A 55,306-nucleotide genomic window follows, 5' to 3' on the forward strand; every position below is an offset into this window, starting at 1 on the left:
TGCCGGTTCGCGCCGCCCGCCTGTCATCGAATTGATCGGCCGCGTCCGCGATCGGGCTTAGGATGTATGCAACGGGCCGTCTCATGGTCCGTTTGAAGGCAGGATGGAATGGTGTATCGACGCCGCAGACCCACGCAGATGCTGGCCGCAACCGAATCGGTTGCCGTGGCCCCGACTGCGCCGGTGGCACGGCCGGCGAAGCCGCGCGCGCGGATGATGCGTCAATACGACCTCGTCGAGCGCGTCCGGTCCTACAACCCGAACACCAACGAAGACCTGCTCAACCGCGCCTATGTCTACGCCATGAAGGCGCACGGCTCGCAGACCCGCGCCTCCGGCGATCCGTATTTCTCGCACCCGCTCGAAGTGGCGGCGATTCTCACCGACCTGAAGCTCGACGACGCCACCATTGTTGCGGCCCTCCTGCACGACACCATCGAGGACACTGAAGCGACGCGCGCCGAGATCGATCAGCTGTTCGGGCCCGAGATCGGGGCGCTGGTCGAGGGCCTGACCAAGCTGAAGCGGCTGGAGCTGGTGTCGCGCGAGGCCAAGCAGGCCGAGAACCTGCGCAAATTGTTGCTGGCCATTGCCGACGATGTCCGCGTGCTGCTGGTCAAGCTCGCCGACCGCCTGCACAACATGCGCACGCTCGACTTCGTGCCGACCGAATCGCGACGGCGCATCGCCGAGGAGACGCTCGACATTTACGCGCCGCTGGCCGGGCGCATGGGCATGCAGGAAATGCGCGAGGAGCTGGAGGATCTGTCCTTCCGCACCCTCGATCCCGAAGCCTATTCGGTGGTGATGCAGCGGCTCGATGCGCTCGCCGAGCGCAACCGCAACCTGATCGGCGAGATCGAGGACCAGCTCTCCAACAATCTGCGTCACCGCGGCTTGGGGGCGCGGGTCTATGGCCGCCGCAAGAAGCCATTTTCGATCTGGACCAAGATGGAGCGCAAGTCGATCGGCTTCGAGCAGCTGTCCGACATCTTCGGCTTCCGCGTCGTGGTCAACGACATCGAGTCCTGCTATCGCGCGCTCGGCATCGTTCACACCACCTGGCCGGTTGTGCCGGGTCGGTTCAAGGACTACATCTCGACGCCGAAGCAGAACGATTATCGTTCGATTCACACGACGGTGATCGGCCCCGGCAACCAGCGCGTCGAGCTGCAGATCCGCACCGAGGCGATGGACCAGATCGCCGAACGCGGCATCGCCGCGCATGTCTTCTACAAGGAAGGCGTGGGCTCGCCGACCGAATTCCTCAAGCGCGAGTCCAACGCGTTCGCCTGGCTGCGCCACACCATCGGCATCCTCTCGGAGAGCGCCAACCCCGAGGAATTCCTCGAGCACACCAAGCTCGAACTGTTCCACGACCAGGTGTTCTGCTTCACCCCGAAGGGCAAGCTGATCGCGCTGCCGCGCCACGCCAACGTGATCGACTTCGCCTATGCCGTGCATACCGACGTCGGCAACAGTGCGGTGGGCTGCAAGATCAACGGCAAGTTCGCGCCGCTGTCCTCGGAACTCCAGAACGGCGACGAGGTCGAGGTGCTGACGTCGGAGGCGCAATCGGCGCCGCCCTCGGCCTGGGAGACGCTGGCGGTCACCGGCAAGGCGCGCGCCGCGATCCGCCGTGCCACCCGCACCGCCGTGCGCGATCAATATGTCGGCCTCGGCCGGCGCATCGTCGAGCGCCTGTTCGAGCGCGCCAAGATCGAATATGCCGACGACAAGCTCAAGGGCGCGCTGCCGCGGCTGGCGCGCACCTCGATCGAGGACGTCATGGCGGCGGTCGGGCGCGGCGAGATCAAGGCCTCCCACGTCGCGCGCGCCATGTATCCCGACTACAAGGAGGAGCGCGTCGCGCGCTACGGCATCAAGAAGGGGCTCGCCGCCAAGCTCAAGGAGAAGGTGCTCGAGCCGTCACGCAGCCCGGTGGCGATCCCGATCGGCGGCATCAATTCCGACCTGCCGGTGAAGTTCGCGCCGAACGGCGGCGCGGTGCCGGGCGATCGCATCGTCGGCATCGTCACGCCGGGCGAGGGGATCACGATCTATCCGATCCAGTCGCCGGCGCTGAAGGATTTCGAGGAGGAGCCGGAGCGCTGGCTCGACGTCCGCTGGGACATCGAGGATACCGCGCCGCAACGCTTCCCGGCGCGCATCAAGGTGGAGAACGTCAACGAGCCCGGCGCGCTGGCGCAGATCGCGACTGTGATTGCCGAGCACGACGGCAACATCGACAACATCAGCATGCAGCGCCGCTCGCCCGACTTCACGGAGACGACGATCGATCTCGAAGTCTACGATCTCAAGCATTTGAGCGCGATCCTGGCCCAGCTGCGCGCCAAGGCGGTCGTCGCCAAAGTCGAACGTGTCAATGGATAGGCGCCTCTCTCTCCGATCTCGTGAGCCCTGAAATGCCCGCATCTCCGCTTCGCCTCGGCGTCAACATCGACCATGTCGCGACCGTCCGTAACGCTCGCGGCGGCCGCCATCCCGATCCGGTCCGCGCCGCGCTGCTGGCGATCGAGGCCGGCGCCGACGGCATCACCGCGCATTTGCGCGAGGATCGCCGGCACATCCGCGACGAGGACATGGCGCGGCTGAAGGCGGAGATCTCCAAGCCGCTGAACTTCGAGATGGCGGCCACCGACGACATGATGCGGATCTCGCTCGCCACCAAGCCGCATGCGGTCTGTTTGGTGCCGGAGCGCCGTCAGGAGGTGACGACCGAGGGCGGATTGGACGTGGTCGGCCAGCACAACGCGCTCGCACCGTACATTGCGCGGCTCAATGATGCCGGCATCCGCGTCTCCCTGTTCATTGCCGCCGACCCGGCGCAGATCGAGATGGCGGCGCGGCTGCGCGCGCCCGTGATCGAGATCCACACCGGCGCGTGGTGCGACGCCGTCACCGACGGCCACACCGACAAGGCTGAAGCCGAATGGCAGCGGATCGTGGCGGGCGTGAAGGTCGCGACGGCGGCGGGGCTGGAAGTCCATGCCGGACATGGCCTCGACTATGCGACCGCGGAGAAGATCGCCGCGCTGTCCGAGATCATGGAGCTCAACATCGGTTACTACATGATCGGCGAGGCGCTGTTCGTCGGTCTTGCCGAGACGGTGCGCAAGATGCGCGCGGCGATGGATCGGGGCCGGAGCCGGGCATGATCATCGGCATCGGCTCCGATCTCATCGACATTACCCGCGTGGCCAAGGTGATCGAGCGCCATGGCGAGCGCTTTCTCGACCGCATCTTCACCGCGGCCGAGCGGGCCAAGGCGGAGCGGCGCGCCAAAAACGAGAAGATGGTGGTGGCGACCTATGCCAAGCGCTTTGCCGCCAAGGAGGCCTGCTCCAAGGCGCTCGGCACCGGCATCCGGCAGGGCGTCTGGTGGCGCGATATGGGGGTGGTCAACCTGCCCGGGGGCCGGCCGTCCATGCGGCTGACCGGGGGCGCGCTGGCCCGGCTCCAGGCTCTGACGCCAGAGGGGTTCGAGGCCCAGATTGATCTATCGATCACCGACGACTGGCCGCTCGCGCAGGCCTTCGTGATCATTTCCGCCGTCCCGATGGCCAAGCCCTGATGGCTGAATGATTGTTTTATAATTATCGTTGGAAATCAACATCTTATGAAGTTTTGATGCGATCCTTGATTGCGTGGCCTGCGACAACCGTCTAAAAGTCCGCGAACGCAAATCAGGCTGGGCGAATTCGGCTTTACGCCGGAATTGGCCCTCACTATCAGAATCAGGACAATCTCCCTGGGCCGCGAACCGGTGGGCCGTTCGCGGGAGGAGGGCGTTCTATGATCGCCGGCCGGAATTGAGAGAGCAATGAGCGTGACTTCGGGAACGAAAACTGAAAGCGGCGTCGGCGAAACGGTCCGGGTCGTTATCCACGCTCTCCTGATCGCGCTAGTGATCCGCACCTTCCTGTTCCAGCCGTTCAACATCCCCTCCGGCTCGATGAAGGCGACACTGCTGGTCGGGGACTATCTGTTCGTCTCGAAATATTCCTACGGCTACAGCCACTACTCGATCCCGCTCTCGCCGCCGCTGTTCTCGGGACGGATCTGGGGCTCGGATCCGAACCGCGGCGACATCGTCGTGTTCCGGCTGCCCAAGGACGACACCACCGACTACATCAAACGCGTGATCGGCCTGCCCGGCGACCGCATCCAGATGAAAGACGGGCTGCTCTACATCAACGACACCCCGGTCGAGCGCCAGCGCATGAGCGAGTATGTCGGCGAGGATCCCTGCGGCTCCGAGGGCGGCGGAATCTCGCGCGTGAAGCGCTGGAAGGAAACGCTGCCGAACGGCGTTTCCTACGAGACGCTCGATTGCGCGGACAACGGCTACATGGACAACACCAACGTCTACACGGTGCCGCCCGGCCATTTCTTCATGATGGGCGACAACCGCGACAACTCCACCGACAGCCGCTTCCTCGGCCAGGTCGGCTACGTGCCGCGGGAGAACTTGATCGGCCGCGCCCAGATGATCTTCTTCTCGATCGGCGAGGGTGAGCACGCCTGGATGTTCTGGCGCTGGCCGTGGGCGGTGCGCTGGAATCGCTTCTTCAAAATCGTCCGATGAAAGACGAAGCCAAGGACATCACGACCCAGCCGATCGAGGCGCAAGCCGCTCCTGAGGGCGAAGCTGCAACAAAGACGCTTGCGCCGAAGACCCCTGAAGCCAAAGCTGGTGAACACAAGGCTGGTGAAGCCAAGACCGCCGACGCCAAGACTGCCGCGAAGAAAAAGCGGACGCGGAGCAGCAAGGCCAAGGACAAGGCGAAGGCCGCGGCTGACGCGAATGCTGCGCTCGAGGCCCGCATCGGCCACGGCTTTGCCGATCCGAACCTGCTGATGCAGGCGATCACGCATGTCTCGGCGCTGAAGTCGGGACGCAAGCGCGGTGACAGCTATCAGCGGCTGGAGTTCCTCGGCGACCACGTGCTCGGGCTCGTCGTTTCCGACATGCTCTATCACGCCTTCCCGAACGCTGATGAGGGCGAGTTGTCCAAGCGGCTTGCCGAGCTCGTGCGCAAGGAAAGCTGCGCCGACGTCGCCAAGTCGCTCGGTCTGCTCGACGACATCAAGCTCGGCTCGGTCGGTTCCAGCGCCGATGCCCGTCTGCGCAAGTCCATTCTCGGCGACATCTGCGAGGCCGTGATCGGCGCGATCTTTCTCGATGGCGGCCATGCGGCGGCGGACGAGTTCGTCAAGCGCAACTGGACCGAGCGCATGCACAAGCCGCGCCGGCCCTTGCGCGATCCCAAGACCGTGCTGCAGGAATGGGCGCAGGGGAAGGGACTACCGACGCCTGTCTATCGCGAGGTCGAGCGCACCGGCCCGCATCACGATCCGCAGTTCCGCGTGGCGGTGGATCTGCCGGGACTGGCGCCGGCCGAAGGCATCGGCGGCAGCAAGCGCGCGGCGGAGAAAGTAGCAGCTTCAGTGATGATCGAACGTGAAGGCGTTGGCGGCGGCAATGACGGCTGAAGCAAGCGGTGAGGCGCCTGCCGCGACACGCTGCGGTTTCGTCGCGCTGATCGGCGCGCCCAACGTCGGCAAGTCCACGCTGGTCAATGCGCTGGTCGGGGCCAAGGTCACGATCGTCTCGCGCAAGGTGCAGACCACGCGCGCGCTGATCCGCGGCATCGTGATCGAGAACAACGCGCAGATCATCCTGGTCGACACGCCCGGCATCTTCCTGCCCAAGCGCCGGCTCGACCGCGCCATGGTCTCGACCGCCTGGAGCGGGGCGCATGACGCCGACCTCGTCTGCGTGCTGCTGGATGCCAAGACCGGGATCGACGAGGAAGCCGAGGCGATTCTGGCCAAGGCTGCCAGCGTCAACCACGACAAGATCCTGGTCATCAACAAGGTCGATCTGGTCCAGCGCGAGAAGCTGCTGGCGCTGGCGCAGGCCGCCAACGAACGGATGAAGTTCGTAAGAACCTTCATGATCGCGGCGATCTCGGGCGACGGCGTCGACGACATCCGCACCACGCTGGCCGAGATGGTACCGCCAGGTCCTTACCTCTATCCCGAGGACCAGATGTCGGACGCGCCGATGCGGCAACTGGCGGCCGAGATCACGCGCGAAAAGATCTATCAGAAGCTGCACCAGGAATTGCCCTACCAGTCCACGGTCGAGACCGACAAGTGGGAGGAGCGCAAGGACAAGTCGGTGCGGATCGAGCAGACGATCTTCGTGGAGCGCGAGAGCCAGCGCAAGATCGTGCTCGGCAAGGGCGGCGCCACCATCAAGTCGATCGGTGCGGACTCGCGCAGGGAGCTGATGCAGATCCTGGACGTGCCGGTGCATCTTTTCCTGTTCGTGAAGGTGCGCGAGAACTGGGGTGACGATCCCGATCGCTATCGCGAGATGGGCCTGGAATTTCCCAGGGAATAGTCAAGAAAAGATCAGTCGCCGATGAGTGTGCCCCGCAACGTCCAGCGTTTCGAAGCGCTGCTCTATGCCTCGCTGATGCTGGATGCGTTGTCGGTGGCGGTGCAGGACCGCACGCCCACCGCCGAGATGACCGAACAGATGATCATGACGGCGACGCTGCTCGCCGGAGGGATGATCCTGCTGCTGGTCTATTTCGTCCGGCTCGCCGCGCATTGGCGCAAGAACTGGCCGCGCTGGGTGCTGGCCGCGGCGCTGGTGCTGTCCGTGATCTCGCTCGGCCAGATTCTCGGCGAAAGGGGCCTCGAACTCGACAGCGCCATCGAGATCGTCTCCTGCGTGCTGACGGCGTTCGGGCTGTACTTCTCGTTTACCGGCGACGCGCAGGGCTGGTTCAACGCGTGAATTGATACGTTCCATCATTCCGGCGCGATGCGAAGCATCGAACCCGCAATTTCGAGATTGCGGGTTCGCCTCTTCGAGGCGCCCCGGAATGACGGGAGATAGCGCTGCGCGCCTCACTGGAATCCTATAAGCTTCCTGCCATGGAATGGACCGACGAAGGCATCGTGCTGGGCGTGCGGCGGCATGGCGAGAGCAGCGCCATCGTCGAGCTGCTGACGCGCCAGCATGGCCGGCATCTTGGTCTCGTGCGCGGCGGTGCCAGCTCGCGGCTGCGGCCGCTCCTGCAACCCGGCAACAGCGTCAGTGCGGTGTGGCGGGCGCGGCTCGACGAGCATCTCGGCACCTACGCGATCGAGGGGCTGAAGCTGCGCGCGGCGACGCTGCTCGGATCGTCCCACGGGGTCTACGGCGTGACCCATCTCGCCTCGATTGCGCGGCTGCTGCCCGAGCGGGATCCGCACGAGGAGATATTCTCGCTGCTCGAACACTCGCTCGATGATTTCGACGACATCGGCAGCGCGGCCGTGCATCTCATCCATTTCGAGCTGGCCATGCTCGCCGAGCTTGGCTTCGGGCTTGCGCTGGAGAATTGCGCGGTGACGGGGGAAACCACGGACCTGATCTACGTCTCGCCGAAATCCGGCGGCGCGGTGTCGCGCGGCGCGGGCGAGCCTTGGCGCGACCGGCTGCTGCGGCTGCCGCCGTTCCTGCGCCATGGCGAAGCCTCGCATGAGCTCACTGACGAAGATCTCCAGGACGGCTTTCGACTGACCGGCCTGTTCCTGCTGCGTCATGTGCTGGAGCCGCGCGGGCAGGGCCATTCCGACGCGCGCGCGGGCTTCATTAATGCCCTGATCCGGCAGCAGGCCAAAGCGGCGCTCCCGGCGCCATGAGCGGATCGCGCTGCTGTGCTGCCTGAGCACAACGGTTCCCTCGGGAACGAAACGCCGCCAGATGCGTTGGGCGGGCAGGTTCCACAACGGGGACAGCCCAAATGTTGATCAGGGGTTTTGCGCTGACCGCGGCGCTGCTTGCCTTTGCGCCTGACGCAATGGCCGGCGAGCCGCAACCTGGCGTGTTTCGCCGGGCCTCCTGCACCGTCGTCCGGTACTATGTGGCGAAATATTCCGCTGCGGCCGCAGAGACATGGGCGCGGTCCCATGGCGCGACCGATGCCGAAATCGAGGCTGCCCGCCGCTGTGTCGCCAACATGCCGGCGACGCCTCCGGTCAAGGTCCAGCCGACCGTGACCGCGGGCTGGGCAGGGCAGTAGAAGCCCACCGGGAACCAATCCATCCTTGCCCGATTCGCTTCCACGGTTTAACCGGGCGGCATGGGAAAACGAATCGTTCCGCCGGAAGGACCGGCTGAAATTCACGACGTACCGCTGCGCGAGGCGCTGGAAGAGCGCTACCTTGCGTACGCGCTTTCGACCATCATGCATCGCGCGCTCCCCGATGCGCGCGACGGCCTGAAGCCGGTTCACCGGCGCATCCTCTACGGCATGCGCCTGCTGCGGCTCGACCCTGGCGTTATCCCTAAGAAGTCCGCGAAGATTGTCGGCGAGGTGATGGGCTCCTACCATCCTCATGGCGACCAGGCGATTTATGACGCCATGGTGCGCCTCGCGCAGGATTTCAGCTCGCGTTATCCACTCGTCGACGGCCAGGGCAATTTCGGCAATATCGACGGCGATAACCCGGCAGCCATGCGCTACACGGAAGCGCGCCTGACCGACGTGGCCCGCCTGCTTTTGGACGGGATCGATGAGGACGGCGTCGAGTTGAAGCCGACCTACGACGCCAGCGGCAAAGAGCCCGTTGTCTTGCCCGGCGGCTTCCCGAACCTGCTCGCCAACGGCGCGCAAGGCATCGCGGTCGGCATGGCGACCTCGATCCCGCCGCACAATGCAGCCGAGTTGTGCGACGCCGCGCTGCATCTGATCGAGAAGCCGGACGCCAAGTCCAAGGCGCTGATGAAATGGGTCAAGGGGCCCGATTTCCCGACCGGCGGCATCTGCGTCGATTCCAAGCAGGCGATCGCCGAAGCCTATACGACCGGCCGCGGCTCGTTCCGCGTCCGCGCCAGGTGGCAGCAGGAAGAGGGCGCGCGCGGCACTTGGGTCGTCGTCGTCACCGAGATCCCGTTCCTGGTGCAGAAGTCGCGCATGGTCGAGAAGATCGCCGAGTTGCTCGACCAGAAGAAGCTGCCACTAGTCGGCGAGGTGCGCGATGAATCCGCCGAGGACGTTCGCCTCGTCATCGAGCCGAAGTCGAAGAACGTCGATCCGGCGCTGATGATGGAATCATTGTTCCGGCTGACCGAGCTCGAAAACAAGATTCCGCTGAACCTCAACGTGCTGATCAAGGGCCGCATCCCGAAGGTGGTGGGGCTCGCGGAGTGCTTGCGCGAATGGCTCGACCATCTGCGCGACGTGCTGACACGTCGGACCAATTATCGCAAGGTGCAGATCGAGAACCGGCTCGAGGTGCTCGGCGGCTTCCTGATCGCGTTTCTGAACATCGACGAGGTGATCAGGATCATCCGCAACGAGGATGAGCCGAAGCCAGCGTTGATGAAGCGGTTCAAGCTCACCGAGGTGCAGGCCGAGGCCATCCTCAACATGCGCTTGCGCTCCTTGCGCAAGTTGGAAGAGATGGAGATACGCACCGAGGACAAGAATCTCCGTGCCGAGCTCAAGGGCATCAACGTGGTGCTCGCATCCGAAGCCGAGCAGTGGAAGAAGGTCGGCGAGCAGGTCGGCAAGGTCCGCGACATGTTCGGACCGAAGACGCCGCTCGGCAAGCGCCGCACCACTTTTGCGGACGCGCCCGAGCATGATCTCGCCGCGATGGAGGAAGCCCTCGTCGAGCGCGAGCCGGTGACCGTGGTCGTCTCCGACAAGGGCTGGATCCGCACCATGAAGGGGCATGTCGAGGATCTCTCGGGGCTCGCCTTCAAGCAGGACGATAAGCTCGGCATCGCCTTCTTCGCGGAAACGACGTCGAAGCTGCTGCTGTTCGCGACCAACGGAAAGTTCTTCTCGATCGACGTGGCGAAGCTGCCGGGCGGCCGCGGCCACGGCGAGCCGATCCGCCAGTTCATCGATCTCGAGCCGGAGGCAGCACCGGTCACGCTGTTCGTCAACAAGGGCGGGCGCAAATTCCTGGTCGCGAGCCACGAGGGCCAGGGCTTCGTCGTCAGCGAGGACGATTGTGTCGGCACCACCAAGAAGGGCAAGCAGGTTCTCAACGTGGACATGCCCAACGAGGCGCGCGCGGTTACCGAGGTGATCGGCGACACCGTCGCGGTCATCGGCGAGAATCGGAAGATGCTGATCTTCCCGCTTGAGCAGGTGCCGGAGATGGCGCGTGGCCGTGGCGTGCGCCTGCAGAAGTACAAGGACGGCGGCCTCTCCGACGTTACGGTCTTCGAGGCCAAGGCAGGCCTGACCTGGAAGGACTCTGCCGGCCGCGAATTTTCCGCGACCATGAAGGAACTCGCGGAGTGGCAGGGCACCCGCGCCGACGCCGGTCGTCTGCCGCCTAAGGGCTTCCCGAAGTCGAACAAGTTCGGCAAGGCGATCGGGTAGCCGCTTTCTTATCCCCGATGTGCAGCAATGCGCTCGCGTGGCTGCATCGGTGTGCGCGTTCTGATACCGTCCGCCATGCTGGTCTTTGGGACCATTGAGAAGTAGCGCGATGTACGATGTCATTGTTGTCGGCGGCGGCTCGGCCGGCGCTGCCGTTGCGGCGCGGCTGTCCGAGGATCCCGCACGGCGCGTCCTGCTGCTGGAGGCGGGCCTCGACTGGCGCGCCGACGAGGCGCCCTGGGAAGTCAGGACGCCGAACCCGATCCCGATCATCCACAAGCGCGAGTACCAGGAGAAATGGCAGTGGCCTGATCTGCTGACGCGTCGGGTGGCAGGGCAGGAGCCGCGCTTCTACTGGCGCGGCAAGGGGCTTGGCGGCTCATCGATGATGAACGGCCAGATCGCCATCCGCGGCGTCGCCGATGCCTTCGACGAGTGGGCCGCCAATGGCTGCACCGGCTGGTCGGCGAAAGAGGTGATGCCGCTCTTCTCGGTCATCGAGGACGATCTGGAATTCGGCGACGCTGTAGGTCACGGCCGCGGCGGACCCCTGCCGGTCTATCGCGCGCCGCTTGAAAAATGGGGGCCGATCGATCGCGGCCTGCGCGATGCGGCACTCGCGAGCGGTTATCCCTGGTGCGCCGATCTCAACGGTCCCGATGGTGAGGGCGTTGCCTGCTATCCCATCAACAGCCGCGACGGCCGCCGCATCACCACCAACGAGGGTTATCTCGAACCCGCGCGCGGCCGCGCCAATCTGGAGATCCGCGGCAGGACGCTGGTCGATCGCGTGCTGATCAGCGATGGCCGCGCAACTGGCCTGCGCGTTCACACCGAAGGGCAGGGCACCAGCGAGATCAGCGCACGCCAGATCGTGCTCTGCGCCGGCGCCATCCACAGCCCGGCGATCCTGCTACGCTCGGGGATCGGACCTGCCGGGGAGCTGAAGGCGATGGGGATCGCGGTGGAGCGCGATCTGCCGGTCGGCCGCCACTTCTTCGACCATCCTCTGTTCCGTGCCACGATCCAACTGCACGAGAACCTGCGGCCGATCGATCCGGACACGCGCCACACCAATTGCTGCGTGACCTATTCGTCGGGCCTTGCCAATGGCGGCAAGCGCGACATGATCCTGATCGCGTTCAACCACCGCGGCATCGGCGTGCCAGGAGCGATCGGCGCCGGCCTGTTCAACGCCTATTCGCGCGGTACGCTCAAGCTGGCATCCGCCGATCCGTCCGTCGATCCGATCGTCGACGAGAACATGCTGGCCGATCCCCGCGACATGCTGCGCATGATGGACGCGGTGAAGCGCCTCGCCGTGATCACCTCGCAGCCGGCGCTATCAGGTATCGCCGACTGGATCAGGCTCACCGACACCGATCTGACGTTGCCGCAGGCGGCCGGCTTGCCGGATCACGAACTCGATGCGCTGCTGCGACGAGAAACCGGCGACATCCAGCATGCCGCCGGCAGTTGCCGCATGACCGGCGCGAACGACGCCGATGGCGTGGTCGATCCTGACGGCTCGGTGAAGGGCATCTCGGGCCTGCGCGTCGCCGACGCCTCGATCATGCCGTCGGACTGCCGCGCCAACACGCACTTCACGACGGTGGTGATTGGGGAGGCGATCGCGCGGATGATGATGCGGTAGCTCTTGCTCCAGCCTCTCTGTCATTCCCCGCGCAGGCGTCGCGCAGGCGGGGAATCCAGTACGCCGCGGCTTCTCTCCTCAATCACGTCGTCTCGGAGTATTGGATCGCCCGGTCAAGCCGGGCGACGACACCGAGGGTGATCGCTCCGATGCACGTTTCAGACAGCAGACACAGCTTCGCCTTCTCGCGGCGCCGTCGCCCGAGTTTGTCTGTTCGCTTCGCGCCTTCGCAAAGACGAGGGTGCAGGGAAGGCCGGGTGCCGGCTGGCACCCGCGGTCCACTGTGCGAAGGTTGCGCCACAAGAGGCTGCACAGCGGCATACAGGTGAAGCCGAACAACCGGCCTTCCCTGCGCAGTGGGTTGACGGCTTTTGTCGTGATCTCCCTGGGGAGCGATGCACTATTGCCCCCGTCGCTTTGCGGATTGGCGAAGAGGCTTGACGTGAGAGGTAGGAACGATCGCGGCTGTTTTTGCCCGACGGGCAAATACCCGTCATCGGCGGGGCGTGTCTTTGATGTCCGATCCGGTGCGCCGATCTGCCGTCGCCGCAATCATCGATCATGCCGTTTCGCGATAGTGCACTCCAGCCCAGGTAACATGCGCGCGCGAACAAGGCCGGTCCGTCATCCTCACATGTATTGTCTCACACTCTGGAGAAATCGTTCTTTCTCGCCCGGCGCGTAACCTTGGGAAGCTCCATAGTAGGGTTCGTTGAATTGATTGTACGGCGCAGCCCGGTAGTGGATCCGCGGCCTGGGTGGCGTGTATGTTTGGCGAGAATTGCGCCGATTGTTCCCTCTGGCCGTTGCACCAGCATAATACGGGTTGAGGACGCACATCTGACCGTTGGCCCACGCCCTGCATTGGTCCATCGTCGTGTAGCTGCATCTGTAGTATGGGCTGGTTCCGAAAGAGACGACATACAAGCAAACGGGAAAAGCGGGATCATATCTTTGAGCCCGGGCGTGCCCCACGGTGAGGGCGATACTCACTGCCAAAACCGTCAAAGCCAATTTGCACATGAGAGCTTCCTCCAGTTGGCCCAACACACCGGTGGCACGCCGACCGTCGACAGTGCTGATCCAAGTCAATGCTCACGGAGTTCCGCGCCAAACCGCCTCCAGCCTCGACGCCCGAGCTAGATCACGCCCACCATTCTCAGCGCCACGCCGGCAGCACAGCTGCCGGCAAGCACCGTCAGCATGCCCAAGCGGAAGATCGCGGTTGCGGCCGCGATCGACAGCACGAGCGCGGGAATGTCGACGCTCGTCAGGACCGGCCTGTCGAAATCCAGCGGGAAGGCGTGAACCGGCACGGTCTCGCGGAACAGGGTGTGGAGCGCGAACCAGATCGAGAGGTTGAGTATCACGCCGACGACGGCGGCGGTGATCGCGCCGAGTGCTCCGGCCAACCCCGTGTTGCCGCGCAGGCGCTCGATGTAGGGCGCGCCGACGAAGATCCAGAGGAAGCAGGGCGTGAACGTGACCCAGGTCGCGAGCAGTCCGCCGAGCGTTGCCGCGACCATCGGCGACAGGCCGCTTGCATCACGATAGGCCGCCATGAAGCCCACGAATTGGAGCACCATGATCAGCGGGCCTGGCGTGGTCTCGGCCATGCCGAGGCCGTCGAGCATCTCGTGCGGCTTCAGCCAGTGGTAATGCTCGACCGCCTGCTGCGCGACATAGGCAAGCACCGCGTAGGCGCCGCCGAAGGTGACCAGCGCCATCTTCGAGAAGAACAACGCGATCTGGCTGAACACGCTGGCTTGCCCGAGTATCAGAAGCAGAGCCACCACCGGCACCAGCCAGAGCGAAAGCCACAGCGCAGCGGTCCGGATCGCGCGCGCGGTATTGGGGCGAACATGCTCGGGCACGGCTTCGCCGAGCATGCTGTCGATGACGGCGCCGTTGCCGCCATGGCCGTGGCCGGCGGGCGCGAATTCGGGGCGGCCGGCGCGCGCGCCGGCATAGCCGATCAGGCCGGCGGCGATGATGATGACGGGGAAGGGTATCGCGAAGAAGAAGATTGCGACGAAGGCGATCACCGCGAGCGCAATCATGATGCGGTTCTTCAGCGCGCGTTTGCCGACGCGGAAGACGGCCTCGACAACGATGGCGAGCACGGCGGCCTTCAGGCCGAAGAACAGCGCCTCGATGAAGCTGACATTGCCGTAGGCCGCGTAGACATAGCTCAGGCCCATGATGGCGATGATGCCGGGCAGGATGAAAAGCCCGCCTGCCATCAGCCCGCCCTTGGTACGATGCATCAGCCAGCCGACATAGGTGGCGAGCTGCTGCGCTTCGGGGCCCGGCAGCAGCATGCAGTAGTTCAGCGCATGCAGGAAGCGGCCTTCGGAGATCCAGTTCTTCTCCTCGACCAGGATGCGATGCATCACCGCGATCTGGCCCGCGGGCCCGCCGAAGCTGAGGCAGGCGACGCGGAGCCAGACGCGAAAGGCTTCGCCGAAGCTGATGCCGTGACCGGCATCAGCTCCTGCTTGGGCGTTACGGACATCCATCACGCCTTCACCTTGTTGGTCGGCCAGTTGTGGGTTTCGCTCGTGGCGTCGCGGCACCAGCGGTAGAAGGCGTCGTAGAGTAGCATGCCGGCCTCGAGCTGTTCGAGGTCGTCATCGTACATTCGCGAAAGTCCGAGCGAGGCGGCAAGCAGGCCGGGGGCCTCCGGCGCCAGGTCCGGCCGCCCCGTGTCGGCGCCGCGCACCAGCGTGGCCAGCCGCAGCAGCGCCGGTGTCGCGAGCCCGAATTCCTCCACCATCACGTCGAAGGTGCAGACCTCGCCGCGGTGGCTCCAGAACACGTTCTCGATGTCGAACGGCGCGGCGTTGAATCGCTCGCCGACAGCGACCACCTCGGATGGCGCGACAAACAAGAACACTGCGGCGGGATCGACGAAGCGGCGGATCAGCCAGGGGCAGGCAATGCGGTCGACCTTTGGCCGGGCCCGCGTCACCCAGACGGTGCGGCCCCTGGTGTCACGCGGTGGCAGTTTTCGCGTGTCGACGAGCGGCAGCTTGGCCGCCTTCCACCCCTCGAAACCGTCTTCGAGGGTCTCTGCGTCGGCGCCGAGTTGCCTCAGCCAGGCGGCCGTGCCTTGTGCGAGCTTGCCGCCGCGCAGGCACGAGACGATGGCGGAGCGGCCGGCAAAGTCGCCGCCCCATTCGGCAACGCGCTCGTGGCTCAGCCTGATCGAGCCGGGAATCAGCCGCCGGTCGGCGGCAAAATCCTCATCGGTGCGGACATCGATCAGAACAGGGGCATTGGCCGTGCCGATCAGCCGCGCCAATTTGTCAGATGATATGGTCGTGAAACTTGACATGATGCGTCCTCGCATAAATCAAACGGGACGCGATACTTGGGCATGTCGCCTCGTGGGGAGATCGCTCAAACCCCCATGGCGCTGATTACAGCGAAACCGCGCCGGCCTGTCAACCGCCTGATGCATTGGCGTTGCGCGTTAGAAGGATTTGCTGCCGCGGCCTATGGTGCGTGGAGGCGGAATTCTGCGGCAGGGACGGGGTTGATCCTGGTCGCAGCCATAGGGCGTTGCCAGGAGGGATCAACGATGACGCGCAAGATCACGCTCGCTCTCGCCATCGCAGCACTCGCGCTGTTCGCCCAGGCTGCGTCTGCGCAGAAGCCCGGCGTGGAAAGGCTTTACATCATGAATTGCGGCGAGGGCGTCGCCGGCGATATCAGGCGCTGGTCTCCCGGAGTGAACGAAGGCAAGTCGATGGACTTCGTCGATACCTGCTATCTCATCAAGCACAGCCAGGGCTGGTTCCTGTGGGACACCGGTATTCCCGACGCGGTCGCATCAATGCCGAACGGGCTTGTGCCGGTCGATCCCAAGGCCATCACCTGGCGGCGCCCGAAGACGCTCGCCGCCCAGCTCGCGCAGATCGGCGTGAAACCCGCCGACGTCAAGGCGATGGGCGTCTCGCACACGCATCCCGACCACATCGGCAATGTCGAGATGTTCCCGCAGGCGATGCTCTACGTTCAGAAGGCCGAATATGACTGGCCCGGTGCCAACAACGAGCCGCGCTTCAAGCCCTCGCATCCGGTCGAGCTGCTTGCCGGCGACAAGGACGTGTTCGGCGACGGCAGCATCACCATCCTCTCGACACCCGGCCACACGCCGGGACACCAGTCGCTGATGGTTCGACTGCCGAGGACCGGCGTGGTGGTGCTCTCGGGCGATGCCGCGCATTTCAGGGACAACTTTGACAACCGCCGTGTTCCCGCGATCAATTTCAGCAAGGAGCAGTCGCTCGCCTCGATGCAGAAGCTCGCCGACACGATTTCCAGGGAAGGGGCGCAGCTCTGGATCAACCACGACAAGGCGCAGCGCGACACCCAGAGGATGTCGCCGGAGTTCTACGACTGAAGCGTTGATCAGCTCTTCGGCGCGGCCACCGCCGGCGGGCTCGCGTCCGGCGTCTTCTTCGGCTTCAGCGTGCCGGCATAGAACGACAGCAGCCACACCAGCAGCACGGCGAGGAGATAGACGCCCCAGGCCTGCGGCGGCGTCATGGCCCAGCGCAGGAGGCCTTTGAAGGTGCGGGGCGGGGGGCTGTTGTCGGTCATGTTGCGCTTGTGCGCGAAAGCTGCGGGGGCGTCAATCCGGTCGCCGTTCTGCACGGATCAGGAGCAGCGCGGCCAATGCCGACAGGCTGAGCGCCGCCGACACCATCAGCACCCTGGCGCCCATGACGTCGATGAGCAGGCCGAAAGCCAGCGGTGCGATAGCCTGCGCCATCCGCGCCGGTGCGCCGATGATGCCGAGGCGATAGCCGAAGTCCTTCGGGCCGAAGATCGAAAGCGGCAGCGTGCCGCGGGCGATCGTCAAAATGCCGTTGCCGGAGCCGTGCAGCAGCGCAAAGGCGGTCGCGGCGGGGGCGCCGAAGATGGCGACGACGGCCGCTCCAATGGGGTGGGTGAGGCAGGCGAGCCGCGTCGACCATAGCGGATGGAAGCGGCTCAGGACGCTTGCCTCGAGAATGCGCGCGATCACCTGCGCCGGGCCGATCAATGCGCCGGCCGCGATCGCCTCGACATGGCTTGCGCCGGTGGCCTCGAGGATGCGCGGGAAATGCACGGCCATGGCGCCGGTGACGGTCCAGACCGCGGCAAAGACGAAGGCGAGCAGGATCATGGTGCGATCGAGCGGAACGTGCGGCTTCTCGGCCGTCACCGCAGCCTGCTTCGCGCCCTTGATCACCGGCAGCATGAAGAAGTTGAGCGGCAGGCCGATCAGGATGTTGGCCGCGGCCCAGGCGAAACAGGTGTCGCGCCAGCCGATATGGGCAAGGCCCCAGGCGGTCAGCGGCCAGCCGACGGTCGAGGCAAAGCCCGCCATCAGCGTGATGCCGGTGATCGAGCCGCGCGCCTCGGTGCCGTAGATGCGGCCGAGCGCGGCGAAGGCGGCGTCGTACAGCCCCATCGCCATGCCGATGCCGAGCACGAGCCAGGCGAAGGCCATCACCGCGACCGATTGCGAGAAGCCGAGCAGGACGAGGCCGGCGGCGATGGTCAGGTTCGAGGCCGACAGCACCTGTCGGCCGCCGACGAGATCGATCTGCCGGCCGATGCGCGGCCCCAGCAACGCGGAGATCACCAGCGAAGCCGAGAACGCACCAAAGATCCAGTTGGTGGAGATACCGAGGTCGTGCGCCATGGGATCGGCGAGCAGGGCCGGCAAATAATAACTGGAGGCCCAGGCCAGGGTCTGCGTCGTGCCGAGCGCGAGGATGATCGGAAGCTGGCGCTGGCTCATGTCAGCGGATTTCTGGTCGTCGGTGTCATCTCCAGCATTTGCGGTGCAAGGCAAGAGCGCGTCAACAGCGTCCGCGACATATTCGACCTGCTGCGGGCGGGAGCCTGGCCCGGCACACGGTGCGCGCGTGGCCTTTCGCTCGTCACGAATGCACGCCATAATGGCGCATGAAACTCACCTCCCGCCTTGCGCTGATGAACTGGCTGGCCGGCCAGGGGCTTACCGGCCTTCCCGAAAACGAGCTGTTGCGCGGATTCTGCGAGCGCTGCCGCGCCGAAGGGCTGGACCTGTCGCGCGGGCTCGTCGTCATCGACACGCTGCATCCGATCTATGAAGGCCGCGGCTTCCTCTGGAACGACCGGGCCAGCAACGAGCGCGAAATGTTCGAATATGGCTCGACCGCCGAGGGCGATGCCAACAAGAGCTGGCGCCGCTCGGTGTTCTTCCACATGCTCGAGCACGGCCACGACGAGATGGTGATCGATCTCGCCGACGCGCCCTCGATGGATTTCTCGCAGATCGGCGATCTCGCCGAAAAGGGCCACAAGCACTATCTCGCCTTCGTGCATCGTTTCGGCGAGAGCGGTGCGCTCGGGCTGATGGATTGCCTCTATTCGTGCTGGACCACGCGGCGCGACGAAGGTTTTGAGGAGGCCGAGCTGGAGGCCCTGCGCGATCTCGTGCCGGTGCTGGGGCTCGCCATCAAGTCGGCGCAGCAGATGGACATCGCGCGGACGCTGGGGCGCGTCTATCTCGGTCGCGACGCCTCCGAGCAGGTTCTGCGCGGGCGGATCTCGCGCGGCGTCACCGAGCGCATCAAGGCCGTGCTCTGGTATTCGGATTTGCGCGGCTCGACCGGGATCAGCGAGAGCATCGGGCCGGACGAGATCATCCCGTTCCTCAACGACTATGCGCAAGCCGTGATCGATGCGATCCACGAGGCCGGCGGCGACGTGTTGAAACTGATCGGCGACGGCGTGCTTGCGATGTTCTGGGGCGAGGACATGGCGGACGCGCGGCGGGCAGCGCTGCGGGCCGAGCATTTGTTCCGCCGGAACGTCGCGGCGCTGAATGCACGCCGGGCCGCGGCGGGGCGTCCGACGACATCGGCCTATATCGGGCTTCACGTCGGCGAGGTCTTTTACGGCAATATCGGCAGCGAGGACCGGCTCGATTTCACCGTGGTCGGACCGACCGTCAACGAGGTCAGCCGCATCGCCTCGATGAGCCGCTCGGTCGATCGCGAACTGCTTGCCTCAGCCGAGTTCTACAAAGGCCTGGACGCCGCCGGCCGCCGCTACCTCGTTTCCACCGGACGCTACGCGCTCCGCGGCATCGGCCGCGCGCAGGATCTCTACACGCTCGACCCCGAGGTCGACGCGAGCGAGCCGGTGACGGGCAGCTACGAGCGCTATCTGGCGAATTAGCACCGCGCCGCTGCTTCATCCCCGACCATGGCCGGCTGCCGGTCCAGCGCCACTGCGGGCGACAGCCAGATCACCAGCGCCTGCACGCCGAACACGGCGGCTGCGAGATAGAGACACGCTTCCGCGCTCCACAGACCGCCGACGATGGCGCCGAGTGCCGAGCCGAGCGGGCGGGCGCCATAGCTCATGATGTTAATCGCGGAGACGCGGCCCAGGAGGCGCGGCGGCGTCACCGACTGGCGCAGGGTCGTGGTCGAGATCACCCACAGGATCGGCCCGACGCCGAGCAGGAAGAAGCTCAAGGCCGCGAGCCACGGCGAGGGCACCAGCACCGTCAGCGCCATCACGACAGCGGCGAAGAAGCCGGTGACCGGGCCGAGGCCGACCACGGTGCCGAACGCGATGCGCTTCATCACGCGCGTTGCGAACAATGCGCCGATCACCATTCCGACGCCGTACATCGTCAGCACGGTGCCGACGCCGGCCGCGGTCAGGCCGAGATGGCGCACGGCATAGGGCACGAACACCGCGATTTGCAGGAACCAGCCGGTGTTGAAAATGAACTGGGTGATGAACACCGGCCGCAGCAGCGGATGGTGGAAGACGAAGCCCGCGCCCTCGCGAATGTCCTGCAACGGATGCCGTCGCGGGACGGGCGCACGCGCCGGTTCATAGAGGCCTGAGAGCAGCACGACGGCGATGGCCGAGAGTGCCGCGGCAAAGCCGAAGGCCGGGCTCGCACCCCACCAGCCGACCAGCGCGCCGCCGAGCGCAGGGCCGCTTGCAAACGCAATGGTGCGGGCAAGCTCGATGCGGGCATTCGCAGCCGGCAACAGCTCCGCGCTCACCAGCGAAGGCACTAGCGCCGGCGCGGCGACGCTGTAGACCACGGTGCCGCACACGGCCGTAAAGCCGAGCAGCGCCAGCAGGGGCAGGTTGAGCGCGCCGAGGGCGAGCAGCAGCACGATGGCCGCGAGCGCCGCGGCTCGCAGCGCCTCGGCGCCCGCCATCAGGGAACGGCGGGAGATGCGATCGGCGAGGAGGCCAGCCGGAATCGCGAACAGGACGAAGGGCAGGGTGAGCGCGGTCTGGAGCAGGCCGGTCTGGCCTTCCGCCACGCCCAGCGTCAGCACCGCGACGATGGGGGCCGCGGCCAGCGCGATCTGTTCGGCCGACTGCGCCGCCAGATTGGACCAGGCGAGGCGGTTGAAAGTGGCGGGGAGGCGCGGCGAATTTGACATGGCTCATTTCCTGCAAAGTCTCGATGGCGCCAGTATCTGCGTCCGGAGACGGCCAAACCCACCCGCTTCCCGACAGGGCGGGGCATAGCGGGGCGGCAGCGGGAACCGGTGCGGCTAGATGCAGTTGCAAATGAGTTGCAATAAGGCCCAAGTTCGGTATTCTGCCCCCATGGATGCCCGCTCGCCCGATCTGACCCAAAATGCCGCCGGCTGGCGCGCTGATGCGCCGACCACCAAGAGCCTGGCCGAGGTGAATGCCACCGTCTCCATTCCGACGGCAGGGGCGTGGTGGCGGCGCCTGCTGGCCTTTGTCGGCCCCGGCTACATGGTCTCGGTCGGCTACATGGACCCCGGCAATTGGGCGACCGACCTCGCCGGCGGGTCGAAGTTCGGCTACACGCTGCTCTCGGTCATCCTGCTCTCGAACCTGATGGCGATCCTGCTGCAGTCGCTGGCGGCGCGGCTCGGCATCGTCACCGACCGCGATCTCGCACAGGCCTGCCGCGCCACCTATTCGCCGGCGGTGAACTTCCTGCTCTGGCTCGCCTGCGAGGCCGCGATCATCGCCTGCGATCTCGCCGAGGTCATCGGCACCGCGATCGCGCTCAAACTTCTGTTCGGCATCCCCCTGATCGGCGGCGCGCTGATCGCAGCGCTCGATGCCTTCCTGCTTCTCGTGCTGATGAATCGCGGCTTCCGTTTTCTCGAAGCCTTCGTGATGGCGCTGCTTGCGGTGATCGCGGTCTGCTTCGCGGTTCAGATCGTCGCCGCGGCGCCGCCGGTGGCCGAGGTGCTGCGCGGTTTTGCGCCGAAGACCGAGATCTTCACCAATTCCGAGATGCTCTACATCGCGATCGGCATCATCGGCGCGACCGTGATGCCGCATAATCTCTATCTGCACTCCTCGATCGTGCAGACGCGCGCCTATGCGCGCAACGACGAGGGCCGCCGCGAAGCCATCAAATGGGCGACGACGGATTCCACTGTCGCGCTGATGCTGGCGCTGTTCATCAACGCCGCGATCCTCGTGGTGGCGGCCGCGACCTTCCACACGAGCGGGCATTCCGACGTCGCCGAGATCGGCCAGGCCTTCGAGCTGCTCTCGCCGCTGCTCGGCCTCGGCATCGCCTCCACTCTGTTCGCCGTGGCGCTGCTGGCGTCGGGCCTGAATTCGACCGTCACCGCGACGCTCGCCGGCCAGATCGTGATGGAGGGCTTTCTCGACCTGCGCCTGCCGAGCTGGGCACGCCGCCTCGTCACGCGCGGCATCGCCATCATTCCCGTGATTGTCGTCACCGCGATCTATGGTGAGCGTGGCACGGCCGATCTCCTCGTCCTCAGCCAGGTCGTGCTGTCGATGCAGCTTCCCTTCGCCATCATCCCGCTGGTCCGCTTCGTCTCCGACCGCCGCAAGATGGGGCAGTTCGCGATACCAACATACGTCGCTGCGGCCGCGTGGATCGTCGCGGGCGTCATCGTGGTTCTGAACGTGAAGTTGCTGGTGGATACGCTGCTTGGGTAAGCGCGCTCAGTCCTGCGGCTCGGACGTTGCATCGCCCTGTGCGTCGATGCGGAGCCAGCCCGAGGGGGCGAGGCGCTGCTGCGGCAGGAAGCGGGCCTTGTAGTCCATCTTCTTGGAGCCCTCGATCCAGTAGCCGAGATAGACGTAAGGCAGGCCTTGCCGTCGCGCGCGCGCGATGTGGTCGAGGATCATGAAGGTGCCCATCGAGCGGGAGACCTGGTTCGGCTCGAAGAACGAATAGACCATCGACAGCCCATCGCTGAGCACGTCGGTGAGCGCGACCGCGATCAGCTCCTCGCCGCGACCGGTGAGCCCGCTGTCGGGGCCGCGCTTGCGGTACTCGATGATGCGGGTCTCGACATGGCTGTCCTCGACCATCATGGCGTAGTCGAGCACGGTCATGTCGGCCATCCCGCCGTGGCGGTGGCGGGCGTCGAGATAGGCGCGAAACACCGAATATTGCTCTGACGTCGGCACCGCGCTGCGCTGCTCGCCGATGATGTCCGCGTTGCGCGCCATCACCTTGCGGAAGTTGCGGGAGGGGCGGAACTCGTTGGCGACGACCCGGACCGAGACGCAGGCGCGGCACTGATCGCAAGCCGGCCGGTAGGCGATCGACTGGCTGCGGCGGAACCCGCCATGGGTCAGGAGGTCGTTGAGGTCACCGGCGCGATCACCCACGAGGTGCGTAAACACCTTGCGCTCATGCCGGCCCGGCAGATACGGGCAGGGGGACGGCGCCGTGAGGTAAAATTGTGGGGTGTCGCGCGAGTGCTGGGTCAAGGGACGTCGTGGGCCTCCGAAGTGAGTACCAGCATCGCGCTACGAAAGCCCCTGGTCAATCGGTCCGCTCGGCGGATCAGGTCAGTCAGTCTAGCGGATTCCGGTTAGTAGGTTCTTGATCACCAGGTTCTGGCGGTCTGGACTATCGGTGCACGGACCGAATTGTTGATCACGACCGTTCCCAGCACGAAATCGTGCAACAGGCGCCGGCGTCCGTTGAACAGCCCGACCAGCACCACGAACGGCGACAGGAACGAGACCGTCACCCAGAACAGCACCGCATGGGTGGCGCCGAGCACAAAGTAGCCAGGCGCGCCGTACCAGGTGCGCAACTCCAGATCCATGATCCGCATGCCGATCGTCGCCGACGAAGGCCCGCCGATGCAGGCGCCGTAATAGACGATGGCCCAGATCACGGAGGCCGGCCAGGCCAGCCAGAACAGCGCCCAGCCGAGGCCGAGCGTCACCACGCCGAACACCGCGATGAAGATGTAGCCGAGGATGACGGGAACGGAGATCACGACCATGTCGATCAGGAACGCGAACGCGCGCCGGGTCGCGACACCGCGGAACAATTCCGGATGCAGATAGGGATCATAGGCGTGCGGCTGCGCTGCGCCGCCATTGCGCCAGGGGCCCGAATTGCCCGAGTTTGAATACGACATGGTCCGTTCTCCCAGGGAAAACTCCGCATGGCAGGACATGGGAACAGGCTCTTCCCCTGCCAAGGGCGCAGCGGGATCAACAAGCCGAAATATTCCGGCGATTCGGGGGCGAAGGTGAGCGCGTGGATTATCCCTGCGCCCGCAGCTTCTCCGCCGCTTTTGGCGCAAAATAGCTGAGCACGCCGTCGGCGCCCGCGCGCTTGAAGGCCAGGAGGCTTTCCATCATCGCGCGCTCGCCGTCGAGCCAGCCGTTGTTGGCGGCGGCTGCGATCATCGCGTATTCGCCGGAGACCTGGTAGGCGAAGGTCGGCATCGCGAACGTGTCCTTCACGCGGCGGACCACGTCGAGATAGGGCATGCCGGGCTTCACCATCACCATGTCGGCACCTTCGGAGATGTCGAGCTCGACCTCGCGCAACGCTTCGTCGGTGTTGGCGCTGTCCATCTGGTAGGTGCGCTTGTCGCCGGTGAGTGTCTTGGCCGAGCCGATGGCATCGCGGAACGGACCGTAGAAGGCGGAGGCGTATTTCGCCGCATAGGCCATGATCTGCACGTCGAGGAGGCCGGTGTTGTCCAGCCCTTCCCGGATCGCGGCGACACGGCCGTCCATCATGTCCGAGGGCGCGATGATGTCGCAGCCGGCTTCGGCCTGCACCAGCGCCTGACGCACCAGCACCGCGACCGTCTCGTCGTTCAGAATCTTGCCGTCGGAAATCAGGCCGTCATGACCGTGGCTGGTGAAGGGATCGAGCGCGACGTCGCAGAGGACGCCGATTTCGGGAAACTCCTTCTTGATCGCGCGCACCGCCTGGCAGACCAGATTGTTCGGGTTGGTCGCCTCCGAGCCTTCCTCGTCCCGCAAGGACGGGTCTGTGTAGGGAAATAGCGCAAGGCAGGGGATCGTGAGCTTCATGGCGCGCTCGGCCTCACGCACGGCCTGGTCGACGCTGAGGCGCTCGACGCCCGGCATCGAGGCGATGGTCTCGCGCTTCTTGTTGCCGTCGATCAGGAACAGCGGCCAGATCAGGTCGTCGGTGGTGAGCACATTCTCACGCACCATGCGCCGAGCCCATTCGGCCTTGCGGTTGCGGCGCGGGCGGACGGTCAGATCGAGGGCGTGAGGCACCGCGGCACCAGTCCCGCGCGCGACCTCGCGCAATTCGATCGGACGTCCGTATTTGATCGCCATTACTCTTCTCCCGGCTGGAATTATTCTTATACCAGCTCGCATGGTTCCCGTCACCGCGGCTTGACCTTCCGCAAGGGAGGGGCTGCCGATTGATTTTGCGGGGCGAAACAGCCAGAAGGGGCCATGTCCGATATCTCCACCCGCGACGCAGCCCGCGACAACGCCAATGCCAGGGACGCCGTCAGAGACAGCGCTCGAGACAGCGCGATGTCGGTGGCTGCGATCTCGTCAGATCGGGCCGAGTCCGACGACAATGTCTGGACGCGCCGGCTGGTCCTGTTCCTGCGGGTGATGGCGCTGCTGTCGATCCTCAAGGGACTCTATCATTGGGCACAGGTGACGGGCTTCGTCGGCGGCGAGGACGACGCGTTCGAGAACCAGTCCATGGCCTGGCAGGCCTCGACCATCTACTTTGCAGTGATCGAACTCGTCGCCGCCGTCGGCCTCTGGCTCGCCACGCCCTGGGGCGCCGTGGTGTGGCTCACGACCGTGGTCTCGATGGCGGTGATCGAGCTGATGTTCCCGGGCATCTATGGCGGTAGCCTGATCGTCGTCGGCGTCGAGGTGTTCATGCTCGCCGCCTATCTCGCGCTCGCCTGGATGGCCGCGCGCGAACGACCGCCGTAGGGAAGACGATTTCAACACGCACATTTTCTCGTGCCCCGGACGCAGCGCAGCACGCAGTGGCGCGCTGCTGTGCCGGGGCCCCTCGTATCTACAGCCTGCGTTCCTGGCCCTCTCGTGTCCCGGACCTTCGCTTCGCTCGTCCGGGACACGAGAGTGGCATTTGTGGAGTCGTGGTGACTTGGTTGACCGCTGGTTGCCTCAAATTCGAGGTAACTTTTCATTGACCTGGCGATTTCGGCCACAGCTCTTACGCGAGCGTTTCGAAACGGGGCGGGGCTGTTCTGGAATGTGACAGCAGGTGCGGACGGAGGGTGAACAGGATCTTGCGACGGTCAACAGACGGTTGCGAAAAGTGCTTGTGGCACAGGCTTAATCCGCAATTCACTGTCTTAAATTCATGATCTCTTTATTCTCTTATTTAAGCCGATCTTCAAACGCCCCTCTTAAGTTGCACCTATCAGACGGGACAAAAGTTTCGTCGAATGAGTGTCGATAAAAACGACAACAGGGGAAGTGTCATGATGAAAGCCGTCGCAACTGCGGCAGATACCGCAGAGCGCGTTTCCGGCCCGCAGGGTTCGGTGCAGTCGCTCTATCTGGAAGCATTGACTCTGGTGGAGCGGCTGCATCGCCGGCTCCTCGACGTGATCAAGGACGAGTTCGATCGTCGTGGCCGCGCCGACATCAATTCCGTGCAGGCGCTCCTGCTCTATAACATCGGCGACAAGGAGCTGACCGCGGGCGAGCTGCGCACGCGCGGTTACTATCTCGGCTCCAACGTCTCCTACAATCTGAAGAAGCTCGTCGAGCTCGGCTTCCTCGATCATCAGCGCTCCCGCGTCGACCGTCGCTCGGTGCGCATTCGCCTGACGCCGCAGGGCCAGGAAGTCCGCCGTATCGTCGACTCTCTCTACCAGAAGCACGTCAAGACGGTGGAGCAGGTCGGCGGCATCTCCGGCGAGGAGTTCTCGACCCTCAACAAGTCGCTGCACCGCCTCGAGCGGTTCTGGACCGACCAGATCCTCTATCGCCTCTGATATTCAAGGGATCGAAGGCCAAGCCGGCCATCAACAAGACCGGCAAGCCTCCCGAACGTGCCTACTTCCCCAAGCGCGCTGGCCCGGCTTACCCCGGACCGGTGCGTTTTGATGTCGTTTCGCGCTTGCGAGAAAATTGGCCCGATAGGCGGAACCAGCTCCTCGCGTCGCAGTTGTCTCTCCGGATCGGAGGATGCGATGCTGGTCGAGCGCGGGTTGCAGGCAATGAACGTCGAACTCGTGAGCGATTCCTACGCGATCGCCGCGAATTATCTCCGCCGCTCGGGCGCAATCCCCGACACGCTCGTCACCAACGAGCGCCTGCTCGAGATCATCATCAAGCTGCTCCAGCACGGCGAATTCAACAAACTCAGGCTCGCCAACAAGGCGATCGCGCGCTTCGAGGCGCAGGCCGGGGCCAGAGCGGTTGCCTGATCAAGATTCCCAGAATTCTGTACGTCCAGAGGGTGCCATGGAAGCTGCCATCGACCGCATCATGAAGACCTATGACCTGCTCGCCAACAGGACGGCGGCGGCCAGCGACGAGGCGCGGTTAAAGGTGACGAACTACCTCAATACCCTCATGGAAGCCGGCGAGAAGGACACCCACAGGTTGACGGTCTGCGGCCTGACCTATCTGCGCCAGCTCGACGGCAGCGTCGACCCCGTGAAGGCGGGGTATACAGGGCTGTAGACGAAGCGGCCCGAAGGGCGGCGAGCCCGGGCCAATTCGACCCCTGGAGGCCACCGGCCCCGGTTCGTCAGGGTAGGATGGCGCAGCCGGCCAACCTGCGCCGGGCAATCCCGTAAGCTTGCGGGGGTTAATCCCCGGCCATCTCCACCATATCTGGCATAATTCCCACGCCTGACCCGCAAATGCTTGGCCGGGGCGGGGTGATGTGGTAGATCGCGCTCGCCGCTTCCGATCGCCACACCAAGACCCCCGTAGCCCGCCACAAGGCTGCGGCGGTGGAGATATTCGCAAGATGACCCTCGCCAAGACCGCCTCTGCGCCCGATTCGTTTTTCGCCGCCTCGCTTGAGCAGGCCGACCCGGAAATCGCTGCCGCCATCAAGGGCGAACTCGGCCGGCAGCGCCATGAAGTCGAGCTGATCGCCTCCGAGAATATTGTCAGCCGGGCCGTGCTGGAAGCGCAGGGTTCGGTCATGACCAACAAGTATGCAGAGGGTTATCCGGGCGCGCGCTACTATGGCGGTTGTGAGTGGGTCGACGTCGCCGAGAACCTCGCGATCGATCGCGCCAAGAAGCTGTTCGGCGCCAACTTCGCGAATGTGCAGCCGAACTCCGGCAGCCAGATGAACCAGGCGGTGTTTTTGGCGCTGCTCCAGCCCGGCGACACCTTCATGGGCCTTGACCTCGCGGCCGGCGGCCATCTCACCCACGGCTCGCCCGTCAACATGAGCGGCAAGTGGTTCAAGGCGTCGCACTACACCGTGCGCCGCGAGGACCAGATCATCGACATGGACGCGGTCGCCAAGCAGGCCGAAGAGGTCAAGCCGAAGCTGATCGTGGCCGGTGGCTCGGCCTATTCGCGCGCCTGGGATTTCAAGCGCTTCCGCGAGATCGCGGACTCGGTCGGCGCGTACCTGCTGGTCGACATGGCGCACTTCGCCGGTCTCGTCGCCGGCGGCGTGCATGCCTCGCCGGTGCCCCATGCCCACGTGACCACGACGACGACGCACAAATCGCTGCGCGGTCCGCGCGGCGGCCTGATCCTCAGCAACGACGAAGTGCTGGCCAAGAAGCTCAACTCGGCGATCTTCCCAGGCCTGCAGGGCGGCCCGCTGATGCACGTGATCGCGGCGAAGGCGGTCGCCTTCGGCGAGGCGCTGCGTCCGGACTTCAAGGTCTACGCGAAGAACGTCGTCGAGAACGCCAAGGCGCTGGCCGAGGCGATGAAGAGCCACGGGTTCGATATTGTCTCCGGCGGCACCGATAACCATCTGATGCTGGTCGACCTCCGGCCGAAGGGCCTGAAGGGCAACGTCTCGGAGAAGGCGCTGGTTCGCGCCGCCATCACCTGCAACAAGAATGGCATTCCGTTCGACCCCGAAAAGCCGTTCGTCACCTCGGGCCTGCGTCTTGGCACGCCCGCGGCGACGACCCGCGGCTTCGGCGTCGCTGAATTCCAGCAGGTTGGCGGCATGATCGCCGAGGTCCTCAACGCAATCGCGCAGTCCGACGACGGCAAGGCGCCGCTGGTCGAGGCCGCGATCAAGGAACGGGTCAAGGCGCTCACCGATCGGTTCCCGATCTATCAGTAAGGCCAAGAAAGCTGGTTAAGGTCAACGGATGCGCTGCCCGAACTGCAACAGTCTCGATACGCAGGTAAAGGACTCGCGTCCGACCGAGGACTCTTCCGTCATTCGCAGGCGGCGCGTGTGCGTCGCCTGCAATTTCCGCTTCACCACCTTCGAGCGCGTGCAGTTGCGCGAGCTCACGGTAATCAAGCGCAACGGCCGTCGCGTGCCGTTCGATCGCGACAAGCTGATGCGTTCGGTGTCGATAAGTCTGCGCAAGCGGCCGGTCGAGCCTGAAAGGGTGGAGAAGATGGTCTCCACCATCGTGCGCGAGCTCGAGACCGGCGGTGAGGCCGAGATCTCCTCCGAGGTGATCGGCGAGACCGTGATGGAGCATCTGCGTACGCTCGACGACGTCGCCTATGTGCGCTTCGCCTCCGTCTATCGCAATTTCCGCGAGGCCAAGGATTTCGCGGACGTGCTCGGTGAGTTGTCCGGTGAGGAGGAAGCGCGGCTCGCCGCGATCCGCAAATGATCTTCCGCATCCTGGAGGATCAGTTCGCCGCGAGGATCCGCGAGTCCAAGGACGCCGATCGCCGCTTCATGCAGCTGGCGTTGGCGCTCGGTCGGCGCGGGCAGGGGCGCACCTGGCCCAATCCGGCCGTGGGGGCCGTCATCGTCAAGGACGGTGTCATCGTCGGCCGCGGCTGGACGCAAGCAGGTGGACGGCCGCATGCGGAGCCTGAAGCGTTACGGCGCGCAGACGAGGCGGCGCGCGGCGCCACGCTCTACGTGACGCTCGAGCCCTGCTCGCATTTCGGCAAGTCGCCGCCTTGCGCCGACGCGGTGATCGCCGCCGGTATCGCGCGCGTGGTGGCGGCGATCGAGGATCCCAATCCTGAGGTCGCGGGGCAAGGCCATGCGCGCCTTCGCGCTGCCGGCATTGCCGTGGACGTGGGCCTGTGCGCGGCGGAGGCCGCGTTCGACCATGCCGGTCATTTCCGCCGTATCCGCGACAAGCGCCCGCACGTGATCTTGAAGCTTGCGGTCTCGCCCGACGGCAAAATTGGCGCTGAAGGCGGCAAGCCGCTCGCGATCACCGGCGAGGCCGTGCGCGACCGCGTGCATCTGTTGCGTGCGCAGAGCGACGCCATCCTGGTCGGCATCGGCACGGTGTTGGCGGACGATCCGCAGCTCAACTGCCGCTTGCCGGGCATGGAAGCGCGTTCTCCGGTCCGCGTGGTGCTCGACCAGAGCCTGCGTATCCCGGCCTCGAGCCGGCTCGTACGCTCCGCGCGCGAGACGCCGCTTTGGGTGATCGGCTCGGAGCTTGCGGAAGCGGCCGCTGCGACACGTCTCGGCGCGGCCGGTGCGCAAATCATGCGCATGCCGCCGAACGGTGCGGCCGGCCGCGACCTTCCGGCCGTGCTGCATGCGCTGGCCGAGAAGGGCATCACGCGGCTGATGGTCGAGGGCGGCAGCCGCGTTGCGGCGTCCTTCGTGACGGCTGACCTCGTTGACGAGATCTGGCTGTTTCGCGGCGCGGAAGAGGTGGGCGCTGGTGGGGTCGATGCACTCGATGCATTGCCCCTGTCGAAAATCACGCAGTCGCAGGCCTACGAGGTTCATGCTAGCGAGACATTCGGCCACGATACTCTCACCATCTACGAGCGCGCCTAACATGTTCACCGGCATTGTCACCGATATCGGCGAGATCGTCAGCTTCAAGCCCGTGGCGCAGGGGCAACTGCACCGCCTGCGTATCGCTTGCAGCTACGATCAGACCACCATCGCCGACGGCGCCTCGATCGCCAGCAACGGCGTGTGCCTGACTGTCGTGGCTTCCGGCGTCGCTGGCGGCAAGACGTGGTATGACGTCGATGCGGCGGCCGAGACGCTGGCGCTGACGACCGCCAAGCACTGGAAGCTCGGCACGAAGCTCAATCTCGAGCGCGCGCTCAAGATCGGCGACGAGCTCGGCGGCCATATCGTCGCCGGCCACGCCGACGGCATCGCGACCATCGTCGGCCGCGAGGACTTGCCTGACATGGCCCGGTTCGAGCTCTCGACGACGCGGGAGCTGGCGCGCTTCATCGCCACCAAGGGCTCGATCACGCTCGACGGCGTCTCGCTCACGGTGAATACGGTGAAGGATGTGACCTTTTCGGTGCTGATCATCCCGCATACGCTCGAGGTCACGACGATCGGCGGCTGGAAGGCGGGCAGTGAGGTCAATATCGAGGTCGATCTGATGGCCCGCTATGCCGCGCGGCTGACGGAAATGAAGTGACCGGCGAAGCCGGATTTGCGCTTTAAAACTTGGCTTACACGCCTGCGGCGACTACATAACGCGCCGACCCCAGTGGAACGGATTGAACGATGGCAGACGCGCGGCGCGCACCCCTGAAGGACCAGACCGACATTTCCGGCGCGCGTGCGCTTGTCGTCGAGGCCCGGTTCTATGACGATCTCCAGGACGCGCTCCTGGATGGTGCGGTCGCCGAGCTGAAGGCGGCCGGGTTGACGCACGACGTCATCACGGTTCCCGGCGCGCTGGAGATCCCGGCGGCGGTTGCGATCGCCGTCGATGCGGCTGCAGCGAACGGCAAGCCTTATGACGCCGTGATTGCGCTCGGCTGCGTGATCCGCGGCGACACCATTCATTTCGAGATCGTCTCGCAGGAATCCTCGCGCGCGCTGATGGAGCTCGCGGTGGCGCGCAAACTGCCGCTCGGCAACGGCATCCTCACCGTCAACAATGAAGACCAGGCCTGGGCACGGGCACGCGCCAGCGAACTCAACAAGGGCGGCGATGCCGCTCGCGCGGCGCTTGCGATGCTGCGCATCAAGCGCCGTCTGGCGCGGGCCTGAGCCATGGCTGACACCAGAAAACCGGCGGGCGTGGCGGAGAAGAAAGCGAACCGGCGCGGTGCGGCGCGGCTCGCAGCCGTTCAGGCGCTGTACCAGATGGATATCGCCGGTGCCGGCATCAACGACATCTTTGCCGAGTTCGAGAGCCACTGGCTCGGCAACGAGGTCGAGGGCGACACCTATCTGCCGGCGGAAGCCGCGTTCTTCCGCGACGTCGTCTCCGGCGTCGTGCGCGACCAGAAGAAGCTCGATCCCTTGATCGACGAGGCGCTGTCGAAGGGCTGGCCGCTGAAGCGCATCGAAGCGATCCTGCGCGCGGTGCTGCGGGCAGGGGCTTACGAATTGGAACATCGCAAGGACGTGCCGGGCCGCGTCGTGATCTCCGAATATGTCGACGTCGCCAACGCCTTCGTTGACCGCGAGGAGACCGGCATGGTCAACGCCGTGCTCGACCAGATCGGCCGCCAGTTTCGCGGCGACGAGTTCGGGCGGGGGTAGGGCAAAGCCGGAGGTTGGGCTGACATCGATGACCACTCCGCAAAGTCCTTCCGCCGAAGACTCCCTCATCGCGCGCTATTTCAAACCGCTGGCGACCGACCCCGGTGCGTTCGGGCTGGTCGATGACGCGGCGATCCTGTCCTCGTCCGGCGACGACATCGTCGTCACCACCGATGCCGTGGTCGAGGGCGTGCATTATCTTGCCACCGATCCCCCCGACACCATCGCGCGCAAGGCGCTGCGGGTGAATCTGTCCGACATCGCCGCCAAGGGGGCGGTGCCGGCCGGCTTCGTGCTGACGCTGGCGCTGCGCAGCAAGGAGGATGCCTGGCTCAAACCGTTCGCGGATGCGCTCGGCGAGGACGTGAAGACTTTCGCGTGCCCGCTGCTCGGCGGCGACACGGTGTCGACGCCGGGGCCGCAGATGGTCTCGATCACCGCCTTCGGCCGCGTGCCGAAAGGGCGGATGGTCGGCCGCACCGGCGCGAGGCCGGGCGACCGCATCCTGGTCACGGGGACGATCGGCGATGCCGCGCTCGGCCTCGACGTGCTCACTGGCGGCAAGGCAGCCGCGGCGCTCGTATCCGATCCCGCTGCAAAGGAAGCGCTCGTTTCGCGCTATCGGATCCCTCAGCCGCGCAATGTGCTGGCGCGGGCCGTGCGCGACCACGCGACAGCCGCGATGGACGTCTCCGACGGGCTTGCCGGCGATCTGACCAAACTCTGTGCAGCTTCGGGTGTCTCGGCCACCGTCGATGTGGCGAGCGTCCCGCTCTCAGCCGTGGCGGCCGGTCTCGTGGCTCGCAAGACCATTTGCGTTGAGACGCTGCTGGCCGGCGGCGACGACTACGAAGTGCTGTGCACGGTGCCGCCGGCAGAGAGCAACGCGCTGATCGCTGCAGGGAAGGTGGCAGGCGTGGCCATCACCGCGATCGGCACGATCGTCGCGGGCCAAGAGCGGCCACGCTTCCTGGACGGGCAGGGCCGAGAACTCACCTTGACGCGCCTGTCGTACAGCCACTTCTAGGGATTACGCTGAGTCGGCGGCCAGGCGCTCGGGATCAGGTCCAAATACCTGCCGAGATCGGCCTTTTCGCACCTATCTGGCGTTGCACCCTCAATTTGATTTTGGCAAGCTTGCGACCGACTGGGGCCGCCCCTTCGGGCAAGGGGCGGCCCTGTTCAACATAAGGGCGCCACTCCGTTTGACGGAAAAATAAAAGGCGCCGGGGGTACGTACATCAAGGATCTGAGGCAAAAATCACATGACAGCATTATGGTTGATAGTGCTCTGCGGAGTGCTTTCCGTCGTCTACGCGATTTGGGCGACGTCTTCGGTGTTGAGTGCGGATGCGGGGTCACCGCGCATGCAGGAGATCGCAGGAGCGGTGCGTGAAGGCGCACAGGCCTATCTCCGGCGCCAGTATACCACGATCGGCATCGTCGGCATCGTCATCTTCGTGCTGCTTGCCTACTTCCTCGGACTCTATGTCGCGATCGGTTTCGCAATCGGCGCGATCCTGTCGGGAGCCGCCGGCTTCATCGGCATGAACGTCTCGGTCCGCGCCAATGTGCGCACCGCCCAGGCGGCGACGACGTCGCTCGCCGGCGGCCTCGAACTCGCCTTCAAGGCGGGTGCCATCACCGGTATGCTGGTGGCGGGTCTCGCTCTGCTCGGCGTGACGCTCTATTTCGGCTTCCTGGTCCATTCGTTGAAGCTCGCGCCCGACAGCCGCACGGTCGTCGACGCCATGGTGGCGCTCGGCTTCGGCGCCTCGTTGATCTCGATCTTCGCCCGTCTCGGCGGCGGCATCTTCACCAAGGGTGCGGACGTCGGCGGCGATCTCGTCGGCAAGGTCGAAGCGGGCATTCCGGAGGATGATCCGCGCAACCCGGCGACGATCGCCGACAACGTCGGTGACAACGTCGGCGACTGCGCCGGCATGGCCGCCGACCTGTTCGAGACCTATGCGGTGACCGCGGTTGCCACCATGGTGTTGGCTGCGATCTTCTTCGCTAAGACGCCGATCCTTGCCAACATGATGACGCTGCCGCTCGCCATCGGCGGCATCTGCATCATCACCTCGATCATCGGCACCTTCTTCGTGAAGCTCGGGCCCAGCCAGTCGATCATGGGCGCGCTCTACAAGGGCCTGATCGCAACCGGCATCCTGTCGCTGATCGGCATCGCCGTGGTGATCTATTACCTCATCGGCTTCGGCAAGCTCGACGGCGTCGACTACACCGGCATGGCGCTGTTCGAATGCGGCGTGGTTGGCCTCATCGTCACCGCGCTGATCATCTGGATCACCGAGTACTACACCGGCACGGACTATCGCCCGGTGAAGTCGATCGCCCAGGCCTCGGTGACCGGTCACGGCACCAACGTGATCCAGGGCCTCGCCGTCTCGATGGAAGCGACCGCGCTGCCCGCGCTCGTCATCATCGCCGGCATCCTGGTCACCTACAGCCTCGCCGGCCTGTTCGGCATCGCGATCGCGACCGCCACCATGCTGGCGCTGGCCGGCATGGTCGTCGCGCTCGACGCCTTCGGCCCGGTGACCGACAACGCCGGCGGCATCGCCGAAATGGCGGGCCTGCCCAAGGAGGTGCGCAAGTCGACCGATGCGCTCGACGCGGTCGGCAACACCACCAAGGCGGTGACGAAGGGCTACGCGATCGGCTCCGCCGGTCTGGGTGCTCTCGTGCTGTTCGCGGCCTACAACCAGGACCTCAAGTTCTTCGTTGGGGATTCCGCAAACCACGCCTACTTCGCCGGCGTCAATCCGGACTTCTCGCTGAACAATCCGTACGTCGTGGTGGGCCTCTTGTTCGGCGGCCTGCTGCCGTATCTGTTCGGGGCGATGGGCATGACGGCCGTGGGCCGTGCGGCCGGCGCGATCGTCGAGGAGGTTCGGCGTCAGTTCCGCGAGAAGCCGGGCATCATGCAGGGCACCGACAAGCCCGACTACGGCAAGGCGGTCGACCTGCTGACGCGCGCGGCGATCAAGGAAATGATCATCCCCTCGCTGCTTCCGGTGCTGTCGCCGATCGTCGTCTACTTCGTGATCTATGCGATCGCGGGCGGCGGCGTGGCCGGCAAGTCGGCGGCGTTCTCGGCCGTGGGCGCGATGCTGCTCGGCGTGATCGTGACGGGTCTGTTCGTCGCGATCTCCATGACCTCGGGCGGCGGCGCCTGGGACAATGCCAAGAAGTACATCGAGGACGGCCATTTCGGCGGCAAGGGTAGTGACGCCCACAAGTCGGCGGTGACAGGCGACACCGTCGGCGATCCCTACAAGGACACGGCGGGCCCCGCGGTGAACCCGATGATCAAGATCACCAACATCGTGGCCCTGCTGCTGCTGGCGATCCTGGCGCACTGAGCAGCGTCAACGACACAAGACAAAAACCCCGCGGTGCGAGCCGCGGGGTTTCGTTTGGTGCAGAGAGGGAACTACTGCACGTCCATCTGCAATCCTTCCTTCTGGATGATGCCGGCGAATTTCTTCGTCTCGGCGTCCACGAAGTCGGCGAATTGCTGCGGGGTGCCGTAGTCGGCGCGGGCGCCCATGGCGGTGATCTGCTTCCTGATGTCGTCGCGCTCCAGCAGCGCCTTGACCTGGAGGTTGAGCGCGTCGAGCACGGGGGCGGGGACACCCTTCGGCAGAAATACTGAGAACCATGACGACACGTCGAACTTCGCAAGCTCCGGCGCGCTCTCGCGCATCGTCGGCAGGTTCGGCGCAAGTTCGCTGCGCTCGGTCGTCGTGACGCAGAGCCCGTTGAGCGTGCCGTTCTGCACCTGCGGCAGACTTGGATAGAGATTGTCGAACAGGATCTGGATGTCGCCGGCGAGCGCGGCCTGGAGCGCTGGGCCCGCGCCGCGGAACGGGATGTGCGTCATCTTGAGCCCGGTGAGCTGAAGGAACCAGGCGCCGGTGAGGTGAGGGCTCTGGCCGACGCCGGACGAGGCGTAGCTCAGCTTGTCCGGGTTGGCCTTGAGATAGGCGATCAGCTCGGCGACCGACTTGATGCCGGTCTTCGGATGCGCCGACACGATGTTCGGGATCCGGATCATGTTGCTGACGGGCTGGAGCTGGTCCGGCTTGTAGCTGAGGTTCTTGAAGATGCTGTAGGCGATCGCGTTCGGCCCGGGATTGCCGATCAGGATGGTGTGGCCGTCAGCCTTGGAGCGAACCACTTCGCCGGTCCCGATCGTGCCGCCACCACCCGAGCGATTCTCCACGACCGCGGTCTGGCCCCAGGCGGATTGGAGATGGGCGGCGAGCAATCGCCCCATCACATCGGTCGAGCCGCCGGCCGCGGCCGGCACGATGATGCGGACATTCTCGGTCGGCTTCCAGTCGGCAAGGCTCGATCGCGGCAGGATCGCGGCGGCCGAGAGGCCAGCGGCGCCCGCAAGCACGCGACGACGGGACAACAATTTGTTCTGAAGTTTCTTGAGCACGAATCCCCTCCCAGCTTCTTGTTTTGCCGGGAGGGTAGGGAACCGGTCGCACGACGGCAAGCCGTATGCGAGAGCGCGCGTCGTGCGAAGAGCGGCACGACGCCGCAGGGCGGCCGAACTCAGCTCACGATCTCAGAAGCTGAGCAGCTTGAACAGCGGCGCGAGGTAGCTCATCTCCTGACCCGACGTCGGCGTGGTCCGGCTGATGGAGTCGAAGATCTTGCCGTCCTGGAGGCCGTAATTGGCAAGCCGGCGCACGCGCCGGTTCTTGTCGAAATAGATCGCGATCACACGCTGGTCGACGACCTTCTGGTTCATGAAGGCGACGGGGCGCTCCGAGCGCTGCGAGATGTAATAGAACACTTCGCCGTCCAGGGTTGCGACGGTGGAGGGCGTGCCCATCACGATCAGCACCTGGTCCTGGCTCGCGCCGATCGGAATCTGCTCCAGCGCGCCGGGCGGCAGGATATAGCCTTTCTGGAATTGCTCACCGGTGCAGCCCGCGAGCGCGGCGCCGACCAGGGTCACGGCCGCGAGCATGCGCAGGCCGCGCCAGCGCGCGGAGAGGCCGCGCCGCTTGTCTGCGTGCAGGCTGGTCTGGTTCGTTATCGTCATAGCGGAACTGATTCCGTCCCCTTGCGTCGCGCGAGGCGCTGAAGTACCGGGCGGAGGCTTGGATTGCAACTCGCGCGCGCCCGCTTGCGGAAACCACAATGCTTTGGCCGTTCAATCACTTCAGGAAACCCCGGCTAGCCCCGGCCGGCACCATTGAAGCCATCTATGGCATGATCGTGACGCAGGCGCGAGAACCCATATTTTACCGGGACTTGGGCGTGCCCGATACGGTTAATGGCCGTTTCGACCTGTTGCTCCTGCACCTCTGGCTGTTGCTGCGGCGGCTGCGGACGGCCCAAGGCGGGGTGGAACTGTCGCAGGCCCTGTTTGACCGCTTCTGCGAGGACATGGACGACAATCTGCGCGAGATGGGGGTGGGCGACCAGACCGTCCCGAAGCGGATGCGGGCCTTTGGCGAGGCCTTTTACGGCCGCGTCCAGGCCTACGACCAGGCGATCGAGGCGGGCCCCGAAGCGCTGGCGCAGGCGATCTGCAAGAATATCTTGAACGGAGCCAGCATGGATCAGGCGCGGCTGCTGGCCGCCTACGGGCTGGCCACCAATGCGGATCTCGGCGAGGCCGGCGATCCCGCGCTGCTGCTTGGATCATTCAAATTTCCCGCACCGTTTCGGGAGGATGGGGCGTCATGAACCGACCGATGACCGGATCCGAACCAGATCCCTGGCGCTCGCCGGTGATGGTGGCGCAGATTCCCGACACCGGCCTGCACCGTGCGCTCGAGGCCTCGGCGGCAGAACGCCAGGCCTTGGCCGATGCCGCGGGTCTGCGCGACATCCTGTCGGCCCATGCCGACTTCGACGTGGTGCCGAGGAGCGGCGGCCGGATCCAGGTCACGGGCCGCGTCCGTGCCCGGATCGGCCAGACCTGCGTGGTCACGCTCGATCCGATCGAGAGCGAGATCGACGAGGAGGTCGACCTGACCTTCGCGCCCGAGGCCGAGACGCGGCGGCTGGAGGACCTGATCGAGGAAGGGCAGGACGATGAGGAGCCGGCGGAGGTCGCCGATCCGCACGAAGCCATCGTCAACGGAATCATTGATCTCGGCCGCGTTGCGACCGACGCGCTGTTCCTGGCGATCGATCCCTATCCCCGCAAGCCGGGAGCCGTGTTCGAAGCGGAGGTCATCGCGCCCGACCCAGAGGATCATCCCTTCGCGGCGCTGAAGGCCCTGCAGGACAACGAGCAGGGCAAGAAGAAGGGTAAATAGTCGAAGCTTCCCCGTAAGACCTCTGTGTGACGGGACGTGAGGCGTTTGCAGGACTGGTTGGAAAGACCCTCCTATCATTCTGATTTATATGATAATTGTGTGAATTGCCGGATCCGCCGTCGGATCGTCCTCAATCCAAAAGGCTGGGGGCAAGAGGTTGTTTCGGGATAGCAAAACGCTATTGTCCGCCCCGGTTCGGGTGCGGCGTGGCGCTTGGCCGGTCGCCATGTCCATGGCGAACCCACTTTGCGGCCCGCTCGTTCGAGACCGCACCAGACCAGGTTTTCCGGGACTTCTATGCCAAGCAAGGTTCGCATCGCGCTGGACGCCATGGGGGGCGACGACGGCGCTGCCGTGGTCATTCCAGGCGCAGCCATCTCCCTCGCGAGGCATCGGGACATCGAATTCCTGCTGGTTGGGGACCGTGCCAGGATCGAGCCCGAGCTCGATCGGCACCCCCAGCTCAAGAGCGCTTCGAAGATCATCCATACCGACGTTGCCGTCAGCGGCTCGGACAAGCCGAGCCAGGCCCTGCGACGCGGTCGCAAGACCTCCTCGATGTGGCTTGCCATCGATGCCGTGAAGAAGGGCGAGGCGGACGTCGCGGTCTCCGCCGGCAACACCGGCGCGCTGATGGCGATGGCCCGCTTCCATCTGCGGACGCTGCCAGGCATCGATCGCCCGGCCATTTCAGCGATCTGGCCGACCCAGCGCGGCCAGTCCGTCGTGCTCGATCTCGGCGCCACGATCGGCGGCGATGCGCGCCATCTGGTGGCGCTCGCGGTGATGGGCGCGGCCATGGTGAGCGTGGTGTTCGACAAGAAACGTCCGACGGTCGGCCTGCTCAACATCGGGACCGAGGAGATAAAGGGGCACGAGGAGATCCGCGAGGCCGCCGAAATGCTGCGTGCGATGGACCTGCCGGAACTCGACTATATCGGCTTCGTCGAAGGCGACGGTATCGGCAAGGGCGTGGCCGACGTAGTCGTGACCGAGGGCTACAGCGGCAACATCGCGCTCAAGGCCGCCGAGGGAACCGCGCGCCAGATGGCGGAATTACTCCGTAACGAGATCCAGCGGAGCTGGCTGTCCAAGCTCGGCTATGTGTTTGCCCGCAATGCCTTCCAGGCCCTGCGTGACAAGATGGACCCGAACAAGTCGAACGGCGGCGTGTTGCTGGGTCTCAACGGACTGGTGGTCAAGAGCCACGGCGGAATCAACGCCGAAGGCTTTGCCTACGCGATCGATGTTGGCTATGAGATGGCTCACTACGATCTCCTGAACAAGATCAATCAGATGCTCAACCGCGAGGGTGGTGCACTTAATTCCGTGCAGACCGCGCAGGAGGCTGTTTCGTGACTCAAATTCGTTCGGTCGTGCTGGGCTGCGGCTCTTATTTGCCGGAGCAGGTGGTGACCAACGCCCAGTTGGCGGCGCGCATCGACACGTCCGACGAGTGGATCGTGCAGCGCACAGGCATTCGCGAACGGCACATTGCGACCGAGGGCGAATTCACTTCTCATCTCGCGATCAAGGCGGCGCAGGCCGCGCTCTCGGATGCCGGCGTGGACGCCCAGTCGATCGAACTGATCGTGCTCGCCACCTCGACGCCGGACAACACGTTTCCCGCGACCGCGGTCTCCGTGCAGCACGGGTTAGGCATCAACCACGGTGTAGCGTTCGATCTTCAGGCGGTATGCTCGGGCTTCGTGTTCGCGCTTGCCACGGCCGACAATTTCCTGCGCACGGGCGCCTACAAGCGTGCGCTCGTGATCGGCGCCGAGACCTTCTCGCGCATCCTCGACTGGAACGACCGCGGTACCTGCGTGCTGTTCGGCGACGGCGCCGGCGCGGTCGTGCTGGAGGCGCAGGAGCAGCCGGGCAATCCCGCGACTGACCGCGGCATCGTCACCACGCATCTGCGCTCCGACGGCCGCCACAAGGCCAAGCTGTTCGTCGACGGCGGACCGTCCTCGACCCAGACCGTCGGCCACCTGCGCATGGAGGGCCGCGAGGTCTTCAAGCACGCGGTCGGCATGATCACCGATGTCATCGTCGACGCCTTCCAGGCGACCGGGCTGAATGCCGACGGCATCGACTGGTTCGTGCCGCACCAGGCCAACAAGCGAATCATCGACGCCTCCGCCCACAAGCTGCACATCGCGCCGGAGAAGGTGGTGCTGACGGTGGACCGTCACGGCAACACCTCCGCGGCCTCGATCCCGCTGGCGCTGTCGGTGGCGCGCAAGGACGGCCGGATCAAGCGCGGCGACATGGTCCTCCTGGAGGCCATGGGCGGCGGCTTCACCTGGGGCTCCGCGCTGGTGCGCTGGTAAAGCCACATCGATAAAATTTTGCCGGAATCAGCGCCCAACATCGATGCGTCTGCATTGATGAGCGGTGTTGACCGCCGTATCGTAACCTCATAATTTCAGACAACAATTGTTCGCCGTGATGTGGGGCAGGGCGATGACCGATCAAAGTAAAACCGTAACGCGTGTGGATCTGTGCGAAGCCGTCTACCAGAAGGTGGGACTGTCGCGCACGGAGTCGTCCGCCTTCGTGGAACTCGTGCTGAAGGAGATCACCGACTGCCTTGAGAAGGGCGAGACGGTGAAGCTGTCGTCGTTCGGGTCCTTCATGGTCCGCAAGAAGGGTCAGCGCATCGGCCGTAATCCGAAGACCGGCACCGAGGTGCCGATCTCGCCGCGCCGGGTGATGGTGTTCAAGCCGTCGGCGATCCTCAAGCAGCGGATCAACGCCCAGCACCGCACCAATGGCGATGCCAGCAAGGCTCAACCCGAGGCGTAAAATCGCGCCTCCGCGAAGGATTTGGCATTTGGACAAGGCGCCGGATGCGTTCCGAACCATCAGCGAAGTAGCGCAGGAACTCGACATTCCGCAGCACGTGCTGCGGTTCTGGGAGACCCGCTTCTCCCAGATCAAGCCGATGAAGCGCAGCGGCGGCCGCCGCTACTACCGCCCCGACGATGTCGACCTGCTCAAGGGCATCCGCCGCCTGCTGTACGGCGAGGGCTACACCATCCGCGGCGTGCAGCGGATCCTGAAGGAGCACGGCGTCAAATCGGTGCAAGGCCTGGCTGACGGCTCGGCCGCGGTCTCGTTCGGGGCGATCGAGGACGCCATCGGGGCGAGCCTGATGGAGCCCGACGACGAGGCGCCCATCAAGGGCGTCGCCGATACCGACGATGACGACTACCAGGGCGACGAAGAGGAAGGCATCGACTTCCGCTTCACGGAGGTCGACGACGAGGAGATCCTCACGACCTTCCGCAAGGGCGGCACCGCCGCCGCGCCTATCGGCCCCAGCGCGCTGGACCGGGAGCGGCTGGAACGGGTGCTCGGCGACCTCGTCGCTTGCAAGGAGATGCTGGACCAAGCCCTGAAGGACGGTTGAGCGGCCTTTGGCCGGCTTTGCGGTCCGTTTCCTCGGCCTTTCGGCCAACACACCAAAATGGCGCGGCTCGCCTTGCGCATCGCGCCGATCCTAGCTAATGGAACGACGTTCGGAGCGTGGCGCAGCCCGGTTAGCGCACTAGTCTGGGAGACTAGGGGTCGGAGGTTCAAATCCTCTCGCTCCGACCATTTTGTTCAATGAGATGAGCCTAACCCTTGCGCGATCGCTGGTCGTCAAGCGATCTCCCGTATTCCGAACATTCTGTCTCATTGGCCCGTGGGCACCGGTTGCGGGGACATGGCTGCTCCCGCAGGAACGCTGCCGCGGGCCCAGGTCGGAAGGGCGAAGGCAAGTTGATACTGCCCCATCGGGTCCACGAATGAGGCTTGCGCGTTCTCCAGACGCCTGGTCAACCCGCTGGCGTTCAGGTCGAGGGCGTCGACGGCCAAAAGTGACATCGACACGCATGCGATCGTCGCTGCAATCGCGATGGCCCTCCATTCTGGTGACTCAATCATGTGACTTTCTAAGGTATTTTCACCTGCCGGGATAGATAGGGCTCCCGCACGGGATTCAACCCCCTCGCACGGCGCGCGCACGCATTTTTGAAGCCCGGCAATTCTGCAACGAGGCGGCCTTGAGGCTTGCTGATGGCGACGTCTAGGCGGATGGTTTCAAAAACCCCACCACCATCCTTGTCGTCTCATCCACCAGCGTCCGCACGGTCTTCTCCGCGAGCATCGCGGCCTGGTTCAGCACCGTGTTGTGCGCGATCGCCTCGATCGCGCTGACACAGACGAAGGCTGCGATATCGAGGTCGATCTTGCGCATCTCCTTGCGGCGGCTGTCGAGATAGGCGCGCACCAAGGTGTGGACCTCGCGGTTGAAGGCTTCGACGTCGAGCTTTCCGGCGCGCGGGATCTGCTCGGCGAGGACGCGGTGCAGTTCGGGATTGATGCGGTGTGCATCGATCGCGACGGTGACGAGGCGGCGCACGGCCTTCTCGATCGGCATGTCCATGACTTCGCAGAGTGTCGTGCGGACGATGCCCATGATCTCCTCGTGATGACGGTCGATCACGGCTGCGACGAGGGCCTCCTTGCTCGGGAAATATTGATAGAGCGAGCCGACGCTGACGCCGGCGACTTCGGCGATCCGGTTGGTGCTCGTCTTCTCAAAGCCTTCGCGCACCAGAATGCGAGCAGTTGCCTCGATCAGTGCGTCAACCGTGGCGCGGGACCGCTCCTGCGAGGCATTTTTCCGGGGATTTGTCGGGGGCTTGCGCGCCATGATCCTGCATTCCGAATGCGAGTAGGAAAAGCGAGTGAATGCTCGCATTATGAGTGAGGTCGGCGGCCGATGGATAGAAGCAAGATGGCAGCGACTGGGCGCAGCAGATGAGGGCAGGACGATGAGCGTTGCGAAGATGCTGTCGATCGGGCGGCTTTGCGAATGCAATTTCTCGCTGGCGAAATCTTCAGTCGATCGCGCGCCGAGCCTGCAGAGCCGCCTTTTCAACTTGCTGCTCGGGCTGCTTCCCTACAAGCAGCAGCTTGCCTCCGCCGAGGCCGTGCAGGCGCATGTGCAGAAGCTCGCGCTGCAGCCGGCCTCGCATGAGCCTGCGGGGCTTGGCCGCGGCGTCGATGCGACGCTGACGAAGATGGGCGGATGGCCGGTCTACTACACCGCGCCCGCGTCGGGCTTCGAGGGCCGTAATCACGTCATGTTCCTGCATGGCGGCGGCTATATCAACGAGATCGTGCCGGCGCATTGGCGCCTTGTCGGTCAAATGACCCGCAAGGCGAGCGTCGTCTGCGTCGTGCCGGTCTATCCGCTTGCACCGCGCGCGACCGCGAAAGACGTCGTGCCGGCGACAGCCGAGTTGTTGCGGATGCTGCTGGAGGACGCAGGGCCCGCAAAGGTCACGGTGGTGGGCAATTCGGCCGGCGCGGGCCTTGCCGTTGCCGCGTGCCAGTGGTTGCGCGACCGCGGCCATCGGCAACCGAATCGGCTGGTGCTGATCTCGCCTGCGGCCGACGCGTCCGTCAGCCGCCCCGAGCAAGCCGAGATCGCCGTACGCGATCCGATCCAGGACATTCCCGGCATCATCGAAGCGGCGCGGCTCTATGCCGGCGAGCTCGATGTCGGCCATCCCTTCGTCAGCCCGCTCAGCGGCGCGTTCCGCTCGCTCGCGCCGATGACGATCTTCTCGGGCACGCGCGATCTGCTGTACCCTGACAGCGTCGATCTCGCCGCGCGGGCGCGGGCGGCTGGCGTGTCGGTCGAGCTGCATCTGTGGCGCGACCAGCCGCACAATTTCGCGCTGATGCCGACGCCGGAGGGGCGGCGCGCGCGTGCGATGATTTTGCAGGCGGTGGCTTAAAGAGGGAGCGTGACTGATGTCACGCCGCGCGCCGTCCCGTGCGAGACTTGAAGCTGGCGAGGCTTTGTAGCTCGTGAGCCTTGGCGCTGATCGTACCGCGCGGAGGAACGACAGCGGCCCCCGGGCGTCTCCTCGGTATCAGTAGTTTTGCGGGGCCTTAGGCGTGGCCCTTGATCTCGTAATGGCCCGGCACGCACTTGTAGCGCTCGAGGCGCCAGTTGTTGTGATAGATCGGATGCTCGTCCATCCATTTTGCCAGCGGGGCCTGTGCGCCGACGGCACACGCCATCATCGACATGTCGGGCGTCATATTGCTGTCGGTCACGATCTCCTCGACACAGCTGCCCGAGGCAGCAGCGCCAAGCCGGCAGAGTACGGCAACGACGGTAATGAACATTCCAGTCACCTCATTGGTAGTTTCGACCACGAGGAGGATGCAAGCCGAGTGCCACAGCCTGTGTCGTAAACGACACGTCGGCCGGGCCTGCGCGTCCAGCGTTCCCCATTGGACGATTCGGATTGTAAAAAAATTGCCCCTAAACCGAAGCCGGACAAATACGGGGAACCCCCAGGAATCAAGTCAGGGATGAGGGATTGTGGGGGCTGCGCCGCGCCGGCAGAGCTTCACAAGGCGCAAGCAGCCGGTACGCTTCGAGGCGTGCGGAATACTCGCCAGGAGAGCGGGACCGCAGCAGGACCAACGGAAACGCGAGGGCAGACCATGAAGGTACGACCGACCGGCGTGATTCCGCCGATGACGACGCCGTTCCGGAAAGACGGCGAGATCGACACCAAGCTGGTGGCGCCGCAGGTCGACTGGATGATCGGTGCCGGCGCGCATGGCGTTGCGGCCGGCGGCTCGACCGGCGAGGGCCACACGCTCGATCACGAGGAATATCGCGACCTGATGACGGCGACGGTGGAGGCGGTGAGGGGACGCATCCCCGTCATCGCCGGCATCATCGTCGACTCCACGCGCGATGCGATCCGCCGCGGCAAGCTGGTGCGCGACATGAATGTCGCTGCCCTCCAGGTCACGCCGGTGCACTACCTCTTCAAGCCGGACGACGAGGCGATGGTCGCGCATTTTCGTGCCATGGCCGATGAGACCGGCATGCCCATCATCATCTACAACGTCGTGCCCTGGTCTTATCTGTCGCCGGCGCTGCTGACGCGGATCATGACCGAGGTGCCGCTGGTCGTCGGCGTCAAGCAGAGCGCGGGCGACCTCAAGCTGTTCGCGGACCTCATGATGATGGCGCCGGACAAGCTGATCTACAGCGCGGTCGATGCGCTGATGTATCCGTCCTACACGCTGGGCGCCCATGGCTCGATCGCCGCGATCCTGACCGCGGCGCCGCACGCTTCCGTCGCGCTGTGGGACGCGGTGAAATCAGGCGATCATCCACGCGCACTCGCACTCCACAAGAAGCTGCTGACGCTGTGGAACGCCATCATCGCCGACAATCTGCCCGCCTGCACGCGTTACGCGCAGACGCTCCAGGGCCTGCCGAAGACGTATCCGCGCGCGCCGATGCCGGAGGCCTCACCGTCGCAGCAGGCGGCGACCCGCAAGGCGCTGGAGGCGCTTGGCGCGCTGGACGGACGGCACACCGAGGCGGCCGAATAGTCCGCATGCCGAAATAACAGACGTCGAGACGCAGCGCCGATCCGCTTTTACCTGCGGATGCGGCGCTGCTACATTTTGTGCGCGTCGCTTCCGCGGCGTGCCAACGATGAAGAAACGTAACGACAAGGGGAGGGGTCGAAAGTCCCATGAAGGAATTTGCTGGAAAGACGGCTGTTATCACCGGTGGCGGTACGGGCATGGGGCGCGAGCTCGCCCGGCAGCTCGTGGCCGAGGGCTGCAATGTTGCGATGTGCGACGTCTCGGAAGCCGCGATGGCCGAGACCAAGCGACTGTGCGAGGTCGAGAAGCTGCCGCAGGGCTTGCGCGTCACCACGCATGTCGCCGACGTCTCGATCGAGGATCATCTCAAGCGCTTCCGCGACGAGTTCGTCGAGCAGCAGAAGACCGACAAGATCCACCTGCTGTTCAACAACGCCGGTATCGGCGGTGGCGGCAGCCTGTTCACCAACACGCGCGAGCAGTGGGAGCGCACCTTCAACATTTGCTGGGGCGGCGTCTATCTCGGCGTCCGCACCTTCCTGCCCATGCTGGTCAAGGCGGATGAAGCCCACATCGTCAACACCGCCAGCGTCAACGGCTTCTGGGCCTCGATCGGCATGGGCCAGGCGCACACCGCCTACAGTTCCGCGAAGTTCGCGGTGAAGGGGTTCACCGAGGCGCTGATCAACGACCTCCGTTTGCACGCGCCGCATGTCAAATGCTCGGTGGTGATGCCCGGTCATATCGGCACCTCGATCGTCTCCAATTCACGCAAGGTGCAGAGCGGCGACGGGTCGGAACGTCTCAATCCCGACGAGGTGGTGCTGACCCGCAAGCGGATGGTCGCGGCGGGCGTGCCAGATGCTGACAAGATGTCGGACGACGACATCCAGGCGGTGTTCGCCGAGCGTGCCCGCAGCTTCCTCGAGGATGCGCCGACGACCGCTGCGCAGGCTGCCAGGATCATCCTCGACGGCGTGAAGGCGGAGCGGTGGCGCATTCTCGTGGGGGACGACGCACAGCGCCTGGACGAGCGTGTGCGCGCTGCGCCGGAGCAGGCTTACGACAGGGCGTTCTACGAAAGTTTTGCTCAGGAGGTCGGCTGGCGGCTCGGCTGAGGCCGTCTACGATCGCGCGTGTAGATAGGGATGATGATTGTCATCGCAAGAGGTACGCCAACGGTTTTACGCAGGTAATTTTACTCAGGTCACTTTACCTGCCTTCCCGCGCGTGTCTGCTTATGACGATACGGAATGTCACGCATGCGACATGTATCACGCGTTCAAGCGATGGTGATCTCGAACGGGTCTCATTCGGCGCACGGCAGCTTGGTTAGGGAACTAAAATAGTTTAGTGAATCAGGGTCACGCCATCATAAAGCGTAGCTCCGATGATACCCGCATGCCTCTCCGACGACTTCATCCTCTGCCCGGAGAGAGAGGATATCTCTGCTGAGTTCACGCGGTTGCTGACCGCGGCACAGGAGGGCGGCGCCACCATCGCCGAATGCCTGATGATCGCGCGGCAGCTGAAGCGCGGCGACGAACAATCCTGGCATCGCGAGTGGAAGAAGCTGGCTCGGGCCAACCGGCATCGCGCCGAGGCGGCGTTCGCGGAAGGCCACTTGGTAACCGCGCAGCGCAACTGGCTGCGCGCGATGAACTATTACGGTGCGGCCGCGATGCCGCTCGATCCCGCCGACGAGCGCCGTTGGGTCGCGGTGCTCGCGATGCAGGAATGCGCCCGCCGCTTCCTCACCGCGCGCGGGCCGGCCGGTGAAGTCGTGACGATCCCCTGGATCGAAGGACATGCGCTGCAGGGCTACTTCCTGCCCGCGCCTGCGGCGAACGGTCGCGCGCCGACGGTGATCTGCATCGGCGAGCCCGGACATCGCAAAGAGGAGTTCCTGGTCAAGCTTGCCCCGCATGCGCGTGAGCGGGGCTTTGCGATGCTGGCGCTGGACCTGCTCGGCGACCAGCGCGACGACTACGCCAACACGCTGCTGCAGCGTCGCGACCTCGAGGGCTCGATTGGCAGCGTGATGGACTATCTGGAACTGCGCGGCGACGTCGATTTCGATCGCGTCGCGATCGTGGCGGACGGGTGGGGCTCTTCGTTCGTGGCGCGCGCCGTGTTGCAGGAGCCGCGCCTGGCGGCGGCGGTTTGTGACGGCGGTCTGTGGGACCTGCACGAACGATCTTTCCTGGCCAGCCGTTTCGCGATGAGCGACCTCAGCATCGTTCCGGTGCCGCATGCGCCGCTGATGGCCTCCAGTGCCGAATGTCCGGTGCTGATCACGATCGGCGAGGACGGCTGGCTCAAGGCCGACCGGGCGCGTCAGATCGTGCAGACATCCCGGCTCGGCAGCTCGGACGTCGTGCTGAAAGTGTTCACCGCGGCGGAGACCGGCGCGGCCCAGGCCCACGCCGACAATCCGAGCCTTGCCAACGAATACATCTTCGACTGGCTCGAATCGCAGCTCGGCGCGGCCGGCAAGCGGATCTGAGCGCGGCCTCCGGGCCGAGACGCGGATTTGCGCCTCAGAAGTCGAGAGAGATCCTGATGCAGGCTTTCTCGAGCCGGGTCTTCAGCGTCGCGAGCTTGGCGGTGAATTCGGTCAGCTCGTCCTCGTCGAACTCCTGGAAAACGAATTCGCGAATCGTCTTGTACTGTTCGTTGAGACTGGCGATGTGCTTCTGCGTCTTCTCGACCAGCGACAGCCGCACCACGCGCGCATCGGTAGGCGAGGGGCGACGCCGCAGCAGGCCCTTCTTCTCGAGAAGCTTGGACTGGGTTGTGACGAAGGACGGGTCGACGTGAAGGAGTTTCGAGACCACGTTGACGGGGACGCCATCGTCCTTGTCGAGATCGGAAATCGCCATCAGAATAAGCCATTGCGGTCCGCTGATGCCGAGCGTTCTGGCCCAGAACTGACGCAGCTCCTCCAGATACATGTTGATCGACGATATCTCCCAGGTGAATCGCCTGATGATATCGAGATTGCCGGCGGAGCGGAGGCGCGCCCCTTCTTTCCTCGTCGCTGACACAGCGTCACTCCCGCAGGCGGATCTCTTTCCGACCGTTAATTCGCGGCGGGCATAGTCCACGCAACTCTGCTCTGACGCAAGTGCAGGGCAGGGTAATTATGTCACGGAAATTACAAATATGATCCGATCAGCCTTTTGGCTCAGGTCCGGTGTGGCGCCGCAGACACAGGGTTAGTGAAACCACAAAGCTGATCTAATAAACTATTTTGATTAACGGAAAGGCGCAGGCATATTGCTTCGTGACGGTGGGGGGTTCTCGATCGTCCCGTTGCAGGTGGTTCGCTCACGTCCCTCGCGTTCGAATGCGGGTACGTCCGAAAGCGCGAAGCGGCCGAGCGGATTTTGAAGAGACGGGGATCTGGGGGGCCTCACGGTCCGGTCTCCGTAAAATGAGCAACTTGGAGGTTTTAAATGAAAGTGGTGAAGAGCCTTTTGCTCGGCACTGCGGCGACCCTGATCGCCGCCGGTGGAGCTCAGGCGGCTGATCTTCCGGTCAAGGCCAAGGCGGTCGAATACGTGAAGGTCTGCTCGCTCTACGGCGCCGGTTTCTACTACATGCCCGGCACCGACACCTGCATCAAGCTGGGCGGTTACCTGCGCGCTGACGCGATTCTCGGCGGCGCCGGCGACTACGGTTTCAACAACAGCACCAGCAGCGCGAACGGCGGGTCGAACAACCGGGTCACCAACTACTATTACAGCCGCGCCCGTTTCGACTTCAACGTCGACACCCGCACGGCGACCGAGTACGGCGTCGTTCGCACCTACGCCGACATGGTCTTCAGCTACGACTCGACCAACGCCACCGGCAGCAATCCGTCGACGATCTCGTCCAGTGCGGCAACGCTCGGTCTCTACCATGCGTTCATCCAGTTCGCAGGCTTCACCTTCGGTCGCACGGTCTCGATCTTCGATGCCCCGTGGCAGAGCTATCCGGCTGGCGGTCCCGATACCATCCCGGGCGGCTCCAACCACGTCAACGGTGTGAACCAGGCTGCCTACACGGCTGACTTCGGCCAAGGCATCACCGCTTCGTTCGCGTTGCAGGACGAGACGTCGGCGAACAACGGCCAGTCGAATCTCTGGAACGTATCGTCGGGTACGGCTGCCCAGTTCGTGACGGGCGTCTATGGCGCCAACGATTGGGGTGGCACGCGTTCTCCCGACATCCTCGGCAACGTGCGCGTCGACCAGGCCTGGGGTCTGGCCCAGTTGTCGGTTGTCGGGCATGACCTCCATGCCGGCTACTACGGCACGACCGAACCCTCGGGGCATCCCGCCGACAAGTGGGGCTGGGCTGTTCAAGGCGCGTTGTCGATCAAGAATATCCCGACCGGTGCGGGCGACGTGATCAACCTGCAGGCCGTCTACACGGACGGTGCAACGCGTTACAACTTCCAGAGCCTGTTCCCGCAGAGCTTCTTCATGTTCAGCGGTAGCGGCACGGGCGCGTATCAGAGCACCGGCTTCGCCGGTCTTGCCGATGGCGTCTTTGGAACGGGCACCGGCATCGACACCGTCAAGACCTGGGGTCTCCGTGGTGGCTACACCCACAACTGGAACCCGAACTGGGCGAGCGCCGTCTATGGTGGCTATGCCCAGCTGAAGTACGGCGACTCTGGCAAGGCCCTGATCTGCACCAACTTCGCCGGGATCGCGGTGGCCGGCTCGACCTGTAATCCGGACTTCAACTTCGCGGTGGTCGGTGTCAACACCGTGTGGACTCCGGTCAAGAACCTGGCGTTCACGGCCGACCTGAGCTGGTCGCGTCTGGACCAGAAGTACTCTGGCGCCATCAACAGCCCGGGCGTCGCCTCCGCTGCGAAGCCGGCGGCCGTGTACGAGCTGAAGGACCAGAACTCGGTCACCATGATGCTGCGCGCTCAGCGCAACTTCTGATCATCGACCGCGCTTATCGAGCAGAGAACCCCGGCGGGAAACCGCCGGGGTTCTTTTCTTGATGACATGTTGATTTTCGGAAGCGCGGATCTTCTCCGCGAGCCCGGAAGACGAGCTATGCGATTCGATCGCGACCAAATTTATTTACTTACCTGAGTTGCTCAGCTATATAACTGTCAGCCGGTTTCGAAAATTCACGGCTCTTAGCTTGATGCTAAGCCTCCAGAAACCTCCGGTAGTGCCCTGCCGGAGGTTTTTCGTTGCGGGAGCGGCATCGCCGCTTCAGCCTCGCATGACACGAGTGCGGGAATTCGGCCGATAGGCGAGGCGGCTGTGGCCGGCGCAATAGGGCTGGCCGTCATGCGCGGCATTGCCGCAGAAACAGAAATCTTCCGCACCCGGCGTCGAGATCGGCCAGCGGCAGCGATTTTCGCCGAGCTCCATCAGCGAGCAGCGATTGGCATCGTCGATCGGCCCGGTCGCGACCGGCGCGTCCGCTTCGCCATAGATCGTGGCGAGCATTTCAAATTGCAGCCGGGGGACCGCCTTCGGCGCTCGCGGCGCGCTCGTTCGGTCCTGAGGCCTGCGCTCGTCGAGCGAGCGGCCGCGCGTGAGATTCAGTCGCGACAGCTTGCCGATCACGGCATTGCGGCTGACGCCGATGTCGGCGGCGATCTCGCGGCAGGACAGGCCGGCCTCGAAGTGCTGCTTCAGAAGTTCAACGCGTTCGTTGGTCCAGGTTGGTGAGAGAACAGGCATTTGTAACGGTCCCAGGTTGCGACATCTGGCCATCAGTCGCCGAGATCCGTCCGCTTCCCGCTCAGTGCGCGTTCACGTCCTGCCGTTGTCGCGAATCGACAAAAGTCCGTCCTTGATGGCGAGACGGATGCCTTCCTCGATCAAGGTACGTGCGACGCCGGGGACGCTGGTGCCGTGGGTGCCCTGCCTCACCAACTTCTCCAGGTAGGTGATGGTCGAGAGCGCCAAGGTTACGGGAATGCGGTCAGTCTCGGCTTTTTCGGTGGCCATGGCCCGAACGCTAGCCTCTTACTCAGGTACATAAAAGTAACGATTAAGACTCTATTTAGGTTTAGGGGTGGAAGTCAAATCCGGGTTGTCACGGTAGAGCAGCACGTTGGAATCGCTGGAAAAAAGACGCGATCAAGCACGCCGCGCGGAATCCCGGGCGGCGGCGTCGCGTCGAGAGGTCGGGAAGATGTGGCCCGGCTCAGCCGTGCACGATCGCTTTTTCGATCATGCAATGGATGCCCTTTGAGCCGTTGACGGTCTGGGTGACGCGCAAATCGGCCGCGAGGCTGCACAGCGTATAGGCGTCCTCGCGCGACAGGTTTCGGATCTCGCCGAGCAGCACGATCATGTCGCGCAGCGCACGCACCGCGCATTGGTCGAGGTCGGGGTCCATCGCCATGGTGATGTAATGGGTCGGCGACTCCGCGCGCGGGTAGTCGAACCGCAAATCCTTGCGCAATGTCAGCCGGAAGCGACCTTGGAGCGCGGTCTCGATCGCGGTGACGCAGACTTCGCCGTCGCCCTGCACGCCATGGCCGTCGCCGCAGGAGAACATCGCGCCCGGGACGAACACCGGCAGATACAGCGTCGCACCGGCGCCGAGCTCCTTGTTGTCGAGATTGCCGCCCATGGCGCGCGGCACGAGCGAGGAGATGCGGCCCCAGGCCTGCGGCGGCGACACGCCCATCACGCCGAAAAACGGCTTGAGGGGCAGGTCGAGACCCCAGGGCATGCGGCCGACCATCCGCGTCCGGTCCAGCGGGATGTTGAGGATGCGCGTCTCGTGAAAATCGTCGGGCAAGGTGCCCGACAACGGCCTGATCAGATTCCAGCCCCAATCCTGCCGCAGCTGGACGTCGAGGATATCGATCTGAAGCACGTCGCCGGGCTCGGCGCCGTCGACCGCGATCGGGCCGGTCAAGATATGACCGGGGAGCATGCGCTCGCTTTTGGCATGTACCTCGAACGTCTCCGGCGGAATGTGAAACTTGCTCCGGTCGGGCAGGACGTCCGGGCCGCCGCTAATGGTATCGACGGTGACTTCGTCACCGCTCCTGACGGTGAGGACGGGCTTGAGAGCGGCCTCGAAGAAGCCCCAATGGCAGGTCTCGGGACTTGAATGCAGGTGATGATGGGTCATTTGCCGCGTCCGATTGGTTTCACAGGGCTCGTCATCAGATCGTGCGATGGCCGGGCTTGACCCGGCAATCGATCCTCTTCCAAGAAGATTTCTGAAGACAAGCGGGCGGGTCAAGCCTGCGTATCACCGGCACGATCATTTCAGCGAGGTTTCTCCTGTTCTTCGTTCTTTCCAAGACGCTCGGCGCCGCGGTGCTGCCGATCAATCTTCTGGTCGAGCTCGGGATCATCTCGGTCGTGCTGATGGCCACGCGCTTTGCCGGGCTCGGCCGGAAACTGGCCGCGACCACGCTGGTCCTGTTCGCGCTCACCGCCTTTTCGCCGCTCGGCAATTGGCTGCTCTATCCGCTGGAGTCGCGCTTTCCCGCATGGGACCCGACGCGCGGTGCACCCGACGGCATCATCGTGTTGGGCGGCTCCGTCGACACCGAGCTGTCGGCGGCGCATCACACGCCCGTGGTCCCGCACGCTGCCGATCGCCTGTTGGCGCCGGCCGAGCTTGCGCGCCGTTATCCCAATGCGCGTATCGTCTTCACCGGAGGCTCCGCGAATCTGATCGCAAATGACGCCAGAGAGGCCGACTATTCTGCGCCGATCCTGGAAAATGCGGGCGTCCCCAAGGAACGCCTGATCCTGGAGCGGGACTCGCGCAACACCTACGAGAACGCGATCTTCACCAAGCGCCTGGTGGCGCCGAAGCCGGGTGAGCGCTGGCTGCTGGTCACCTCAGCCTATCACATGCCGCGCGCGATGGGCATTTTCCGCAAGGCTGGATTTGACGTCGAAGCCTATCCGGTCGATTGGCGGATGGGCGGTCGCGACGATCTGTTCTCGTTCACGAACAATGCTCTGGAGGGCTTCGGCCATACCGACGTGGCCGCGCGCGAATGGATAGGCCTTCTGGCCTACCGTCTCATGGGAAGGACCGGCGAGTTGCTTCCCGGGCCTGCCGAGGACTAGAACGGTTCTCGGAAGCGCAACGATCCGCGTCGGGAGGATGCCATGCAGCAGCAAGCCGCTGATACGATCGACCTTGCCGGCCTCGTGGCCGATCTGAACAGCCTGTTGCGGCTGAAGACGACGGTGATCGGCATGAAGCTGTTCGCGCATGCCGCGGACATGGAGGCGATCCCGAAAATCCGGCGGCCGACTGCTGTTCACACCACTGACCAGATCGTCAGCATGGCTTCGCGGCTCGGTTGGACCGTCGGCATCACCGGCGAGGATCTCGTCGGCGCACAGTGCCGCGCGGTGATTGGCCTTAGCCCCCAGGACGAGAACTGGCTCGCCGGCGAAAACTATGTCGGCGTCTGGCACGGCACGGCGGAGGATGCGCGCAAGCGCCAGGAGGCGCTGGACGTGGTTCCGTTCGGGCAGTATCAGGCTCTCGCGGTCAGTCCGCTCGCAAGCGGACGGCTCAATCCGCCCGACATCTGCCTCGTCTATGCGACGCCCGGGCAGATGATCATCCTGATCAACGGGCTGCAATATACCGGCTACAAGAAGTTCGAATGGGGCGTGGTCGGCGAGACCGCTTGCGCGGATTCATGGGGCCGGGCGCTCAAGACCGGCGAGCCCAGCCTGTCCTTGCCATGCTATGCCGAACGGCGCTATGGCGGCGTGCCGGACGAGGAGATGCTGATGGCCCTGAAGCCTGCGCATCTCGCCAAGGCGATCGAGGGCATGAAGGCGCTGGCCAGGAACGGCCTGCGTTATCCGATACCGCCTTATGGAATTCAAAGCGACGTCCGCGCCGGAATGGGCGTGAGTTACGCAAAGAAATAAAGGCCGACCATGAGCTCTGCGAAGTTCGACATCGTTGTCTATGGCGCGACCGGTTTCACGGGCCAGCTCGTCGCCGAATATCTGGCAGCGCATTACAAGGGCGATAAGTCGCTGAAATGGGCGATGGCGGGGCGCAGCCTCGACAAGCTGAAATCCGTGCGCGACGCCATCGGCGCGCCCGCCGATACGCCGCTGATCGTGGCCGATGCGTCCGATGCCGCCTCGCTGAAGGCGATGGCGGAGCAGACGATGTCGGTGATCACGACGGTCGGTCCGTATCAACTCTACGGCGAGGAACTGCTCGCGGCCTGCGTCGCCACCGGCACCGATTATTTCGATCTCTGCGGTGAGCCGATCTGGATGCGGCAGATGATCGACAAATACGAAGCGGCGGCGAAGGACAGCGGCGCGCGCATCGTGTTCTCCTGCGGCTTCGATTCCGTGCCGTTCGAGCTCGGCACGTTCTTCGTGCAGGAAGAGGCCAGGCGGGTGTTCGGCGCACCGGCCGCGCGCGTGAAGGGTCGCGTGCGCGACATGCGCGGCACGCTCTCGGGCGGCACCGCGGCGAGCGCGAAGGCGACGTTCGACGCGGTCGCCAAAGACATCAGCCTCGTCGCGATCCTGAACGATCCATTCGCGCTGACGCCAGGCTTCACAGGCCC

General features: G+C 64.7%; 57 protein-coding genes and 1 tRNA gene (1 of these 58 cut by a window edge). 41 read left to right on the forward strand and 17 right to left on the reverse strand.

Translation table 11 applies throughout. The features are described from left to right. Positions 1-108 precede the first annotated feature (108 nt). The 11 genes from QY049_RS38315 (at position 109) to QY049_RS38365 (ending at position 12,081) form a co-directional block, all read left to right on the forward strand. Positions 109-2,394, forward strand: coding sequence for a bifunctional (p)ppGpp synthetase/guanosine-3',5'-bis(diphosphate) 3'-pyrophosphohydrolase (locus tag QY049_RS38315; protein ID WP_301270671.1), 2,286 nt, complete (start codon positions 109-111; stop codon positions 2,392-2,394). A 32-nt stretch (positions 2,395-2,426) separates the two neighbouring features. After that, the gene (locus tag QY049_RS38320; RefSeq protein ID WP_301270672.1) at positions 2,427-3,179 is read left to right on the forward strand and encodes a pyridoxine 5'-phosphate synthase; all 753 of its coding nucleotides are present in this window, start codon (positions 2,427-2,429) and stop codon (positions 3,177-3,179) included. Then, the gene (gene acpS, locus QY049_RS38325; protein ID WP_301270673.1) at positions 3,176-3,595 is read left to right on the forward strand and encodes a holo-ACP synthase; all 420 of its coding nucleotides are present in this window, start codon (positions 3,176-3,178) and stop codon (positions 3,593-3,595) included. Before QY049_RS38320 ends, acpS begins: the two co-directional genes overlap by 4 nt. Positions 3,596-3,844: 249 nt before the next feature. Further along, the gene (gene lepB / locus QY049_RS38330; RefSeq protein WP_194482449.1) at positions 3,845-4,609 is read left to right on the forward strand and encodes a signal peptidase I; all 765 of its coding nucleotides are present in this window, start codon (positions 3,845-3,847) and stop codon (positions 4,607-4,609) included. Beyond that, on the forward strand, positions 4,606-5,517 hold the full coding sequence (gene rnc, locus QY049_RS38335; protein ID WP_194482450.1) for a ribonuclease III: 912 nt from the start codon (positions 4,606-4,608) through the stop codon (positions 5,515-5,517). Before lepB ends, rnc begins: the two co-directional genes overlap by 4 nt. Further along, a complete protein-coding gene (gene era, locus QY049_RS38340) occupies positions 5,507-6,433 on the forward strand; it encodes a GTPase Era (protein WP_301270674.1) in 927 nt (308 codons plus the stop codon). Before rnc ends, era begins: the two co-directional genes overlap by 11 nt. Before the next feature lie 21 nt (positions 6,434-6,454). Next, positions 6,455-6,835 (forward strand): hypothetical protein, encoded by a 381-nt coding sequence (locus tag QY049_RS38345; RefSeq protein ID WP_194482452.1) that lies wholly within the window; start codon positions 6,455-6,457, stop codon positions 6,833-6,835. A gap of 140 nt (positions 6,836-6,975) precedes the next feature. After that, positions 6,976-7,728, forward strand: coding sequence for a DNA repair protein RecO (gene recO / locus QY049_RS38350; protein WP_301270675.1), 753 nt, complete (start codon positions 6,976-6,978; stop codon positions 7,726-7,728). Positions 7,729-7,829: 101 nt separating this feature from the next. After that, positions 7,830-8,108 carry a hypothetical protein gene (locus QY049_RS38355; protein WP_194482454.1) on the forward strand — a complete coding sequence of 93 codons (279 nt, stop codon included), beginning with the start codon at positions 7,830-7,832 and terminating at the stop codon, positions 8,106-8,108. 60 nt (positions 8,109-8,168) lie between these two features. Then, complete coding sequence (parC, locus tag QY049_RS38360; RefSeq protein ID WP_301270676.1) at positions 8,169-10,427, forward strand: DNA topoisomerase IV subunit A; 2,259 nt, start codon at positions 8,169-8,171, stop codon at positions 10,425-10,427. A gap of 109 nt (positions 10,428-10,536) precedes the next feature. Further along, the gene (locus QY049_RS38365; RefSeq protein WP_301270677.1) at positions 10,537-12,081 is read left to right on the forward strand and encodes a GMC family oxidoreductase; all 1,545 of its coding nucleotides are present in this window, start codon (positions 10,537-10,539) and stop codon (positions 12,079-12,081) included. 630 nt (positions 12,082-12,711) lie between these two features. On the opposite strand, the gene QY049_RS39195 is transcribed toward QY049_RS38365, so the two are convergent. The 3 genes from QY049_RS39195 to QY049_RS38380 form a co-directional block, all read right to left on the reverse strand. Next, positions 12,712-13,104, reverse strand: coding sequence for a DUF3551 domain-containing protein (locus tag QY049_RS39195; RefSeq protein WP_194482457.1), 393 nt, complete (start codon positions 13,102-13,104; stop codon positions 12,712-12,714). Positions 13,105-13,220: 116 nt separating this feature from the next. Beyond that, a complete protein-coding gene (gene chrA, locus QY049_RS38375; RefSeq protein WP_301270678.1) occupies positions 13,221-14,600 on the reverse strand; it encodes a chromate efflux transporter in 1,380 nt (459 codons plus the stop codon). Then, a complete protein-coding gene (locus tag QY049_RS38380; RefSeq protein WP_194482459.1) occupies positions 14,600-15,418 on the reverse strand; it encodes a chromate resistance protein ChrB domain-containing protein in 819 nt (272 codons plus the stop codon). Before QY049_RS38380 ends, chrA begins: the two co-directional genes overlap by 1 nt. Before the next feature lie 246 nt (positions 15,419-15,664). On the opposite strand from QY049_RS38380, the gene QY049_RS38385 reads away from it, so the two are divergent. Further along, entirely contained in the window at positions 15,665-16,489 is an 825-nt protein-coding gene (locus QY049_RS38385; protein ID WP_301270679.1) for an N-acyl homoserine lactonase family protein, read from the forward strand. An 8-nt stretch (positions 16,490-16,497) separates the two neighbouring features. Here QY049_RS38385 and QY049_RS38390 read toward each other — a convergent pair whose 3' ends face one another. Both QY049_RS38390 and QY049_RS38395 read right to left on the reverse strand, forming a co-directional pair. Continuing rightward, positions 16,498-16,689, reverse strand: coding sequence for a hypothetical protein (locus QY049_RS38390; protein WP_301270680.1), 192 nt, complete (start codon positions 16,687-16,689; stop codon positions 16,498-16,500). A 31-nt stretch (positions 16,690-16,720) separates the two neighbouring features. Further along, positions 16,721-17,878: an MFS transporter gene (locus tag QY049_RS38395; RefSeq protein ID WP_194482462.1), complete on the reverse strand. Its 1,158-nt coding sequence runs from the start codon at positions 17,876-17,878 to the stop codon at positions 16,721-16,723. A 167-nt stretch (positions 17,879-18,045) separates the two neighbouring features. Between QY049_RS38395 and QY049_RS38400 the strand changes: the two genes are divergently transcribed. Continuing rightward, complete coding sequence (locus QY049_RS38400) at positions 18,046-19,305, forward strand: adenylate/guanylate cyclase domain-containing protein (protein WP_258766658.1); 1,260 nt, start codon at positions 18,046-18,048, stop codon at positions 19,303-19,305. Here QY049_RS38400 and QY049_RS38405 read toward each other — a convergent pair. Beyond that, positions 19,302-20,546: an MFS transporter gene (locus QY049_RS38405; RefSeq protein WP_301270681.1), complete on the reverse strand. Its 1,245-nt coding sequence runs from the start codon at positions 20,544-20,546 to the stop codon at positions 19,302-19,304. The genes QY049_RS38400 and QY049_RS38405 overlap by 4 nt on opposite strands. A gap of 169 nt (positions 20,547-20,715) precedes the next feature. Here QY049_RS38405 and QY049_RS38410 point away from each other — a divergent pair, with 169 nt between their 5' ends. After that, a complete protein-coding gene (locus tag QY049_RS38410; protein ID WP_194482465.1) occupies positions 20,716-22,068 on the forward strand; it encodes an Nramp family divalent metal transporter in 1,353 nt (450 codons plus the stop codon). A gap of 6 nt (positions 22,069-22,074) precedes the next feature. On the opposite strand, the gene QY049_RS38415 is transcribed toward QY049_RS38410, so the two are convergent. The 3 genes from QY049_RS38415 to hemB all read right to left on the reverse strand — a co-directional run bounded on the left by QY049_RS38415 (position 22,075) and on the right by hemB (position 24,705). Beyond that, positions 22,075-22,851 carry an arginyltransferase gene (locus QY049_RS38415; protein WP_194482466.1) on the reverse strand — a complete coding sequence of 259 codons (777 nt, stop codon included), beginning with the start codon at positions 22,849-22,851 and terminating at the stop codon, positions 22,075-22,077. Positions 22,852-22,970: 119 nt separating this feature from the next. Further along, positions 22,971-23,516, reverse strand: a complete 546-nt coding sequence (locus tag QY049_RS38420) for an RDD family protein (protein WP_194482467.1) — start codon at positions 23,514-23,516, stop codon at positions 22,971-22,973. Between the two features lie 127 nt (positions 23,517-23,643). Then, positions 23,644-24,705 (reverse strand): porphobilinogen synthase, encoded by a 1,062-nt coding sequence (gene hemB, locus QY049_RS38425; RefSeq protein WP_301270682.1) that lies wholly within the window; start codon positions 24,703-24,705, stop codon positions 23,644-23,646. Between the two features lie 123 nt (positions 24,706-24,828). Between hemB and QY049_RS38430 the strand changes: the two genes are divergently transcribed. The 12 genes from QY049_RS38430 to QY049_RS38485 all read left to right on the forward strand — a co-directional run bounded on the left by QY049_RS38430 (position 24,829) and on the right by QY049_RS38485 (position 35,385). Beyond that, on the forward strand, positions 24,829-25,332 hold the full coding sequence (locus tag QY049_RS38430; RefSeq protein WP_301270683.1) for a DUF6163 family protein: 504 nt from the start codon (positions 24,829-24,831) through the stop codon (positions 25,330-25,332). A 518-nt stretch (positions 25,333-25,850) separates the two neighbouring features. Continuing rightward, positions 25,851-26,369, forward strand: coding sequence for a MarR family winged helix-turn-helix transcriptional regulator (locus QY049_RS38435; protein ID WP_027529973.1), 519 nt, complete (start codon positions 25,851-25,853; stop codon positions 26,367-26,369). A gap of 198 nt (positions 26,370-26,567) precedes the next feature. Further along, positions 26,568-26,804: a hypothetical protein gene (locus QY049_RS38440; protein WP_194482470.1), complete on the forward strand. Its 237-nt coding sequence runs from the start codon at positions 26,568-26,570 to the stop codon at positions 26,802-26,804. A gap of 37 nt (positions 26,805-26,841) precedes the next feature. After that, positions 26,842-27,063, forward strand: coding sequence for a hypothetical protein (locus QY049_RS38445; RefSeq protein ID WP_194482471.1), 222 nt, complete (start codon positions 26,842-26,844; stop codon positions 27,061-27,063). 292 nt (positions 27,064-27,355) lie between these two features. Continuing rightward, positions 27,356-28,654: a serine hydroxymethyltransferase gene (gene glyA, locus QY049_RS38450; RefSeq protein ID WP_258766663.1), complete on the forward strand. Its 1,299-nt coding sequence runs from the start codon at positions 27,356-27,358 to the stop codon at positions 28,652-28,654. 28 nt (positions 28,655-28,682) lie between these two features. Beyond that, positions 28,683-29,165, forward strand: coding sequence for a transcriptional regulator NrdR (nrdR, locus tag QY049_RS38455; RefSeq protein ID WP_128951432.1), 483 nt, complete (start codon positions 28,683-28,685; stop codon positions 29,163-29,165). Further along, a complete protein-coding gene (ribD, locus tag QY049_RS38460) occupies positions 29,162-30,310 on the forward strand; it encodes a bifunctional diaminohydroxyphosphoribosylaminopyrimidine deaminase/5-amino-6-(5-phosphoribosylamino)uracil reductase RibD (protein WP_301270684.1) in 1,149 nt (382 codons plus the stop codon). Before nrdR ends, ribD begins: the two co-directional genes overlap by 4 nt. 1 nt (position 30,311) lies before the next feature. Next, positions 30,312-30,920 carry a riboflavin synthase gene (locus tag QY049_RS38465; protein WP_258766665.1) on the forward strand — a complete coding sequence of 203 codons (609 nt, stop codon included), beginning with the start codon at positions 30,312-30,314 and terminating at the stop codon, positions 30,918-30,920. Between the two features lie 89 nt (positions 30,921-31,009). Next, positions 31,010-31,501, forward strand: coding sequence for a 6,7-dimethyl-8-ribityllumazine synthase (ribH, locus tag QY049_RS38470; RefSeq protein WP_194482475.1), 492 nt, complete (start codon positions 31,010-31,012; stop codon positions 31,499-31,501). A 3-nt stretch (positions 31,502-31,504) separates the two neighbouring features. Further along, positions 31,505-31,999, forward strand: a complete 495-nt coding sequence (gene nusB / locus QY049_RS38475; protein WP_194482476.1) for a transcription antitermination factor NusB — start codon at positions 31,505-31,507, stop codon at positions 31,997-31,999. Between the two features lie 28 nt (positions 32,000-32,027). After that, complete coding sequence (gene thiL / locus QY049_RS38480) at positions 32,028-33,026, forward strand: thiamine-phosphate kinase (RefSeq protein WP_301270685.1); 999 nt, start codon at positions 32,028-32,030, stop codon at positions 33,024-33,026. 238 nt (positions 33,027-33,264) lie between these two features. After that, positions 33,265-35,385 (forward strand): sodium-translocating pyrophosphatase, encoded by a 2,121-nt coding sequence (locus QY049_RS38485; RefSeq protein ID WP_194482478.1) that lies wholly within the window; start codon positions 33,265-33,267, stop codon positions 35,383-35,385. 71 nt (positions 35,386-35,456) lie between these two features. Here QY049_RS38485 and QY049_RS38490 read toward each other — a convergent pair whose 3' ends face one another. Both QY049_RS38490 and QY049_RS38495 read right to left on the reverse strand, forming a co-directional pair. Continuing rightward, positions 35,457-36,470 carry a tripartite tricarboxylate transporter substrate binding protein gene (locus tag QY049_RS38490; RefSeq protein WP_194482479.1) on the reverse strand — a complete coding sequence of 338 codons (1,014 nt, stop codon included), beginning with the start codon at positions 36,468-36,470 and terminating at the stop codon, positions 35,457-35,459. Positions 36,471-36,602: 132 nt separating this feature from the next. Continuing rightward, positions 36,603-37,085 carry an outer membrane protein assembly factor BamE gene (locus QY049_RS38495; protein WP_194482480.1) on the reverse strand — a complete coding sequence of 161 codons (483 nt, stop codon included), beginning with the start codon at positions 37,083-37,085 and terminating at the stop codon, positions 36,603-36,605. 98 nt (positions 37,086-37,183) lie between these two features. On the opposite strand from QY049_RS38495, the gene QY049_RS38500 reads away from it, so the two are divergent. The 7 genes from QY049_RS38500 to QY049_RS38530 all read left to right on the forward strand — a co-directional run bounded on the left by QY049_RS38500 (position 37,184) and on the right by QY049_RS38530 (position 41,919). Then, positions 37,184-37,735 (forward strand): ubiquinol-cytochrome C chaperone family protein, encoded by a 552-nt coding sequence (locus tag QY049_RS38500; RefSeq protein WP_301270686.1) that lies wholly within the window; start codon positions 37,184-37,186, stop codon positions 37,733-37,735. Further along, a complete protein-coding gene (locus tag QY049_RS38505) occupies positions 37,732-38,313 on the forward strand; it encodes a DUF177 domain-containing protein (RefSeq protein ID WP_301270687.1) in 582 nt (193 codons plus the stop codon). Before QY049_RS38500 ends, QY049_RS38505 begins: the two co-directional genes overlap by 4 nt. 297 nt (positions 38,314-38,610) lie before the next feature. Next, the gene (gene plsX, locus QY049_RS38510; protein ID WP_258766670.1) at positions 38,611-39,672 is read left to right on the forward strand and encodes a phosphate acyltransferase PlsX; all 1,062 of its coding nucleotides are present in this window, start codon (positions 38,611-38,613) and stop codon (positions 39,670-39,672) included. Continuing rightward, the gene (locus tag QY049_RS38515) at positions 39,669-40,649 is read left to right on the forward strand and encodes a beta-ketoacyl-ACP synthase III (protein WP_194482484.1); all 981 of its coding nucleotides are present in this window, start codon (positions 39,669-39,671) and stop codon (positions 40,647-40,649) included. Before plsX ends, QY049_RS38515 begins: the two co-directional genes overlap by 4 nt. A 133-nt stretch (positions 40,650-40,782) precedes the next feature. Continuing rightward, a complete protein-coding gene (locus QY049_RS38520; RefSeq protein WP_018456841.1) occupies positions 40,783-41,124 on the forward strand; it encodes an integration host factor subunit alpha in 342 nt (113 codons plus the stop codon). A 28-nt stretch (positions 41,125-41,152) separates the two neighbouring features. Further along, a complete protein-coding gene (locus QY049_RS38525; protein ID WP_194482485.1) occupies positions 41,153-41,731 on the forward strand; it encodes a MerR family transcriptional regulator in 579 nt (192 codons plus the stop codon). A gap of 110 nt (positions 41,732-41,841) precedes the next feature. Next, a tRNA-Pro gene (locus QY049_RS38530) sits at positions 41,842-41,919 on the forward strand. A gap of 472 nt (positions 41,920-42,391) precedes the next feature. On the opposite strand, the gene QY049_RS38535 is transcribed toward QY049_RS38530, so the two are convergent. Then, positions 42,392-43,021, reverse strand: coding sequence for a TetR/AcrR family transcriptional regulator (locus QY049_RS38535; protein ID WP_301270688.1), 630 nt, complete (start codon positions 43,019-43,021; stop codon positions 42,392-42,394). Between the two features lie 121 nt (positions 43,022-43,142). Here QY049_RS38535 and QY049_RS38540 point away from each other — a divergent pair, with 121 nt between their 5' ends. Beyond that, positions 43,143-44,114 carry an alpha/beta hydrolase gene (locus tag QY049_RS38540; RefSeq protein ID WP_301270689.1) on the forward strand — a complete coding sequence of 324 codons (972 nt, stop codon included), beginning with the start codon at positions 43,143-43,145 and terminating at the stop codon, positions 44,112-44,114. Positions 44,115-44,271: 157 nt separating this feature from the next. Here the strand turns inward: QY049_RS38540 and QY049_RS38545 are convergent, their stop codons facing one another. After that, positions 44,272-44,511: a hypothetical protein gene (locus QY049_RS38545; RefSeq protein ID WP_194482510.1), complete on the reverse strand. Its 240-nt coding sequence runs from the start codon at positions 44,509-44,511 to the stop codon at positions 44,272-44,274. Positions 44,512-44,835: 324 nt separating this feature from the next. On the opposite strand from QY049_RS38545, the gene QY049_RS38550 reads away from it, so the two are divergent. From QY049_RS38550 to QY049_RS38560, 3 genes are all read left to right on the forward strand, one after another. Then, the gene (locus tag QY049_RS38550; protein WP_194482511.1) at positions 44,836-45,744 is read left to right on the forward strand and encodes a dihydrodipicolinate synthase family protein; all 909 of its coding nucleotides are present in this window, start codon (positions 44,836-44,838) and stop codon (positions 45,742-45,744) included. A gap of 146 nt (positions 45,745-45,890) precedes the next feature. Next, positions 45,891-46,862: an SDR family oxidoreductase gene (locus tag QY049_RS38555; protein ID WP_301270690.1), complete on the forward strand. Its 972-nt coding sequence runs from the start codon at positions 45,891-45,893 to the stop codon at positions 46,860-46,862. A 272-nt stretch (positions 46,863-47,134) separates the two neighbouring features. Continuing rightward, positions 47,135-48,250: a S9 family peptidase gene (locus tag QY049_RS38560; RefSeq protein WP_194482513.1), complete on the forward strand. Its 1,116-nt coding sequence runs from the start codon at positions 47,135-47,137 to the stop codon at positions 48,248-48,250. A gap of 34 nt (positions 48,251-48,284) precedes the next feature. Here QY049_RS38560 and QY049_RS38565 read toward each other — a convergent pair whose 3' ends face one another. Next, on the reverse strand, positions 48,285-48,791 hold the full coding sequence (locus tag QY049_RS38565) for a MarR family winged helix-turn-helix transcriptional regulator (protein ID WP_194482514.1): 507 nt from the start codon (positions 48,789-48,791) through the stop codon (positions 48,285-48,287). 411 nt (positions 48,792-49,202) lie between these two features. Here QY049_RS38565 and QY049_RS38570 point away from each other — a divergent pair, with 411 nt between their 5' ends. Then, positions 49,203-50,690 carry a porin gene (locus tag QY049_RS38570; RefSeq protein ID WP_194482515.1) on the forward strand — a complete coding sequence of 496 codons (1,488 nt, stop codon included), beginning with the start codon at positions 49,203-49,205 and terminating at the stop codon, positions 50,688-50,690. A gap of 282 nt (positions 50,691-50,972) precedes the next feature. Here QY049_RS38570 and QY049_RS38575 read toward each other — a convergent pair whose 3' ends face one another. The 3 genes from QY049_RS38575 to QY049_RS38585 all read right to left on the reverse strand — a co-directional run bounded on the left by QY049_RS38575 (position 50,973) and on the right by QY049_RS38585 (position 52,860). Continuing rightward, the gene (locus tag QY049_RS38575; RefSeq protein ID WP_194482516.1) at positions 50,973-51,449 is read right to left on the reverse strand and encodes a GcrA family cell cycle regulator; all 477 of its coding nucleotides are present in this window, start codon (positions 51,447-51,449) and stop codon (positions 50,973-50,975) included. A 72-nt stretch (positions 51,450-51,521) separates the two neighbouring features. Then, a complete protein-coding gene (locus tag QY049_RS38580; protein WP_007603456.1) occupies positions 51,522-51,719 on the reverse strand; it encodes a hypothetical protein in 198 nt (65 codons plus the stop codon). Positions 51,720-51,918: 199 nt separating this feature from the next. Continuing rightward, positions 51,919-52,860: an acetamidase/formamidase family protein gene (locus QY049_RS38585; protein ID WP_258766673.1), complete on the reverse strand. Its 942-nt coding sequence runs from the start codon at positions 52,858-52,860 to the stop codon at positions 51,919-51,921. Positions 52,861-53,051: 191 nt separating this feature from the next. Between QY049_RS38585 and QY049_RS38590 the strand changes: the two genes are divergently transcribed. The 3 genes in view from QY049_RS38590 to QY049_RS38600 are tightly spaced (at most 42 nt apart) and all read left to right on the forward strand, a layout consistent with a single transcriptional unit that may run on beyond the window. After that, positions 53,052-53,819: a YdcF family protein gene (locus tag QY049_RS38590; protein WP_194482518.1), complete on the forward strand. Its 768-nt coding sequence runs from the start codon at positions 53,052-53,054 to the stop codon at positions 53,817-53,819. A gap of 42 nt (positions 53,820-53,861) precedes the next feature. Further along, on the forward strand, positions 53,862-54,644 hold the full coding sequence (locus QY049_RS38595) for a DUF169 domain-containing protein (protein ID WP_258766675.1): 783 nt from the start codon (positions 53,862-53,864) through the stop codon (positions 54,642-54,644). A gap of 9 nt (positions 54,645-54,653) precedes the next feature. Further along, positions 54,654-55,306 carry the 5' portion of a trans-acting enoyl reductase family protein gene (locus tag QY049_RS38600; RefSeq protein WP_301270691.1) on the forward strand. 526 nt of this gene lie beyond the right edge of the window, so only the first 653 of its 1,179 coding nucleotides appear in the window; its start codon is at positions 54,654-54,656; its stop codon lies off the right edge, out of view.

The sequence above is a fragment of the Bradyrhizobium sp. WYCCWR 13022 genome (assembly GCF_030435535.1).
GTDB lineage: Bacteria > Pseudomonadota > Alphaproteobacteria > Rhizobiales > Xanthobacteraceae > Bradyrhizobium.

What these genes read in the sequence shown, in the direction of transcription:
- QY049_RS38445 (WP_194482471.1), top strand. Translation starts at nt 26,842, where the DNA reads ATGGAAGCTGCCATCGACCGCATCATGAAGACCTATGACCTGCTCGCC.
- nusB (WP_194482476.1), top strand. Translation starts at nt 31,505, where the DNA reads ATGGCTGACACCAGAAAACCGGCGGGCGTGGCGGAGAAGAAAGCGAAC.
- QY049_RS38435 (WP_027529973.1), top strand. Translation starts at nt 25,851, where the DNA reads ATGATGAAAGCCGTCGCAACTGCGGCAGATACCGCAGAGCGCGTTTCC.
- QY049_RS38315 (WP_301270671.1), top strand. Translation starts at nt 109, where the DNA reads ATGGTGTATCGACGCCGCAGACCCACGCAGATGCTGGCCGCAACCGAA.
- QY049_RS38380 (WP_194482459.1), bottom strand. Translation starts at nt 15,418, where the DNA reads ATGTCAAGTTTCACGACCATATCATCTGACAAATTGGCGCGGCTGATC.
- glyA (WP_258766663.1), top strand. Translation starts at nt 27,356, where the DNA reads ATGACCCTCGCCAAGACCGCCTCTGCGCCCGATTCGTTTTTCGCCGCC.
- QY049_RS38320 (WP_301270672.1), top strand. Translation starts at nt 2,427, where the DNA reads ATGCCCGCATCTCCGCTTCGCCTCGGCGTCAACATCGACCATGTCGCG.
- QY049_RS38420 (WP_194482467.1), bottom strand. Translation starts at nt 23,516, where the DNA reads ATGTCGTATTCAAACTCGGGCAATTCGGGCCCCTGGCGCAATGGCGGC.
- QY049_RS38580 (WP_007603456.1), bottom strand. Translation starts at nt 51,719, where the DNA reads ATGGCCACCGAAAAAGCCGAGACTGACCGCATTCCCGTAACCTTGGCG.
- chrA (WP_301270678.1), bottom strand. Translation starts at nt 14,600, where the DNA reads ATGGATGTCCGTAACGCCCAAGCAGGAGCTGATGCCGGTCACGGCATC.
- acpS (WP_301270673.1), top strand. Translation starts at nt 3,176, where the DNA reads ATGATCATCGGCATCGGCTCCGATCTCATCGACATTACCCGCGTGGCC.
- QY049_RS38485 (WP_194482478.1), top strand. Translation starts at nt 33,265, where the DNA reads ATGACAGCATTATGGTTGATAGTGCTCTGCGGAGTGCTTTCCGTCGTC.
- QY049_RS38575 (WP_194482516.1), bottom strand. Translation starts at nt 51,449, where the DNA reads ATGCCTGTTCTCTCACCAACCTGGACCAACGAACGCGTTGAACTTCTG.
- QY049_RS38505 (WP_301270687.1), top strand. Translation starts at nt 37,732, where the DNA reads ATGAACCGACCGATGACCGGATCCGAACCAGATCCCTGGCGCTCGCCG.
- QY049_RS39195 (WP_194482457.1), bottom strand. Translation starts at nt 13,104, where the DNA reads ATGTGCAAATTGGCTTTGACGGTTTTGGCAGTGAGTATCGCCCTCACC.
- QY049_RS38560 (WP_194482513.1), top strand. Translation starts at nt 47,135, where the DNA reads ATGATACCCGCATGCCTCTCCGACGACTTCATCCTCTGCCCGGAGAGA.
- QY049_RS38465 (WP_258766665.1), top strand. Translation starts at nt 30,312, where the DNA reads ATGTTCACCGGCATTGTCACCGATATCGGCGAGATCGTCAGCTTCAAG.
- ribD (WP_301270684.1), top strand. Translation starts at nt 29,162, where the DNA reads ATGATCTTCCGCATCCTGGAGGATCAGTTCGCCGCGAGGATCCGCGAG.
- QY049_RS38585 (WP_258766673.1), bottom strand. Translation starts at nt 52,860, where the DNA reads ATGACCCATCATCACCTGCATTCAAGTCCCGAGACCTGCCATTGGGGC.
- plsX (WP_258766670.1), top strand. Translation starts at nt 38,611, where the DNA reads ATGCCAAGCAAGGTTCGCATCGCGCTGGACGCCATGGGGGGCGACGAC.
- QY049_RS38385 (WP_301270679.1), top strand. Translation starts at nt 15,665, where the DNA reads ATGACGCGCAAGATCACGCTCGCTCTCGCCATCGCAGCACTCGCGCTG.
- QY049_RS38555 (WP_301270690.1), top strand. Translation starts at nt 45,891, where the DNA reads ATGAAGGAATTTGCTGGAAAGACGGCTGTTATCACCGGTGGCGGTACG.
- QY049_RS38495 (WP_194482480.1), bottom strand. Translation starts at nt 37,085, where the DNA reads ATGACGATAACGAACCAGACCAGCCTGCACGCAGACAAGCGGCGCGGC.
- QY049_RS38405 (WP_301270681.1), bottom strand. Translation starts at nt 20,546, where the DNA reads ATGTCAAATTCGCCGCGCCTCCCCGCCACTTTCAACCGCCTCGCCTGG.
- QY049_RS38540 (WP_301270689.1), top strand. Translation starts at nt 43,143, where the DNA reads ATGAGCGTTGCGAAGATGCTGTCGATCGGGCGGCTTTGCGAATGCAAT.
- QY049_RS38400 (WP_258766658.1), top strand. Translation starts at nt 18,046, where the DNA reads ATGAAACTCACCTCCCGCCTTGCGCTGATGAACTGGCTGGCCGGCCAG.
- QY049_RS38595 (WP_258766675.1), top strand. Translation starts at nt 53,862, where the DNA reads ATGCAGCAGCAAGCCGCTGATACGATCGACCTTGCCGGCCTCGTGGCC.
- QY049_RS38365 (WP_301270677.1), top strand. Translation starts at nt 10,537, where the DNA reads ATGTACGATGTCATTGTTGTCGGCGGCGGCTCGGCCGGCGCTGCCGTT.
- thiL (WP_301270685.1), top strand. Translation starts at nt 32,028, where the DNA reads ATGACCACTCCGCAAAGTCCTTCCGCCGAAGACTCCCTCATCGCGCGC.
- QY049_RS38500 (WP_301270686.1), top strand. Translation starts at nt 37,184, where the DNA reads ATGCTTTGGCCGTTCAATCACTTCAGGAAACCCCGGCTAGCCCCGGCC.
- hemB (WP_301270682.1), bottom strand. Translation starts at nt 24,705, where the DNA reads ATGGCGATCAAATACGGACGTCCGATCGAATTGCGCGAGGTCGCGCGC.
- QY049_RS38355 (WP_194482454.1), top strand. Translation starts at nt 7,830, where the DNA reads ATGTTGATCAGGGGTTTTGCGCTGACCGCGGCGCTGCTTGCCTTTGCG.
- rnc (WP_194482450.1), top strand. Translation starts at nt 4,606, where the DNA reads ATGAAAGACGAAGCCAAGGACATCACGACCCAGCCGATCGAGGCGCAA.
- ribH (WP_194482475.1), top strand. Translation starts at nt 31,010, where the DNA reads ATGGCAGACGCGCGGCGCGCACCCCTGAAGGACCAGACCGACATTTCC.
- QY049_RS38430 (WP_301270683.1), top strand. Translation starts at nt 24,829, where the DNA reads ATGTCCGATATCTCCACCCGCGACGCAGCCCGCGACAACGCCAATGCC.
- QY049_RS38550 (WP_194482511.1), top strand. Translation starts at nt 44,836, where the DNA reads ATGAAGGTACGACCGACCGGCGTGATTCCGCCGATGACGACGCCGTTC.
- recO (WP_301270675.1), top strand. Translation starts at nt 6,976, where the DNA reads ATGGAATGGACCGACGAAGGCATCGTGCTGGGCGTGCGGCGGCATGGC.
- QY049_RS38440 (WP_194482470.1), top strand. Translation starts at nt 26,568, where the DNA reads ATGCTGGTCGAGCGCGGGTTGCAGGCAATGAACGTCGAACTCGTGAGC.
- QY049_RS38570 (WP_194482515.1), top strand. Translation starts at nt 49,203, where the DNA reads ATGAAAGTGGTGAAGAGCCTTTTGCTCGGCACTGCGGCGACCCTGATC.
- QY049_RS38395 (WP_194482462.1), bottom strand. Translation starts at nt 17,878, where the DNA reads ATGAGCCAGCGCCAGCTTCCGATCATCCTCGCGCTCGGCACGACGCAG.
- QY049_RS38535 (WP_301270688.1), bottom strand. Translation starts at nt 43,021, where the DNA reads ATGGCGCGCAAGCCCCCGACAAATCCCCGGAAAAATGCCTCGCAGGAG.
- QY049_RS38345 (WP_194482452.1), top strand. Translation starts at nt 6,455, where the DNA reads ATGAGTGTGCCCCGCAACGTCCAGCGTTTCGAAGCGCTGCTCTATGCC.
- QY049_RS38410 (WP_194482465.1), top strand. Translation starts at nt 20,716, where the DNA reads ATGGATGCCCGCTCGCCCGATCTGACCCAAAATGCCGCCGGCTGGCGC.
- nrdR (WP_128951432.1), top strand. Translation starts at nt 28,683, where the DNA reads ATGCGCTGCCCGAACTGCAACAGTCTCGATACGCAGGTAAAGGACTCG.
- QY049_RS38520 (WP_018456841.1), top strand. Translation starts at nt 40,783, where the DNA reads ATGACCGATCAAAGTAAAACCGTAACGCGTGTGGATCTGTGCGAAGCC.
- era (WP_301270674.1), top strand. Translation starts at nt 5,507, where the DNA reads ATGACGGCTGAAGCAAGCGGTGAGGCGCCTGCCGCGACACGCTGCGGT.
- parC (WP_301270676.1), top strand. Translation starts at nt 8,169, where the DNA reads ATGGGAAAACGAATCGTTCCGCCGGAAGGACCGGCTGAAATTCACGAC.
- QY049_RS38545 (WP_194482510.1), bottom strand. Translation starts at nt 44,511, where the DNA reads ATGTTCATTACCGTCGTTGCCGTACTCTGCCGGCTTGGCGCTGCTGCC.
- lepB (WP_194482449.1), top strand. Translation starts at nt 3,845, where the DNA reads ATGAGCGTGACTTCGGGAACGAAAACTGAAAGCGGCGTCGGCGAAACG.
- QY049_RS38390 (WP_301270680.1), bottom strand. Translation starts at nt 16,689, where the DNA reads ATGACCGACAACAGCCCCCCGCCCCGCACCTTCAAAGGCCTCCTGCGC.